Source organism: Streptomyces sp. ISL-43 (genome assembly GCF_018614195.1).
Classification (GTDB): Bacteria; Actinomycetota; Actinomycetes; order Streptomycetales; family Streptomycetaceae; genus Streptomyces.
Window position 1 is genome coordinate 1 of record NZ_JAGGOT010000056.1, and the last position, 57090, is coordinate 57090.

The following is a 57090-nucleotide window of genomic DNA, read 5'->3' on the forward strand; positions in this document are numbered from 1 at the left end:
GACCAGCAGGCCAGGGCGGACCTGGTGGACGCCCTCGTTGGTGACGCGCTGCGGCTGCTGGGCCACCTGCCCGAACAGGAACTCGGTGAGAAGGCCGCGAACGCGGCCGGCCTGCTGGCCCTGGTCGCGGGCCAGGACGTCGAGCCGGCCGAGGAGTCCGACGGCCGTGACGGACGCTGGCGCATCACCCAGGGGACCGCACCCGACCGCGTGGTTTCCACGGTCGATTCCGAGGCCCGGCACATCCACAAGAACCGAACCCGCCACCAGGAGGGCTTTCGCGCGCATGCCGCGTTCGAGCCCGAGGCGGGACTGTTCACCGAGGTCGCGCTCACCACCGGCAGCGGAGCCGACAACCACGAGGCCGCCGTCGCCCGGGACCTCCTCGCCGACGAGGACCCGGACCAGGGCCTGACCGTCCTCGGCGACACCGCCTACGGAACCGGCGAACTCCGCGAAGCCCTCGAAGCCGACGGCCACACCCTCGTGCTCAAGCCGCCACCCCTGCGGCAGGCCATCCCCGGCGGCTTCACGACCGACGACTTCCACGTCGACACCCAGGCCGGCCACGTCACCTGCCCGGCCGGCCACACCAAAGCCCTCGGCCGCCCCCTCTCGGGCGGCAACCGCCAGGCCCAGTTCAAGAAACTCTGCCTCGATTGCCCTTTGCGCGAGCGCTGCACCAGGTCCAAGACCGGACGCGTCTTCAGCGTCCATCCCCAGTACGACCTCCTCAAAGCCGCCCGGGACCAGGCCGCCACCAGCCAGGAATGGCAGGACGAATACGGCCGCTGGCGACCACCCGTCGAACGCGCCATCGCCTGGCTCGTCGCCAAAGGCAACCGCCGCGTCCCCTACCGAGGCGTCCTCAAGAACAACACCTGGCTCCACAACCGGGCAGCCGCCCTCAACCTCCGCCGCCTCATCAACCTCGGCCTCACCCACACAGGCGGCACCTGGACACTCACCCCCACCACCACATAGACGCAGGGGCCGCCCGGCCTGCGGCCGGACAGCCCCCAACAAGATCTTCATCAGTCTTCTAGTGTCCTGCGCCGGGAATTCGATCAAGATATGAAGCGAGGCGTTGAAGGATCTCGTCGGCGTCCTTCGTCCAGACGAAGGGCTTCGGGTTGTCGTTCCACTGGGCGGTCCAGGCTCGGATGTCCCGTTCCAGGGCCTGGAGGTTCTTGTGGACTCCGCGCCGTATCTTCTTGTCCGTCAGCAGGCCGAACCATCGCTCGACCTGGTTGAGCCAGGACGAGTAGGTGGGCGTGAAGTGCATGTGGAAGCGGGGGTGGGCTTCCAGCCACTTGCGGACTGCCGGCGCCTTGTGGGTGCTGTAGTTGTCGCAGATCAGGTGGACGTCGAGGTGGGCGGGGACCTCCTTGTCCAGCTTGGCGAGGAACTTCTTGAACTCCGCTGCCCGGTGGCGTCGGTGAATGGAGCTGATCACCTCGCCGGTGGCGACGTCCATGGCGGCGAACAGGGTCGTGATGCCGTGGCGGACGTAGTCGTGGGTACGGCGCTCAGGCATGCCCGGCATCATCGGCAGCACGGGTGCCGAACGGTCCAGCGCCTGGATCTGGGACTTCTCGTCCACGCACAGGACCAGGGCCTTCTCCGGCGGGTCGAGGTAGAGGCCCACGATGTCGCGGACCTTGTCTATGAACTGCGGGTCGTTGGACAGCTTGAAGGTGTCCACCTGGTGCGGCTTGAGCCCGAACGTCCTCCAGATCCGCCCCACGGTGGACCTCGACAGCCCGCTCTCGGATGCCATCGACGCCCGAGACCAGTGCGTGGCGTCCTTCGGGGTGCGCTCCAAGGTGGCGACGACGACTGTCTCAACCTGCTCGTCAGAGATCTTCCGCGGAGCACCGGGGCGTGGATCGTCGGCCAGGCCGTCCAGGCGGGACTCCAGGAAACGGCGGCGCCACTTGCCCACTGTCTGCGGCCAGATGCCGAGTTCAGCGGCCACCTGCTGATTCGTCTTCCCCTCCGCACAGCCCAGCACGATCCGGCACCGCTGAGCCAGAGCCTGTGCCGAGGTCGCCCGCCGCGACCAGCGCACCAGCGTCTCGCGCTCGTCATCGGTCAACGCCAGCTCGGCCATCGGCCGCCCCATCTTCGCCATGAAGACATTCTACTTATTCAACGAATCTACGACGCAGGACACTAGAGCGATGCCTTCGGCTGAGGCGAGCCTGCGCCATAGGAAGCTGGAGTGGCCGCGAAAGTCACACGGCCCTCTGCTCCGTGTGCGCCCCTCGCCAAGGATGAAGACATATGCGCAGGTCAAGCTCGTCCTGCCGCAGGTAACAGGGGTGAGCGATGTCCGGTCTTGGCGCCTCGGTCCCACGTATGTCCCACGCGGAGCGATCTGTGGGATCGGGCAATTGGGATTTTGCCTGGATCGCGCTGCCAAACTCCAGGTCGGAGCAGTGCCGGACCGAATGCTCACGGCCAAGTAGGCCGTGTGCGTTTTGACATGAACAAGACAGGCTCTGACCTGCGTTTCCGCTGGTCAGAGCCTTGTTCCGGAGTGCCCCCGGCAGGATTCGAACCTGCGCACACGGCTCCGGAGGCCGTTGCTCTATCCCCTGAGCTACGGGGGCGCGTCGTTCGCGTTGCGGCGACGGGTTGAACACTACCAGCTCCCGGCCGGTGATCAGGAACTCGTTTGCGGGGGAGAGGGGGGCGGGTCCCTCGGAGGGGGTGGAAGTGGCAAAAACCCGGACGCGGGGGCCGGGGCCGACCTACTCTCGAGTTGTGTCGGGCGCCTCGGGCCGGGTGCTTGTTGTCGATGACAACAAGGTCATCCGGCAGCTGATCAAGGTCAATCTCGAGCTGGAGGGCTTCGAGGTCGTGACCGCGAACGATGGTGCCGAGTGTCTGGATGTCGTGCACCACGTACTTCCCGACGTCATCACCCTTGATGTGGTCATGCCCCGGCTGGACGGGTTCGGAGCGGCCGCGCAGTTGAGGGCCGATCCCCGGACGCGGCACCTGCCCGTTGCGATCGTGAGCGCTTGTACGCACGCCGAGGTCGAGGCCGGGATCGCCGCCGGCGTGGACGCCTTCCTCGCCAAGCCCTTCGAGCCCGCCGAGCTGGTGCGGGTCGTGCACCGGCTCATCGAGCGCCGCGATCGGAGGGAGCGGAAAGGCACCCCCGCCGGGAGGGGGCGAGGGTGAGGGAATCCTTGCTCGGCCCGCGGGTGGGTTAGGCCGTTCTTTTGGGTGTCCCCTTCTTTGGGGCGTGGCCCCTCTGTTCACATGGCGAAACCCTTCGCCTGACGCGGGGGCTTCTCGCCTAGGCTGGGCACGTGACCCCCGCTGACCTCTCCCGTGTCGTCGTGCGCGCCGTGCGCTGCGCCGTCGAGGACGGGGAGCTGCCCGCCACGGTGGTCGTTCCCGAGCGGGTCGTCGTCGAGCGGACCCGGCCCGGGGGAGTAGGCGACTACGCCTCCCCCGTCGCGTTCGGGGTGGGGAAGGGTGCCGGAGTCGCGCCCCGTGGAGTGGCCGAGGTGCTGGCCCCGCGGCTGGCGGCGCTTCCCGGGATCGAGCGGGTGGAGATCACCGGCGCCGGGTTCCTGAACTTCGTGCTCGCCGCGCGTCCCGTCGGCGAGCTGGTACGGGGCATCCGCGCGCGCGGGGCGCGGTACGGGTTCGCCCCCGACGGGGAAGCGCGCGAGCGCGTCGTACGCGACGCCGTGCAGCGGATCGCCCGCAGTCAGGGCCGCCGGGCGGACAGCGGGCCCGCGAGCATCGCCCCCGTCGCCAGGCGGGACGGCGACGTGCTCTGCGCCTACGGACCCGACGCCGCCGCCTGGGCGATGCTCGGCGCTCCCGGACACGAGACCCCTGTCTTTCCCGCGTGGCTGCTCGTGCAGGACGAGTCCAACGAGTTCTTCCGCGTGCGGTACGCCCACGCCCGGGCCCGGGCGCTGACCCGCAACGCCGAGCAGCTCGGGTTCCGCGGTGAGCCGGGTGAGGTCGACGGCGACGGCGACGGTGCCGGCGCGCTGGTCGGTGCGCTCGTCGACTACCCCCTCGTGCTCGAGGCCGCCGCGCACCACCGTGCGCCCGAGCGGCTCGTCAGGCATCTCGTCGTGCTGGCCGACGCCTTGCTCGACTTCCAGTACCGCGTCCTGCCCAAGGGGGACGAGAAACCCTCGGCCGCCCATCGCGCCCGGCTGGCTCTTGCCGAAGCCGCCGGGACGGTGCTGGCCGGCGGCCTGGCCCTCCTCGGCATAGACGCACCCGACTGCCTGTGACGCGGCGTATGTGATCCGATGTGATTCGCCCGCGATCCGGATGATTTGCGAAGAGAGAGACCGATGAGCCGTTCCGCACACCCCGCCGGGCCCCGCCATGCCGATGTCCTGCCCGAGGGGCACTACTCCCCGCCGCCCGCCGATCTCAACGCGCTCGACGAGAAGGTCTGGGCGCGGACGGTGGGCCGGAACGCGGACGGTGTCGTGACCGTGGGCGGGATCGAAGTCACCAAGCTCGCCGAGGAGTTCGGGACGCCCGCCTACTTCCTCGACGAAGAGGACTTCCGCGCCCGCTGCCGCGCCTGGGCGCACGCCTTCGGGCCCGGCGCCGACGTCTTCTACGCCGGGAAGGCGTTCCTCTCCAAGGCCGTCGTGAAGTGGCTGCGGGAGGAGGGGCTCAACCTGGACGTGTGCTCCGGCGGCGAGCTCGCCACCGCGCTCGCCGCCGGGATGCCCGCCCGCCAGATCGCCTTCCACGGCAACAACAAGTCCACCGGCGAGATCACCCGCGCCGTCGAGGCCGGCGTCGGGCGGATCGTGCTCGACTCCTTCCAGGAGATCGCCCGCGTCGCGCACATCGCCCGCGAGGCCGGCGTACGCCAGCCCGTGCAGATCCGGGTGACGGTCGGCGTCGAGGCGCACACCCACGAGTTCATCGCCACCGCGCACGAGGACCAGAAGTTCGGGATCGCCGTCGCCGACGGGTCCGCCGCCGAGGCCGTACGGCGCGTCCTCGGGCACGACAGCCTGGAGCTGCTCGGCGTCCACTCCCACATCGGTTCGCAGATCTTCGACATGGCGGGCTTCGAGGTGTCGGCCAAGCGGGTCGTGCGGCTGCTCGCCGCCGTGCGCGACGAGCACGGGGTGGAGCTCCCCGAGATCGACCTCGGCGGCGGGCTCGGCATCGCCTACACCTCCGGCGACGACCCCCGCGAGCCGCACGAGATCGCCAAGGCCCTGCACGAGATCGTCGCCCGCGAGTGCGAGGCGGCCGGCCTGCGCGCCCCGCGGATCTCCGTCGAGCCCGGACGGGCCATCGTCGGACCGACCGCCTTCACCCTCTACGAGGTCGGCACGATCAAGCCCCTCGAAGGGCTGAGGACGTACGTCTCCGTCGACGGCGGCATGTCCGACAACATCCGCACCGCCCTCTACGACGCCGAGTACGCCGTCACCCTCGTCTCCCGCACCTCCGACGCCGAGCCCATGCTCGTCCGCGTCGTCGGCAAGCACTGCGAGAGCGGCGACATCGTGGTCAAGGACGCCTTCCTGCCCGCGGACCTCGCCCCCGGGGACCTCCTGGCGGTCCCGGCCACCGGCGCCTACTGCCGCTCGATGGCCAGCAACTACAACCACGCGCTGCGCCCGCCCGTCGTCGCCGTGCGCGGCGGCGAGGCCCGTGTCATCGTCCGCAGGGAGACGGAGGAGGATCTCCTGCGTCTCGACCTCGGATGATCCGCATTCTTCTGGGGGAAGCCCCCCAGACCCCCGAATAGGTGTCTCACTCAATGGACCGAGGGTGGAAACTGTTGTCCATTGAGTGAGACTGGTTCACACCTGGGATGCAAACCGCTCACCAGGTACTGATGTGAAGATCGAAAGGCGTAGGTCGATGATGCGTACGCGTCCGCTGAAGGTGGCGCTGCTGGGCTGTGGAGTGGTCGGCTCAGAGGTGGCGCGCATCATGACGACGCACGCCGACGACCTGACGGCCAGGATCGGCGCGCCCGTCGAGCTCGCCGGCGTGGCCGTGCGCCGCCCCTCCAAGGTGCGCGAGGGCATCGACCCGGCCCTCATCACCACCGATGCGACGGCGCTGCTCAAACGCGGCGACATCGACATCGCCATCGAGGTCATCGGCGGCATCGAACCGGCCCGCACCCTGATCACCACCGCCTTCGAGCACGGCATCTCCGTCGTCTCGGCGAACAAGGCGCTGCTCGCGCAGGACGGCGCCGCGCTGCACGCCGCCGCCGAGCAGCACGGGCTGGACCTGTACTACGAGGCCGCCGTGGCCGGCGCCATCCCGCTGGTCCGCCCGATGCGCGAGTCCCTCGCGGGCGACAAGATCAACCGGGTGATGGGCATCGTCAACGGCACGACGAACTTCATCCTCGACAAGATGGACTCGACCGGCGCCGGGTACCAGGAGGCGCTCGACGAGGCCACCGCCCTCGGGTACGCCGAGGCCGACCCCACCGCCGACGTCGAGGGCTACGACGCCGCCGCCAAGGCCGCGATCCTGGCCGGTATCGCCTTCCACACCCGGGTCCGCCTCGACGACGTCTACCGCGAGGGCATGACCGAGGTCAGCGCCACCGACTTCGCGTCCGCCAAGCGCATGGGCTGCACCATCAAGCTCCTCGCCATCCTGGAGCGCGCCGCCGACGGCGAGTCCGTCACCGCGCGCGTCCACCCGGCGATGATCCCGCTGACCCACCCGCTCGCTTCCGTCCGCGAGGCGTACAACGCCGTCTTCGTCGAGGCGGAGGCCGCCGGTCGGCTCATGTTCTACGGGCCCGGCGCGGGCGGTTCTCCGACCGCGTCGGCGGTGCTCGGCGACCTCGTCGCCGTCTGCCGCAACAAGCTCGCCGCGGCAACGGGGCCGGGCGAGTCCGCGTACACCCAGCTGCCGGTCAGCCCCATGGGGGACGTCGTCACCCGCTACCACATCAGCCTCGATGTGGCGGACAAGCCGGGCGTACTCGCCCAGGTGGCGACCACCTTCGCGGAACACGGTGTTTCCATCGATACCGTACGACAGCAAGGACGTCCGGACGGGGTCGGCAATGAGGCCTCCCTCGTCGTCGTCACCCACCGCGCACCCGACGCCGCCCTCTCCGGGACCGTCGAGGCGCTGCGGAAGCTGGACACCGTGCGCGGTGTCGCCAGCATCATGCGTGTTGAAGGGGAGTAAGGGCCCATGAGCAGCAATCGCACCCACCAGTGGCGCGGCATCATCGAGGAGTACCGGGACCGCCTGCCGGTGACGGACAAAACTCCCGTGGTCACCCTCCGTGAAGGCGGAACTCCCCTCGTTCCCGCGCAGGTGCTCTCCGAGCGCACCGGCTGCGAGGTGCACCTCAAGGTCGAGGGGGCCAACCCCACCGGGTCCTTCAAGGACCGCGGCATGACCATGGCGATCACCAAGGCCAAGGAGGACGGCGCCAAGGCCGTCATCTGCGCCTCCACGGGCAACACCTCGGCCTCCGCCGCCGCTTACGCGGTGCGCGCCGGGATGGTCTGCGCCGTCCTCGTGCCCCGCGGCAAGATCGCGCTCGGCAAGATGGGCCAGGCGCTCGTGCACGGCGCCAAGATCCTTCAGGTCGACGGCAACTTCGACGACTGTCTGGACCTGGCCCGCGCGCTGTCCGACAACTACCCGGTGGCGCTGGTCAATTCCGTCAACCCGGCTCGCATCGAGGGTCAGAAGACGGCCGCGTTCGAGATCGTGGACGCGCTCGGCGACGCCCCCGACATCCACGTGCTGCCCGTCGGCAACGCCGGCAACATCACCGCGTACTGGAAGGGCTTCAAGGAGTACAAGGCCGATGGCCTGGCCTCCCGTACGCCCCGCGTGTGGGGTTTCCAGGCTTCCGGGTCCGCGCCCATCGTGCGCGGCGAGGTCGTCAAGGAGCCGCACACCATCGCCACCGCGATCCGCATCGGCAATCCGGCCTCGTGGGAGTACGCCCTGCAGGCCCGGGACGAGTCGGGCGGCTTCATCGACGAGGTGACGGACCGCCAGATCCTGGCCGCCTACCGCCTGTTGGCGGCCCAGGAGGGTGTCTTCGTCGAGCCCGCCTCGGCCGCGTCCGTGGCCGGTCTGCTCAAGGCCGCCGAGCTCGGTCTGGTCGACCCCGGCCAGAAGATCGTGTGCACCGTCACCGGCAACGGCCTGAAGGACCCCGACTGGGCGGTCGCCGGCGCTCCGCAGCCGATCACCATCCCGGTGGACGCCGAGGCCGCCGCGGTGCGCCTCGGTCTCGTCTGACCGGGAATTCCCGGCCGACGGCCCGAGCGGCCCGAGCGGCCCGAGCGACCGAGCGGTCCACGGGCCCGAGGGCCGCGCGGCACCCGCGGTACAGCTGTAGCCGAGTTGCCGGATTCCGGAAGTCTTTCGAAGGCTGAGGATCCGGCAACTCGGGCCGTACGACACCAAAAACCCCGTAGGAACCCGGTGTGATCGACGGGAGCCCGCGACACGCATCGTGCGCCTGCTGTGCGCCCTATGTCGCGACAGAACCTTCCTTCGATAGGCTGTACTTACATCCGCCGCCGCGCATATGTCCGCGGTGCTGCCCACAGGGCCTTCGGGTGTCGTACGTTCTCCAGTACATTCGCAGCGAGCCAGCGAAGATCTCGTCTCGCACAGTCACAAGGAGTGTCATCGGACGATGGCCGGTCCAGCGTTCCGCGCCGCCGCCGTACGGGTGCGCGTCCCCGCCAGCAGTGCCAACCTCGGCCCGGGCTTCGACGCCTTCGGTCTGGCCCTGGGGCTCTACGACGACGTCGTCGTCCGCGTGGCCGATTCCGGCCTGAACATCGACATCGCGGGCGAAGGTGCCGACACCCTCCCGCGGGACGAGAGCCACCTCCTCGTACGTTCCATGCGTACCGCCTTCGACCTGCTGGGCGGCCAGCCGCGCGGCCTCGAGGTCGTCTGCGCCAACCGCATCCCGCACGGCCGCGGCCTCGGCTCCTCCTCGGCCGCCATCTGCGCGGGCATCGTCGCCGCCCGCGCCGTGACCATAGGCGGAGAGGCCAGGCTCGACGACGTGGCGCTGCTGGAACTCGCCACCGAGATCGAGGGCCACCCCGACAACGTCGCCGCCTGTCTGCTCGGCGGCTTCACCCTCGCGTGGATGGACGGCGGCAGCGCCAAGGCGATCCGCATGGAGCCCGCCGATTCCATCGTTCCGGTGGTCTTCGTCCCCTCCAAGCCGGTCCTGACGGAGACCGCGCGCGGCCTGCTGCCGCGCACCGTCCCGCATGTGGACGCGGCCGTCAACGCGGGGCGCGCGGCTCTGCTCGTAGAGGCCCTGACCAGGCGTCCCGAGTTCCTGCTGCCGGCCACCGAGGACCGCCTCCACCAGGAGTACCGGTCCCCGGCGATGCCCGAGAGCGTGGCGCTCGTGGCCCGGCTGCGGGCGGACGGCATCCCCGCTGTGATCTCCGGCGCGGGCCCCACGGTCCTCGCGCTGGTCGACAACGGCGCGGCCGACAAGGTCGCGCGGCTCGCGGGCGAGGGGTGGGCGGCCAACCGCCTCGCACTCGACGCCGCGGGCGCGAGCGTACTTCCGCTGGGTACCCAGGGCGGCTGAAGAGTGCTGTAGGAAAAGCCGGCCAGGGGCGGGCGGCCGGGGCAGGCCGCCCGCACGGAAGGGCTCGATCGCCGGTGATTGAGAGGGGGAATGTCTGTTGGATCCGGTAGTGTTAATCTCAAGTGCGCATCCGAAGTCGCCATGGCTTGGTGCTCAGTGTCCCTATCAGGGACCACCTTTCTTCCGGGAGCCTCCCCGACTGCTTTGACCACTGCCAGCAGTTTCGAGCAACGCTCCGGAATCGGCGTGACATTCCCACGCTTCCAGCTCGGGAGCTTCTCGCCGGAACCACCCACGTACATGCACGTTTCTCCCCGCCGTATCTCTACCGGCGGACCACCGCCCCGGCGCAGTCCATACATCTCGGACTGTCGTCGGACAGCACAACCGGTCGCCGAGCCAGACAGGCCGACGTCCGCTCCAGGGAAGGACCCTTCGTGAGCGACACCACCGATCTGATGGGCGCTGCCGACACTAATGTCGACACCAGTGCCCCCGCCGCGGGCGCCGCGACCAAGCGTCGCCGCTCCGGCACCGGCCTTGATGGCATGGTCCTGGCCGAGCTGCAGCAGGTCGCGTCGGGCCTCGGCATCAGGGGCACCGCGCGGATGCGCAAGGGCCAGCTGATCGAGGTCATCAAGGAGGCGCAGGCGGGCAGCAGTGCCCCCAAGGCCGCGGCCTCCGCGCCGGCCGACGCTGCCGAGGCCAAGCCGAAGCGCCGCGCCACCAGCAAGGCCCGTACGGGCGAGGCCGCCGCAGAGGCCCCCGCCGAGAAGACCGCCCCCAAGGCGCAGATCGACATCCCGGGCCAGCCTGCCAGCGAGGACGCCCCGGTCGGCGAGCGCCGCCGACGTCGGGCCACCGCCCCCTCCGGCAGCCCCGAGGGTTCGGCCCCCGCCGCCGTGCAGGTCGAGCAGAAGACCGAGGCTGCTCCGGCCGCGCAGACCGAGGCCAAGGCCGAAGCGGCCACCGCCGTCTCCGGCCAGGCGCAGGGCCAGGCCGGTCAGGCGCAGGACGGCGAAGGCCGCGGCCGGCGCGACCGCCGTGAGCGCGGCAGCGACCGTGCCGAGCGCGGTGACCGTCAGCGCGACCGCCGTGACCGCGGTGCCAAGGCCGACGACCAGGGCCAGGGCGCCCAGGGTCAGAGCCAGGCCGGCCAGGGTCAGGGCGGCCAGGGTCAGGGCCAGGGCCAGCAGGGCGGCGGCCGGCAGGACCGGACCGACCGTCAGGACCGCCAGCAGGGCGGCCGCGGCCAGGGCCAGGGCCAGCAGGGCGGGCGCCAGGACCGGGACCGTCAGGACAACGGCCCGCAGGACGACTTCGACGAGGACGGCCGTCGTGGCCGCCGCGGCCGCTACCGCGACCGCCGTGGCCGTCGTGGCCGCGACGAGTTCGCGCCGGCCGAGCCTCAGGTCGCCGACGACGACGTCCTGATCCCCGTCGCGGGCATCCTCGACATCCTCGACAACTACGCGTTCATCCGGACCTCGGGCTACCTGCCCGGCCCGAACGACGTGTACGTCTCCCTCGCCCAGGTCCGCAAGGCCGGTCTGCGCAAGGGCGACCACACCACCGGTGCGGTCCGCCAGCCCAAGGACGGCGAGCGCCGCGAGAAGTTCAACGCGCTCGTGCGCCTGGACTCCGTCAACGGCATGGCGCCCGAATCCGGCCGCGGCCGCCCGGAGTTCCAGAAGCTGACCCCGCTGTACCCGCAGGACCGGCTCCGTCTGGAGACCGACCCGGGCGTGCTGACCGGCCGGATCATCGACCTGGTCGCACCGATCGGAAAGGGTCAGCGTGGTCTGATCGTCTCGCCGCCGAAGGCCGGCAAGACGATGATCATGCAGGCGATCGCCAACGCGATCACCGTCAACAACCCCGAGTGCCACCTGATGGTCGTCCTGGTCGACGAGCGTCCGGAAGAGGTCACCGACATGCAGCGGTCGGTCAAGGGCGAGGTCATCTCCTCGACCTTCGACCGCCCGGCCGAGGACCACACCACGGTCGCCGAGCTGGCCATCGAGCGTGCCAAGCGTCTCGTCGAGCTGGGTCACGACGTGGTCGTCCTGCTGGACTCCATCACCCGTCTGGGCCGCGCGTACAACCTCGCGGCGCCCGCCTCCGGCCGCATCCTGTCCGGTGGTGTCGACTCGACCGCGCTGTACCCGCCGAAGCGCTTCTTCGGTGCCGCGCGCAACATCGAGGACGGCGGCTCGCTGACCATCCTGGCCACCGCGCTCGTCGACACCGGCTCGCGCATGGACGAGGTGATCTTCGAGGAGTTCAAGGGCACCGGCAACATGGAGCTCAAGCTCGACCGGAAGCTCGCCGACAAGCGCATCTTCCCGGCGGTGGACGTCGACGCGTCGGGCACCCGCAAGGAGGAGATCCTCCTCAACAGCGAGGAGCTCTCCATCACGTGGAAGCTGCGCCGGGTGCTGCACGCGCTCGACTCGCAGCAGGCGATCGAGCTGCTCCTCGACAAGATGAAGCAGACTAAGTCGAACGCCGAGTTCCTGATGCAGATCGCGAAGACGACCCCGTCGGGCAAGAACGACGACTGACGTCTCCTCGTGGCACCTGCCACCACGACCGCCCCCGCCGCATCCGCGACGGGGGCGGTCGCGTTTCGTCGTGTTCTCGCCACCGGCCGTGTCCTTCGCCACACCGCGTGCCCGGCCGTACCCCCCTGCGTCACCGGCGCTCCCGCCGAAACCGCAGGTAAGGGCGGCATTACGCGGTGTTCATGCCGGTCGGTCCGATTCTTCGCAATGGCTCCGGTCCGTTCCGGACCGTGGAACCCTTGAGGGCTTACGTCCGTCTTTGTCAGAGGGCGCGGGTCACCGAACCGAGGACAGGCGGGCAGAGGAAAGCATGAGCCAGGACAGCAGGAGCGGGGACCGAAGGGCCGCCGCAGGCCGACGCCGACGCAAACCGGCCGCGCGCCGCAGGGCCGTCGTCATCGCCGCGTGGACCGCCGCGGGCGTCGTACTCCTGGGCGGGGCGGGGCTCGGCTACTTCTACTTCAAGCTCAACGGCAACCTTCAGACGGTCGACATCGACGCGGCCCTCGGGAAGGACCGCCCGCAGAACGTGGACAACGGCTCCATGGACATCCTCGTCCTCGGCTCGGACTCCAGGGGCGGGGCGAACAGCGAGTACGGCGCGGACGACGGCGGCTCCGCCCGCTCCGACACGGCGATGATCGTCCACCTGAACGAGGGCCACACCAAGGCCGGCGTCGTATCGATACCCCGGGACACCCTGGTGACCCGGCCCGTCTGCAAGACGGCGAACGGCAAGACGGACCCGGGCGGCACGCGCCGGATGTTCAACGAGTCGTACACCGTCGGCGGGGCGGCCTGCGCCGTCTCGACCGTGGAGAAGATGTCGGGGATCCGCATGGACCACTACCTCGAGGTCGACTTCACGGGCTTCAAGAAGATCATCGACAACCTCGGCGGCGTCGAGGTGACCACCACCAAGCCGATCAAGGACGCGTACAGCCACCTCGATCTGCCGGCCGGCACCAACCGGCTGGGCGGTGAGCAGGCCCTCGGGCTGGTCCGCACCCGCCACGCGGTGGGCGTCGGGGACGACCTCGGCCGAATACAGCTCCAGCAGGCCTTCATCAAGGCCCTGATCAAGCAGGTCAAGGGCATCGGCCTGTTCGACAACCCGAAGCGGCTCCTCGACCTCGCCGACACCGCGACCAAGGCGATCACCACGGACAAGGCGCTCGGTGACGTGAAGTCGCTCATGGGCTTCGCCCAGGGACTCCAGGCCATCGACGCCCAGAACATGCACATGATCACGCTCCCGGTCACCACCGACGTCCGCGATCCCAACCGCGTCGCCCCGCTGACCAAGGAGTCCAAGATGGTCTGGGACGCCCTGCTGGCCGACCAGCCGATCCCCGCCGAGGCCACCGCGAACTCGACCGGCGACAAGGGCGACGCCGGCGCGGTCGTCCGGTAGGAGGGCCGGACACGGCTCCCGCCCCGGCCCCGCACGGCTCCGGGAGCGGCGTGAGACATGTCCGGAATAGATGCAGGCCCCTTCCCGTTGAGGGAGGCGTCCTCAGAATTTTGACAGGCAGCCCGGTCCTGGCAGACTGGTCTGTCGGCCCCGGTTCACGCAGCGCGCAATTCGGCTCCTGCGACCCGGCGCCCTCCCGAATCTAGGAGACACCTTGAAGCGCGATGTTCACCCCGAGTACGTCGAGACCCAGGTCAGCTGCACCTGTGGCGCGTCGTTCACCACCCGTAGCACCCTGACCGAAGGCACCATCCGTGCCGAGGTCTGCTCCGAGTGCCACCCGTTCTACACGGGCAAGCAGAAGATCCTCGACACCGGTGGCCGTGTGGCCCGCTTCGAGGCCCGCTTCGGCAAGGCTGCGCAGAAGTAGCGAGCCTCCGGCGCCGGATCCCGGCTGCACCCTGTTGCTACGGGGGCAGCCGGACCGGCGCCTTTCTCGTCCCGCAGCCCTTTTCTTCACTTTCACCATCAGGAGCCCCCGATGTTCGAGGCGGTCGAGGAACTGATCGGCGAGCACGCCGATCTTGAGAAGAAGCTCGCCGACCCTTCGGTCCACTCGGATCAGGCCAACGCGCGCAAGCTGAACAAGCGCTACGCGGAGCTGACCCCGATCGTCGCGACCTTCCGTGCCTGGAAGCAGTCCGCCGAGGACATCGAGACGGCGAAGGAGTTCGCGGCCGTCGACCCGGACTTCGCCGCCGAGGCCAAGGAACTGGCCGCGCAGCGCGAAGGGCTCACCGAGAAGCTCCGCCTGCTGCTCGTTCCGCGCGACCCCAGCGACGACAAGGACGTGCTCCTCGAGGTCAAGGCGGGCGCGGGCGGCGACGAGTCGGCCCTGTTCGCCGGCGACCTGCTGCGCATGTACCTGCGCTACGCCGAGCGCGTGGGCTGGAAGACCGAGATCATCGACGCCACCGAGTCCGAGCTCGGCGGCTACAAGGACGTCCAGGTCTCCGTCCGCACCAAGGGCGGCAACGGCGCGACCGAGCCCGGCCAGGGCGTCTGGGCCCGCCTGAAGTACGAGGGCGGCGTGCACCGCGTGCAGCGCGTTCCGGCCACCGAGTCCCAGGGCCGCATCCACACTTCCGCCGCCGGCGTGCTCGTCACCCCGGAAGCCGAGGAGGTGGAGGTCGAGGTCAACATGAACGACCTCCGCATCGACGTGTACCGCTCGTCGGGCCCCGGCGGCCAGTCCGTCAACACCACCGACTCCGCCGTGCGCATCACGCACCTGCCGACCGGTGTGGTCGCCTCCTGCCAGAACGAGAAGAGCCAGCTCCAGAACAAGGAGCAGGCGATGCGCATCCTGCGCTCGCGCCTGCTGGCCGCCGCCCAGGAAGCCGCCGAGCAGGAGGCCTCCGACGTGCGCCGCAGCCAGGTGCGCTCCGTGGACCGCTCCGAGAAGATCCGTACGTACAACTATCCGGAAAACCGGATCTCGGACCACCGGACCGGCTTCAAGGCGTACAACTTGGACCAGGTGCTCGACGGCGACCTCGACCCGGTCATCCAGGCCTGTGTCGACACGGACTCCGCGGCCAAGCTCGCGGCCGCGCACTGAGTCCCCGCGCACTCCCCGTAGGCACCACCCCGTAGTACCCGGCAGGACCCCCGCACCACCCCCCCGTACGACAGCAGCCCGGAGGACCAGCGTGAACTTGCTGCTTGCCGAGGTGGCCCAGGCCACCCAGCGGCTGGCCGCCGCCGGCGTGCCCTCACCGCGCTTCGACGCGGAGGAGCTCGCGGCCTACGTGCACGGCGTCAAGCGGGGGGAACTGCACCACGTCAAGGACGCGGACTTCGACGCCCGCTACTGGGAGGCCGTCGCCCGCCGCGAGGCGCGCGAGCCGCTCCAGCACATCACCGGCCGCGCCTTCTTCCGCTACCTGGAGCTCCAGGTCGGACCCGGGGTCTTCGTGCCCCGGCCCGAGACCGAGTCGGTCGTGGACTGGGCCATACAGGCCGTCCGGGCGATGGACGTGGTCGAGCCGCTGATCGTGGACCTGTGCACCGGGTCGGGCGCCATCGCGCTCGCCATGGCGCAGGAGGTCCCGCGTTCGCGCGTGCACGCCGTGGAGCTGTCCGAGGACGCCCTGCGGTGGACCCGCAAGAACGCCGAGGGCTCCCGGGTCGAAGTCCACCAGGGCAACGCGCTCAGCGCCCTGCCCGAGCTGGACGGACAGGTCGACCTGGTGATCTCCAACCCGCCGTACATCCCGCTCACCGAGTGGGAGTACGTCGCCCCCGAGGCCCGCGACCACGACCCCGAGATGGCGCTGTTCTCCGGCGAGGACGGCCTCGACACCATCCGCGGCATCGAGCGCACCGCCCACCGCCTGCTGCGGCCCGGCGGCATCGTCGTCATCGAGCACGCGGACACCCAGGGCGGCCAGGTCCCGTGGATCTTCGCCGAGGAGCGGGGCTGGGCCGACGCCGCAGACCACCCCGACCTCAACAACCGCCCGCGCTTCGCGACCGCCCGCAAGGCCATGCCGTGACCGGCGTGAGCCGCGCGAGGGTTCCCGCCACACCCCAGCTGCACGAGGAGGCCCGCTGATGGCCCGGCGATACGACTGCAACGACGCGACGGACCGCAAGACGGGCCTGCGTGAAGCCGCATCCGCCGTGCGCCGCGGCGAGCTCGTCGTGCTGCCCACCGACACCCTGTACGGGATCGGTGCGGACGCCTTCAGCGCCGAGGCCGTCGGTGACCTGCTCGCCGCCAAGGGGCGCGGCCGCAACATGCCCACCCCTGTGCTCATCGGCTCCCCGAACACCCTGCACGGCCTGGTCACGGACTTCTCCGAGCAGGCGTGGGAGCTCGTCGACGCCTTCTGGCCGGGCGCCCTGACGCTTGTCGCCAAGCACCAGCCGTCGCTGGCGTGGGACCTGGGGGAGACCCGGGGGACCGTGGCCGTACGCATGCCCCTGCACCCCGTCGCGATCGAGCTGCTGACCGAGGTCGGCCCGATGGCGGTGTCCTCGGCGAACCTGACCGGGCAGCCGGCGCCGGAGGACTGCGACGCGGCGCGCGAGATGCTCGGCGACTCCGTGTCCGTGTACCTGGACGGCGGGCCGACTCCGGGCATCCAGCCGTCGTCGATCGTCGATGTCACCGGGAAGGTTCCCGTCCTGCTGCGCGAGGGCGCGCTGACCGCCGAGCAGCTGCGCGAGGTCGTACCCGACCTTGAGGTGGCCCCGTGAGCCCTGAGGGGCGTGGCATAGCCGGAGGAAGCGAAACCTTCCGCATACTCCACGTCAGCACCGGCAACGTGTGCCGCTCGCCCATCACCGAGCGGCTGACGCGCCATGCGCTGTCGCACCGGCTCGGCGGGCTCGTCACGGGTGACCTGATCGTGGAGAGCGCGGGCACCTGGGGCCACGAGGGCGCGCCCATGGAGGCCAACGCGGCGGCCGTACTGGCGGACTTCGGGGCGGACGCGTCGGGGTTCACCGGGCGGGAGCTGCTGGACGAGCACGTCATACGGGCGGACCTGGTGCTGACCGCCACGCGCGACCACCGGGCGCAGGTCATCTCGATGGGGCACTCGGCGGGACTGCGGACCTTCACGCTGAAGGAGTTCACGCGGCTGGTACGGGCGATAGACCCGGCGACGCTGCCGCCGCTGGACGACGGCATGGTGGCGCGGGCGCGGGCGCTGGTACGGGCCGCCGCGGCTCTGCGCGGGTGGCTGCTCGCGCCGTCGCCGGACGCGGACGAGGTGTACGACCCGTACGGGGCGCCGATCACGTTCTTCCGCTCGATCGGCGACGAGATCAACCAGGCGCTGGACCCGGTGGTCACGGCCCTGACGGGCGTGACCACTCCGCGCTGACCTTGGGCCTGCCGCGAGGCGCGATACGCGGCCTCGGCCTACAGTGGCTGGTACCCGGTACCCCCTGGAGTCGCGCCATGAGCGTCATCATCGAGCCCACGAACCTGCTGCGGCAGCAGGACCCGCAGATGGCGGACGTGCTCGCCGGGGAGGCGCAGCGGCAGGCGGGCTCGCTGCAGCTCATCGCCGCCGAGAACTTCACCTCTCCCGCCGTCCTCGCCGCGCTCGGGTCCGCGCTCGCCAACAAGTACGCCGAGGGGTACCCCGGCGCCCGCCACCACGGCGGCTGCGAGTACGCCGACCTCGCCGAGCGGATCGCCGTGGAGCGGGCCAGCGCCCTCTTCGGGGCCGAGCACGCCAACGTGCAGCCGCACTCCGGATCGGCCGCGGTGCTGGCCGCGTACGCCGCCCTGCTGCGGCCCGGGGACACCGTTCTGGCCATGGGGCTTCCCTTTGGGGGACACCTCACCCACGGGTCGCCCGCGAACTTCTCCGGCCGCTGGTTCGACTTCGTCGGCTACGGCGTGGACGCCGAGACCGGGCTCATCGACTACCTCCAGGTGCAGGCGCTCGCGCACGCGCACCGGCCCAAGGCCATCGTGTGCGGGTCGATCTCCTACCCGAGGCATCCGGAGTACTCCGTCTTCCGGGAGATCGCCGACGAGGTCGGGGCCTTCCTGATCGCCGACGCCGCCCATCCCATCGGCCTGGTGGCCGGCGGGGCCGCGCCCAGTCCCGTGCCCTACGCCGACATCGTCTGCGCCACCACCCACAAGGTGCTCCGCGGCCCGCGCGGCGGAATGATCCTGTGCGGGGCCGAGTTCGCGGAGCGGATCGACCGGGCGGTGTTCCCCTTCACCCAGGGCGGCGCCCAGATGCACACCATCGCCGCCAAGGCCGTGGCCTTCGGCGAGGCCGCCGGGCCCGCCTTCACCTCCTACGCGCACCGCGTGGTCGCCAACGCCCGGGCCCTGGCCGACGCGCTCGCCGCCCGCGGCTTCGCGATCACGACCGGCGGGACCGACACGCACCTGATCACCGCCGATCCCGCGCCGCTCGGCCTCGACGGCCCGAGTGCCCGCGGCCGGCTCGCCGCCGCCGGGATCGTGCTGGACACCTGCGCCCTTCCGTACGGGGACCAGCGCGGGATCCGCCTCGGCACCGCGGCCGTGACCACGCAGGGCATGGGCGAGGCCCAGATGGGGCGGATCGCGGAGCTGTTCACGGCCGCGCTGGCCGGCGGGGAGCCCGCGAAGATCCGTAGGGACGTCAACGAGCTGGTGGTCGGTTTTCCACCGTATGGGGCTTAATAGGGACAAGGGGGATGTACCGCAACCGCAATACCGCCACCGCGCGTCCCCGACAGCGAGTACATCGCAGCTAGTGTGTGGGGCTGAGATGGCCGGCGATACATCTGGGGCAGCCCGTGCGTGAATATCTGCTGACGCTTTGCGTCACGGTCGCGGTGACCTACCTGCTCACCGGGCCCGTGCGGAAGTTCGCGATCGCGGTCGGTGCCATGCCGGAGATCCGCGCCCGCGACGTGCACCGCGAGCCCACGCCGCGGCTGGGCGGCATCGCGATGTTCGGCGGACTGTGCGCGGGCCTGCTGGTCGCCGATCACCTGCAGAACCTCAACGGCGTCTTCGAGCTGTCGAACGAGCCGCGCGCCCTGCTCTCCGGGGCCGCCCTGATCTGGCTGGTCGGGGTGCTCGACGACAAGTTCGAGCTCGACGCCCTGATCAAGCTCGGCGCGCAGATGATCTCCGCCGGCGTGATGTGCATGCAGGGCCTGACCATCCTGTGGATCCCCGTCCCGTGGATCGGGACGGTCGCGCTCACCCCGTGGCAGGGCAACCTGCTCACCGTGGCACTCGTCGTCATCACCATCAACGCGGTGAACTTCGTGGACGGCCTCGACGGCCTGGCCGCCGGCATGGTCTGCATCGCGGCCTGCGCCTTCTTCCTCTACGCGTACCGGATCTGGTTCGGCTACGGGATCGAGGCGGCCGCGCCCGCGACGCTCTTCGCCGCGATCCTGATGGGCATGTGCCTGGGCTTCCTGCCGCACAACATGCATCCCGCCCGGATCTTCATGGGCGACTCCGGCTCGATGCTCATCGGCCTGGTGCTGGCCGCCGCCGCCATCTCCATCAGCGGACAGGTGGACCCGGACGCGATGGCGCTCTTCGCGGGCGGCGAGCGCAACGCGACGCACGCGATGCTGCCGGTCTTCATCCCGCTGATCCTGCCCCTGACGATCATCGCGATCCCGATGGCGGACCTCGTGCTCGCCGTCGTACGGCGCACCTGGAAGGGCCAGTCGCCCTTCGCGGCGGACCGCGGGCACCTGCACCACCGGCTGCTGGAGCTCGGGCATTCGCACAGCCGCGCGGTGCTGATCATGTACTTCTGGTCAGGACTGATCGCCTTCGGCGCCGTGGCGTACTCGGTGCACTCCACCTCGATGTGGATCGTGCTCGCGATCGCCGGACTGAGCGCCGTGGGCCTCCTGCTGCTCCTGCTGCCGCGCTTCGCCCCGCGGACCCCGCAGTGGGCGGAGCGGCTCGTCCCGCCGCGCTACCGGCACGCGGAGCGGGCGGCCGAGGCGGCCCTGCAGGACGCCTCCGCGGTGGAGCCGGAGCCGGTGCGGCCGATCGCGGCGGGTGTGTCCGGCGTCAACGGGGCGACCGCGGTAGGCCCCCGTTCGCGCTTCCCCGACCGGCGTAAGGCGGAGTCCTCGCGCTGACGCTCCGAGGGCATGTCCGACATGAACCCCCTTTACCAGACAAGCCACCGGCCTGTCGCGCACACACGGGCGGGTTAGCCCTCATGTGTGACAGTCAGCACACGCCCCGGGTAAAGCTCTCATCAAATACTTTGTGATACCGTTCACTAAACCCGGCGACAGAGCCGAAGGACCGTAGTGCGACGGTCCATTGGCCCGAGGTTCTCACTCGGACCGGGCTTACGCTCGTCCCGTACGAGTCCCGTGCCCCCACCACCACGCGGAGCAAACCGCCATGCGGTCAGATGACGTCCGATCCCTCCTGCAAACCGCCGTACCCACGGCTGCCGCCGGCGCTCTCGCCGCCGTCATCAGTGGGCTGTTGGTCGGTGGCAAGGGGGCTGTGGGCGCCGTCGTCGCGACGTTGGTGGTGATGCTGTTCATGGGCATCGGGTTCCTCGTACTGCAGCGCACGGCGAAATCACTGCCGCACCTGTTCCAGGCCATGGGGCTCATGCTCTACACGGCCCAGATCCTGGCGCTCTTCGTCTTTCTCGCCGTGTTCAAGAACACGACCCTGTTCCACCCCAAGGCCTTCGCGATCACGCTCGTCGCCACCACCCTCGTGTGGATCGGCGCACAGGCGCGTGCTCATATGAAGGCCAAGATCCTCTACGTCGAACCGGACTCGATGAAGGGCGACAAGCCCGAAAATCCGGGGCCGAAGTCGTGAGGGGTAGGGCCGGAATAAGTGTGCGTTCGAGATGCTGCTATCGTCCGGTTCCAACTGCGGCATTGCGGGCGCGGGCATCTGAGCTGACGCCTGTTCCATCGCGAGGCTCGATGCCTGATAGCCGCCCCACCATCCGTTACACCAGTCCAGTGCCGAACCGCGGCTGCACGCCGCGCCGACACAACGAGGTTGCCGTACCTATGCGCCACGCTGAAGGAGCCCTGCGGTGAGTGCTGCTGACATGACGCTCGCCTTCGATATCAACTGTCATTTCGAAGACGGCACTGGCTGCGGCTTCCCGGGCCCGACCCTGTACTCGTTCCTGTTCAAGCCGATCTTCGGTGACGGCGACAGCAGCCTGTACTTCAACAAGACGATGCTGCTGGCCCTGCTGGGCTCCGTCATCATCGTCGCCTTCTTCTGGGCCGCGTTCCGGAAGCCGAAGGTCGTCCCGGGCAAGCTGCAGATGGTCGCCGAGGCGGGCTACGACTTCGTACGCCGCGGCATCGTCTACGAGACGCTCGGTAAGAAGGAAGGCGAGAAGTACGTCCCCTTCATGGTCGCGACGTTCTTCTTCGTCTGGATCATGAACCTGTGGTCGATCGTGCCGCTCGCCCAGTTCCCGGTGACCGCCGTCATCGCGTACCCGGCCGGCCTCGCCGCGATCATCTACGTCATGTGGATGTCGGTGACCTTCAAGCGCCACGGCTTCGTGGGCGGCTTCAAGAACCTCACGGGTTACGACAAGTCCCTCGGCGGCATCCTGCCGATGGTCATGGTGATCGAGTTCTTCTCGAACGTCATCGTCCGCCCCTTCACCCACGCGGTCCGACTGTTCGCGAACATGTTCGCCGGTCACACCCTGCTGCTGCTGTTCACCGTCGCCAGCTGGTACCTGCTGAACGGGATCGGCATCGCCTACGCGGGTGTCTCGTTCGTCATGGTGATCGTCATGACCGCGTTCGAGCTCTTCATCCAGGCTGTCCAGGCTTACGTCTTCGTGCTCCTGGCCTGCAGCTTCCTGCAGGGCGCGCTCGCCGAGCACCACTGAGCGAGTTCGCTCCGCAAACCCCCCGAATCGTCCGGTGGCCAACCCCCACCGGTCCATGAAAGAGAAGGAAGAACTGGCATGTCCCAGATCCTCGCTGCCACCGAAGGCGTCACCGGCTCCCTCAGCTCCGTTGGTTACGGCCTCGCGGCGATCGGCCCCGGCGTCGGCGTCGGCATCATCTTCGGTAACGGTACGCAGGCTCTTGCCCGTCAGCCCGAGGCTGCCGGTCTGATCCGCGCCAACCAGATCCTCGGCTTCGCCTTCTGTGAGGCGCTCGCCCTCATCGGTCTGGTCATGCCGTTCGTCTACAGCTGACGAACGCCCACGACTAGTCCGAATCGACGAAAGGCACTGATGTGAACCTCCTGGTTCTCGCGGCCGAGGAGCCGGGTAACCCCCTCGTCCCGCCGATCCCCGAGCTTGTCATCGGTCTGATCGCCTTCGTCATCGTCTTCGGTTTCCTCGCGAAGAAGCTCCTCCCGAACATCAACAAGGTTCTGGACGAGCGCCGCGAGGCCATCGAAGGCGGTATCGAAAAGGCTGAGGCCGCTCAGACCGAGGCTCAGAGCGTGCTGGAGCAGTACAAGGCCCAGCTCGCCGAAGCCCGGCACGAGGCCGCTCGCCTGCGCCAGGATGCGCTGGAGCAGGGCACTGCGCTGAAGGAAGAACTGCGCGCAGAGGGCCAGCGGCAGCGTGAGGAGATCATCGCTGCCGGTCACGCCCAGATCGCGGCCGACCGCAAGGCTGCCTCTCAGGCGCTCCGCCAGGACGTGGGCAAGCTCGCCACCGACCTGGCCGGAAAGCTCGTCGGCGAGTCCCTTGAGGACCACGCCCGGCAGAGCCGCACGATCGACCGTTTCCTCAGCGAGCTCGAGGAGAAGGCCGAGGCCGCCCGATGAACGGAGCGAGCCGCGACGCGCTGGCCACCGCCCGCGAGCGTCTCGACGCGCTGACGGACAACACGTCCGTCGACGCGGCGAAGCTCGCCGGCGAGCTGGCGGCCGTCACCGCGCTGCTCGACCGTGAGGTCTCGCTGCGTCGGGTCATCACGGACCCGGCGCAGTCCGGCGAGGCCAAGGCCGAGCTGGCCGGTCGGCTGCTGGGCGGCCAGGTGGGCGGGGAGACCCTCGACCTGGTGTCCGGCATGGTCCGGTCCCGCTGGTCGCAGTCCCGTGACCTGGTGGACTCGCTCGAGGAGCTGGCGGCCACCGCCGACCTCACGGCGGCCCAGAGCGGCGACTCCCTCGACGACGTCGAGGACGAGCTGTTCCGGTTCGGCCGGATCGTCTCCTCGAACACCGAGCTGCGCGCCGCCCTGACCGACCGGTCGGCGAGCGCCGCCGCCAAGAGCCAGCTGCTGCGCAGCCTGCTCGGCGGCAAGGCGAACGTCGTCACCGAGCGTCTCGTCGCGCGTCTCGTCACGCTCCCGCGTGGACGTAGCCTGGAAGCGGGACTCGAGTCCCTCTCCACGCTCGCCGCCGAGCGTCGTGGCCGCATGGTCGCCACCGTGACCACCGCGGTTCCGCTCAGCGACGTGCAGAAGCAGCGTCTCGGCGCGGTGCTGGCCAAGCTGTACGGCCGCCCGATGCACCTGAACCTCGACGTGGACCCGACGGTCCTCGGCGGGATCGTGGTGCGGGTCGGCGACGAGGTCATCGACGGCACCATCGCGGACCGCATCGAAGAGGCGTCGCGCCGCATGGCCGGCTGACCAGCCACCAATAGAACAAAGCATTCCTAGCGGCCCGGTTGGGCCGTGCAGAACTTGCAGAAGATTCCTGGGGGTCACCCCCAGACCCCTAAGAAGCTTCAGGCCCAACAAGGAGAGCAGGGAACCCAGATGGCGGAGCTCACGATCCGGCCGGAGGAGATCCGGGACGCACTGGAGAACTTTGTCCAGTCGTACCAGCCGGACGCGGCCTCGCGCGAGGAGGTCGGAACGGTCAGCGTTGCCGGCGACGGCATCGCGAAGGTGGAGGGCCTGCCCTCCGCCATGGCGAACGAGCTGCTGAGGTTCGAGGACGGCACCCTCGGTCTCGCCCTCAACCTCGAGGAGCGCGAGATCGGTGCGGTCGTCCTCGGCGAGTTCAGCGGTATCGAGGAGGGCCAGCCGGTGCAGCGCACCGGTGAGGTGCTCTCCGTCGGCGTCGGCGAGGGCTACCTCGGCCGCGTTGTCGACCCGCTCGGCAACCCGATCGACGGCCTCGGCGAGATCGCGACCGAGGGCCGCCGCGCCCTCGAGCTGCAGGCCCCCGGCGTCATGGTCCGCAAGTCGGTCCACGAGCCGATGCAGACCGGCTACAAGGCCATCGACGCGATGGTGCCGGTCGGCCGTGGTCAGCGTCAGCTGATCATCGGTGACCGTCAGACCGGCAAGACCGCTCTGGCCGTCGACACGATCATCAACCAGCGCGACAACTGGCGCTCCGGCGACGTGAACAAGCAGGTTCGCTGCATCTACGTCGCCATCGGCCAGAAGGGCTCGACCATCGCGTCCGTTCGCGGCGCCCTGGAAGACGCCGGCGCGCTCGAGTACACGACGATCGTCGCCGCCCCGGCGTCCGACCCGGCCGGCTTCAAGTACCTGGCGCCGTACACCGGTTCGGCCATCGGCCAGCACTGGATGTACGCCGGCAAGCACGTCCTGATCATCTTCGACGACCTGTCGAAGCAGGCCGACGCCTACCGCGCCGTGTCGCTGCTGCTGCGCCGTCCGCCGGGCCGCGAGGCCTACCCGGGCGACGTCTTCTACTTGCACTCCCGTCTGCTGGAGCGCTGCGCGAAGCTCTCCGACGACATGGGTGCCGGTTCGATGACCGGTCTGCCGATCGTCGAGACCAAGGCGAACGACGTGTCGGCGTTCATCCCGACCAACGTCATCTCCATCACCGACGGTCAGTGCTTCCTTGAGTCCGACCTGTTCAACGCGGGCCAGCGCCCGGCGCTGAACGTCGGTATCTCGGTCTCCCGCGTCGGTGGCTCGGCCCAGCACAAGGCCATGAAGCAGGTTTCCGGCCGTCTGCGCCTGGACCTCGCCCAGTACCGCGAGCTGGAGGCGTTCGCCGCCTTCGGTTCCGACCTGGACGCCGCTTCGAAGTCCTCGCTGGAGCGCGGCAAGCGCCTGGTCGAGCTGCTGAAGCAGGGCCAGTACCAGCCGATGCCGGTCGAAGAGCAGGTCATCTCCGTCTGGGCCGGTACCACCGGCAAGATGGACGACGTCCCGGTCAACGACATCCGTCGCTTCGAGTCGGAGCTGCTGGAGCACCTGCGCGTTTCGCGCAAGGACCTCCTCACCTCCATCGCGGACGGCGGCAAGATGTCGGACGACACGCTCACCTCCATCGGTGACGCCATCGCTGACTTCAAGCGTGGGTTCGAGACCTCGGACGGCAAGCTCCTGGGCGAGGACGCGCCGGCCGTCAACGTCTCCAAGTGACGACGGAAGGGACCTGACTCATGGGAGCGCAGCTCCGGGTCTACAAGCGTCGCATCCGTGCCGTCACGGCGACCAAGAAGATCACCAAGGCGATGGAAATGATCGCCGCCTCGCGCATCGTCAAGGCGCAGCGCAAGGTGGCGGCATCGATGCCGTACGCGACCGAGCTCACCCGTGCGGTGACCGCGGTGGCGACCGGTTCGAACACCAAGCACGCCCTGACGACCGAGGTCGAGGCACCGGCGCGTGCCGCGGTCCTGCTCATCACGAGCGACCGCGGTCTGGCCGGCGGCTACTCCTCGAACGCCATCAAGCAGGCGGAGCGGCTCTCCGAGCGGCTGCGCGGCGAGGGCAAGGAGGTCGACACGTACATCGTCGGCCGTAAGGGTGTCGCCTACTACGGGTTCCGCGAGCGCAAGGTCGCGGACTCGTGGACCGGCTTCACCGACAGCCCGGCTTACGCCGACGCCAAGCGCGTCGCGGCGCCGCTGATCGAGGCCATCCAGACGGTTACGGCCGAGGGTGGCGTCGACGAGCTGCACATCGTCTACACGGAATTCGTGTCGATGATGACGCAGAACGCGGTGGACGGCCGGATGCTGCCGCTCAGCCTCGACCAGGCTGTGGAGGAGAGCGGTACGAAGGGCGAGATCCTTCCGCTGTTCGACTTCGAGCCGTCGGCGGAGGACGTCCTCGACGCCCTGCTGCCGCGCTACGTCGAGAGCCGCATCTACAACGCACTGCTGCAGTCGGCCGCTTCCGAGCACGCCGCCCGCCGCCGCGCGATGAAGTCGGCTACCGACAACGCCGGGGATCTCATCAAGAGCCTCTCCCGGCTTGCCAACGCGGCCCGCCAGGCCGAAATCACCCAGGAAATCAGCGAGATCGTCGGTGGCGCCAGCGCCATGGCAGACGCGACCGCGGGGAGTGACAAGTAATGACGACCACTGTTGAGACGGCCGCCGCCACGGGCCGCGTCGCCCGGGTCATCGGCCCGGTCGTCGACGTGGAGTTCCCCGTCGACGCGATGCCCGAGATCTACAACGCGCTGAAGGTCCAGGTGGCCGACCCGGCCCAGGACGGCGCGCTGAAGACGCTGACCCTGGAAGTCGCCCAGCACCTGGGTGACGGCCTGGTCCGCACCATCTCCATGCAGCCCACCGACGGCCTGGTCCGCCAGGCCACGGTGGTCAACACGGGCGAGGGCATCACTGTCCCCGTCGGTGACTTCACCAAGGGCAAGGTGTTCAACACCCTCGGTGAGGTGCTGAACTACCCGGAGGAGAACGCCAACGTCACCGAGCGCTGGCCCATCCACCGCAAGGCGCCCCGCTTCGACGAGCTCGAGTCGAAGACCGAGATGTTCGAGACCGGCGTCAAGGTCATCGACCTTCTCACCCCGTACGTCAAGGGTGGAAAGATCGGTCTGTTCGGTGGTGCCGGTGTCGGCAAGACCGTTCTGATCCAGGAAATGATCTACCGCGTCGCCAACAACCACGACGGTGTGTCGGTCTTCGCGGGCGTCGGTGAGCGTACCCGTGAGGGCAACGACCTCATCGAGGAAATGGCCGAGTCGGGCGTCATCGACAAGACGGCGCTTGTCTTCGGTCAGATGGACGAGCCCCCGGGCACCCGTCTGCGCGTCGCCCTCGCCGGTCTGACCATGGCGGAGTACTTCCGCGATGTGCAGAAGCAGGACGTGCTCTTCTTCATCGACAACATCTTCCGTTACACCCAGGCCGGTTCGGAGGTGTCGACCCTTCTGGGCCGCATGCCGTCCGCCGTGGGTTACCAGCCGAACCTGGCTGACGAGATGGGTCTGCTGCAGGAGCGCATCACGTCGACCCGCGGTCACTCGATCACCTCGATGCAGGCGATCTACGTCCCCGCGGACGACCTGACCGACCCGGCGCCGGCCACCACCTTCGCCCACCTCGACGCGACGACGGTTCTTTCCCGTCCGATCTCCGAGAAGGGCATCTACCCGGCCGTGGACCCGCTGGACTCGACGTCCCGCATCCTCGACCCGCGGTACATCGCGGCGGACCACTACGCCACCGCGATGCGCGTCAAGGGGATCCTGCAGAAGTACAAGGACCTCCAGGACATCATCGCGATCCTCGGTATCGACGAGCTGGGCGAGGAGGACAAGCTCGTTGTCCACCGTGCCCGTCGTGTCGAGCGCTTCCTGTCGCAGAACACCCACGTCGCCAAGCAGTTCACCGGTGTGGACGGTTCGGACGTTCCGCTCGACGAGTCGATCGTCGCCTTCAACGCGATCTGCGACGGCGACTACGACCACTTCCCCGAGCAGGCGTTCTTCCTGTGCGGTGGCATCGAGGACCTCAAGGCCAACGCCAAGGAGCTGGGCGTCTCCTGAAGCCGCGCTCGTCTCTGAGCACTGCTGATTGACGGAGAGGGGCGGGTGTGTCCCGTCCCTCTCCCCACGCCCATTAGAATTTGACCCAACACCCGGCTTTCCCGCCGGGTGGTGACCCGAGGAGCCACCTTGGCTGCTGAGCTGCACGTCGAGCTGGTCGCGGCGGACCGTAATGTCTGGTCCGGCGAGGCCACCCTGGTTGTCGCCCGCACCACGTCCGGCGACATCGGCGTCATGCCCGGTCACCAGCCGCTTCTCGGTGTGCTGGAATCGGGCCCGGTGACCATCCGTACCAGCGGGGGCAACACTGTTGTCGCCGCGGTGCACGGCGGATTCATCTCGTTCGCGGACAACAAGCTGTCCCTGCTGGCCGAGATCGCCGAGCTTGCCGACGAGATCGATGTCGAGCGGGCGGAGCGGGCACTGGAGCGCGCGAAGTCGGAGACCGATGGGGCCGCCGAACGTCGCGCCGATGTCCGGCTGCGCGCGGTTTCGGGGCGCTGAGCCCCGGTACCGGTAAGAGTTTCAAACCTCAGCCGCGGCCTGTTCCGGAATTTTCCGGACCGGGTCGCGGCTGAGGCGATGCAGGTCGCCCCCAGACTCCGTCTGGTAGGAGCTCCGTCGGTTGAGGTTTTCGATGAGCGAGGAGGTCGGTGAAAGATGCTCCTCGCTCTGCTTGTGAGCGGCCTGTCCCTAGTGGCCCTGGTGGTGATCGGGCTGTTCGTCTTCGGGCTGCGCCGCAGGCTGATCCAGCGCTCCGGCGGCACCTTCGACTGCAGCCTGCGCTGGGGTGTGGCCGAGGAGCCCGACGTCTCCGGCAAGGGCTGGGTGTACGGGGTCGCGCGCTACAGCGGTGACCGCATCGAGTGGTTCCGCGTCTTCAGCTACTCCCCGCGGCCGCGCCGGCTGCTGGAGCGGTCCTCCATCGAGGTCATCGCCCGCCGTGCGCCCGAGGGTGAGGAGGAGCTGGCCCTGCTCTCCGACGCCGTCGTACTCGGCTGCGTCCACCGGGGTACCCGGCTGGAGCTGGCGATGAGCGAGGACGCGCTGACCGGATTCCTGGCCTGGCTCGAGGCGGCTCCGCCCGGGCAACGGGTCAATGTGGCTTGAATTCTAGGGCGCGTACGCCCTGCACGGCATGAAGAAGCCGGGGAGACGGGGGCGGACCCGTCTCCCCGGCTTCGTCTTTCACCGGTTCAGCGCGTGGGGGCTACTGAAGGCCGGTGTGGATCGCGGTGGCCAGTTCGCCGTTCGTGGTGTCGCCGCTGAACTCCCAGAAGAAGGCGCCCTTGAGGCCCTGCTGCTTCACCCAGGTCATCTTCCCGGCGATGGTGGCGGGGGTGTCGTAGCTCCACCAGTTGCTGCCGCACTTGGCGTAGGCCGTGCCGGCGACGGTGCCGGTCGCGGGGCAGCTGCCCTTGAGGACCTTGTAGTCCTCGATGCCCTGCTCGTAGGTGCCGGGGGCCGGTCCGGTGGCGGCGCCGCCGGGCGTGGCCTGGGTGACGCCGGTCCAGCCGCGGCCGTAGAAGCCGATGCCGAGGTTGAGCTTGGAGCCGGCGATGCCCTTGCCCTTGAGCTTGGTGATGGCGGCCTCGGAGTTGAAGCCGGCGATCGGGATGCCGGTGTACGAGGTGAGCGGGGAGTGCGGGGCGGTCGGGCCCTTGGCGTCCCACGCGCCGAAGAAGTCGTAGGTCATGACGTTGTAGAAGTCGACGTACTGGGCCGCGCCGGCGTAGTCGGCGAGGTCGAGCTTTCCTCCGTTGGAGCCGTCGGCGGAGATGGCGGCGGTGACCAGGTTGCTGCTGCCGAACTTCGCGCGCAGCGCGGAGAGCACGTTCTTCAGGGAGGCGGCCCCGCTGGTGTCGCAGGACAGGCCGCAGGCGTTCGGGTACTCCCAGTCGATGTCGATGCCGTCGAAGACGTCCGCCCAGCGCGGGTCCTCGACCAGGTCGTAGCAGGACTGGGCGAAGGCGGCCGGGTTGGCCGCGGCCTGGCCGAAGCCGCCGGACCAGGTCCAGCCGCCGAAGGAGTACAGGACCTTGATGTTCGGGTACTTCTTCTTCAGCTGGCGCAGCTGGTTGAAGTTGCCCGCGACGGGCTGGTCCCAGGTGTCGGCGACACCGGAGACGCTGGAGGAGGCGTCGTAGGTCTTCTGGTAGTCGGCGTAGGCGTCACCGATCGTGCACTTGCCGCCCTGGACGTTGCCGAAGGCGTAGTTGATGTGCGTGATCTTCGCGGCGCTGCCGGAGGTGACCAGGTTCTTCACGTGGTAGTTGCGCTGGTAGACGCCCCAGTCGGTGAAGTAGCCGAGCTTGACCGCGGCGCCCGGGTTGCCCGGGTCGCCCGGGTCGGTGGTGCCGCCGGTGGTGGTCACCGAGACGGAGCCGGAGGAGGGCCCGGTCTGGTCGATCGTGTCGCGGGCGGTGACCGCGTAGGTGTACGTCGTGCCCTTGGTCAGGCCCGAGGCGGTGTAGGAGGGGCTCGTGACGGTGGCGACCTTCACGCCGCCGCGGTAGACGTCGTAGTTCTTGACGCCCTTGTCGTCGGTGGCCGCGGCCCAGCCGAGGGTCAGGCCGGTGTCGGTGACGCCGCTGGCCGTGGGGGTGCCGGGGGCGCTGGGCGGGTTGTCGGTGGGGGTGGTGCCGCCGTCGCAGCTGCCGCCGTTGACCTTGCAGCCGCCGGGTGCGCCGGAGCCGGTGCCGTTGAAGCCGAAGCTGATGGTGGCGCCCGGTGCGAGGGTGCCGTTCCAGCCGACGTTCTTGCCGGTCCAGTGGGTGCCGGAGCTGGTGACGGTGGCGTCCCAGGCGGAAGTGACGGCGGTGCCGGCCGGGTAGTCCCACTCCACGGTCCAGCTGCTGAGGGTGGTCGTGCCGGTGTTCTTCACCGTCCACTTGCCCTCGAAGCCGGAGCCCCAGTCGGAGACCTTGGTGTACGTCGCCGTCGCCGCGGCGGCGGCCTCGGCGGGTCCCGCGAGGGCGACGAGTCCGGCGACGGGCAGGGTGAGGACGGCCAGGAAGGCCGCGACTCTTCGAAGCAGTGGTGCGCGTCGTGGGGGTGCTGTGCTCAAGGGTGCTCCTCCGAGGTCCGCCGCGGCCGTGGGGACGGCCGCGGCATGGGGGTGGGACCTGCGCCGCCCGTGAGCGTGCCCCGCATGACTTCTTGTCATGGCACGCTCACCACAGTTGTGCGTGAGAGTAGAAAGGTCTGGACCAACCGTCAAGAGGTCCAGACCTTACGGAAAGCCCCCGGACTCATTTCCGGCCGGATTCCCGCTACAGCCCCAACTCCTGTGCCAGAACCGCCGCTTGGAGCCTGCTGCGCAGCTCCAGCTTCGCCAGCAGCCTGCTGACGTGCGTCTTCGCCGTGGCCTCCGCCATCTCCAGGCACGCCGCGATCTCCGCGTTCGACAAGCCCTCGCCCAGGCACCCCAGCACCTCCCGCTCGCGCCGCGTCAGCGAGTCCACCGCCGCCGGCACGGGCACCCGTACGGGCCGCGGCGCCGCGAACTCCGCGATCAGCCGCCGGGTGACCGCCGGCGCGATCAGGCCCTCCCCGCGCGCGACCGTGCGTACCGCCCCGATCAGCTCCGCCGCGTCCGCGTCCTTCAGCAGGAAGCCCGCAGCCCCCGCGCGCAGCGCCCCGAAGACGTACTCGTCCAGGTCGAAGGTGGTCAGGACGAGGACGTCCGCCAAGCCCTCCGCGACCACCTGGCGGGTCGCCGAGACCCCGTCCAGGCGCGGCATCTGCACGTCCATGAGCACCAGGTCCGGCCGCAGCTCCCGGGCCAGGCGCACCGCCTCCTCCCCGTCGGCCGCCTCGCCCACCACCTCGATGTCGCCCGCGCTGCGCAGGATCAGCACCAGCCCGGACCGGACCGCGCTCTGGTCCTCCGCCACCACGACCCTGATCGTCACGCCCGTACCGCCTTCTCCCGGGCGGGCAGCGCCGCCCGCACCCGCCACACCGTCTCCTCGCGCCCCGCCCGGAACTCCCCGCCGAGCAGCTCCGTCCGCTCCCGCATGCCGATCAGCCCGGCCCCGGAGCCGGGGGCGCGGGGGCCGGGGCGTTCCCCGTAGGGGGAGTCGACCGCCACGGTCAGCATCCCCCCGTCGATCCCCCCTTCGGCGTGGTCGCGGGTCAGGCGGACGGTGACCGTGCCCGGGGCAGCGTGCTTGAGGGCGTTGGTCAGCGACTCCTGGACGATCCGGTACGCCGCCAGCTCCACCGGGGCCGGCAGTGGCTCCCCGTCGGGAGGCCGGGGCCGCTCGTCGAGGAGTACGAATTCCAGCCCGCTCGCGGCTCCGGAGGCGCGGGCCTGCTCCAGCAGGGTGGCCAGGCCGTCGAGGGAGGGCACGGAGACCGCCTCCTGCCCGGCGCCCGCGTCCCGCAGCAGCCCGATCAGCCGGCGCATTTCGGCCAGTCCCTGAACGCTGTTCTCCCGGATCACCCCGAGCGCCTCACGACTGGTCGCGGGGGAGTCGATGGAGAGCGCCGCGGTGGAGTGGATGGCGATGGCGGAGAGGTGGTTGGCCACCATGTCGTGCAGTTCGCGGGCCATCCGGGCGCGCTCGGCGACGACCGCCTGCGCCCGGTCCATCTCGGCCAGCAGCGCGGTCTGCTCGGCGCGCAGCCGGGCGGCCACGGCGGCCTCGCGGTGGTTGCGCAGGGTGGCGCCCGTCAGGGCCGGGCCGAAACTCACGATGCCGGTGATCACGCCGATCATCAGGGCCTGCGGGGTGCGCAGCCAGGCCACGGAGGCGATGGCGACGGCGACGGTGATCAGACCGGTGGTGACCGGGAGGCGGCGGGCCATGGCGGGCTTGCCGTAGACGACGGCCGCGTACATCAGGTCAGTGAAGATCACGACGCTGGCCAGATTTCCCACCGTGAACTGGTCGGCGATCACCCCGGCGGTGCCGACGGCCAGGGTCACCCGGGGCGCGCTGCGCCGCAGCGGCTCCATCGCGCCGAGGACGCCGAGAGGGACCAGGGCGGCCCAGTCGGGGAGCAGGTCCCGGCCGGGGGAGCTGTACACCCCGAGCGACCACAGGAGCAGGCCGGCGGCCACGCTGATCACGGCGAGCAGCACGTCGTCGCGGTGCGGGGGCGGGATCTTGGGGGTCACGGTCCCCATCCAACAGGGTGCGGTGGGGGCGGACATCGCCATCGTGGCCGAGAGGCGGTACATCGAAGGATGCAGTGCGGCCCCGCGCCTTTCGTCACCGGCGACGAGGAATCGGCGCGGACCGGGCGGGAAGCTGGAGGCATCCCCCGCCGCAGGAACGGAGACTCCCGTGCTCGTCACCCTGATCATCGCCTGTGAGGTCGGCTTCTGGGTCCTGCTGACCGGCGGCCTGGCCCTGCGCTACCTCGCGAAGATGCCGAAGACCGGCGCTGCCGTCCTGCTGTGCGAGCCGCTGCTGGAGCTGGTGCTGCTGGCGGCCACCGCCGTGGACCTGCGCGGCGGCGCCGAGCCGGACTGGAAGCACGGGATCGCCGCGCTGTACATCGGCTACACCGTCGCCTACGGGCACTACACGGTCCGCTGGCTCGACGGCCACGCGGCGTACCGCCTGGCCGGGGGCCCGAAGCCGGCCGGCGCCGGATACGGCAGCGCGCGGGCCGTCCACGAGTGGAAGCTGGTCGCCCGGACCGTCCTCGCGGCCGCCGTCGCGGCCTGCCTGCTGCAGGCCGCGATCTGGTACGTCGGCGGTTCGGGCGACACCGGCTCGCTGCGCGGGTGGCAGCTCTCGGCGCTGCGGGCGGCCGGCATCCACGCGCTGATCGCCGCCGCGTACACGGTGTGGCCGAAGCGGGCGCCGGCGAAGGCAGGCCTCCGGGACTACGGGGCCTAGCGGTCGCCGCCGGGGACCCACAGGACGTCCCCGACCTCCTTGTTGGCCGTGCGGGCCAGGATGAAGAGGAGGTCGGAGAGGCGGTTGAGGTAGGTGGCGGTCAGTGGGTTCATGACCTCGCCGTGCGCCTCCAGCGCCGCCCACGTGGAGCGCTCGGCGCGCCGGACCACCGTGCAGGCCTGGTGGAGGAGGGCCGCGCCGGGGGTGCCGCCGGGGAGGATGAAGCTGCGGAGCTTCTCCAGCTCCTCGTTGAAGAGGTCGCAGTCCGCCTCCAGCTTGTCGACGTAGAACTGCTCGACGCGCAGCGGCGGGTACTGCGGATTCTCCGCGACCGGGGTGCACAGGTCGGCACCGACGTCGAAGAGGTCGTTCTGCACCCGGACCAGGACCTTCACGACATCGGCGGGCAGCGAGCCGAGGGCGATCGCCGTCCCGATGGCCGCGTTGGCCTCGTTGGCGTCGGCGTAGGCGGAGATCCGCAGGTCGGTCTTGGCGGTCCGGCTCATGTCGCCGAGCGCGGTCGTGCCCTTGTCGCCGGTTCGGGTGTAGATGCGCGTGAGGTTCACCATGCCGCCAGCCTAGTTCGAGGTGGTGGGGTGTTCGAGGCAGTGGAGCTTTCGAGGCGGCGGAGTGTTCGAGGCAACGCGGGACAACGCGGGGCAACGTGGTGCGCGGGCCAACTGGAGCCCCCCGCCGCACTGCTGGGCCGTACCGGTGTGATGTCCGTCATCTGAGACGTGACGCGTGTTACTTCGCGGTCACACCACCCCTCGCGGGCGCTAGTCTCCGCCGGAGTGGGTACGAGACTTGCCGTATTTGAGAACGTGGGGTGTGCAGTGGCTGGGAAGCTCGCCGTCATCGGTGCCGGACTGATGGGTTCCGGAATCGCGCAGGTCTCCGCTCAGGCGGGATGGGACGTCGTGCTGCGCGATGTCACCGACGCCGCGCTGACCCGCGGGACCGACGGGATCAAGGCCTCGTACGACAGGTTCGTCTCCAAGGGCAAGCTGAGTGCCGAGGACGCCGAGGCCGCGCTCGCCCGGATCACGACGACCACCGACCTCGACGCGGTCTCCGACGCCGACATCGTCGTCGAGGCCGTCTTCGAGAAGCTCGAGGTCAAGCACGAGATCTTCCGCGCGCTCGACAAGCTCGTGCGCGACGACGCGATCCTCGCCTCCAACACCTCCGCCATCCCGATCACCAAGATCGCGGCCGTGACGGAGCGTCCGGAGCGGGTCGTCGGCGCGCACTTCTTCTCGCCCGTCCCGATGATGCAGCTGTGCGAGCTCGTGCGCGGCTACAAGACCAGCGACGAATCCCTCGCCACCACCCGGGCGTTCGCCGAGTCCGTCGGCAAGACCTGCATCGTGGTCAACCGCGACGTCGCCGGTTTCGTGACGACCCGTCTCATCTCCGCGCTCGTCGTGGAAGCCGCGAAGCTGTACGAATCGGGCGTGGCGTCCGCCGAGGACATCGACATCGCCTGCAAGCTCGGCTTCGGGCACGCGATGGGCCCGCTGGCCACCGCGGACCTCACCGGCGTCGACATCCTGCTGCACGCCACCAGCAACATCTACACCGAGTCGCAGGACGAGAAGTTCGCGCCGCCGGAGCTGATGCGCCGCATGGTGGACGCGGGCGACATCGGCCGCAAGAGCGGTCAGGGCTTCTACAAGCACTGACCACCAGTTCGAACGCCCGCACCCTACCGGGTGAATTTGGTATCGGTTCGCTCACGGTCGGCAACCTCCCTGCCCCTGAGGCAGTCAGTTGAAGTGAGAGTTGCCGACCGCGGACCAGTCGGACCATACGTACGCAGTACCGCACTGCCGGGAGCACACATGCACATCAGGGGCGACCACGCCGAACTCGCTGTCGGGGGTCGTCTCGACGTGCGCAGCGCGGCGGACGCCCGTACGGCCCTGCACGCCGCCCTCGACGACGGGCACGGCGATCTCGTGCTGGACCTCACCGGGCTCGACTCCTGGGACGCGACCGGCCTGGGCGTGATCATGGGCGCACACCGCCGCGCCGGCCGGACCGGCCGGCGGCTCGTCCTGCGCGGAGTGCCGCCGCAGATGCAGCGGCTGCTCGTCGCCACCCGGCTGCACCGGATCCTCGCGATCGAGGGCGGCCTGGAAGCGGAGTCCCTGCCGCGCGCGTGACCCGGCCGGGCGGCGTGCATGGCCGGTGGACATTTCCTGCGGAAACGTAACGGTCCGGTGGTGAAGGCACCCCGGCGGTTCCCGCGCCGCCGGGCACGGTCTAGGGTTCGGGCGGAAACCGGACCAGTAGCGACAGCGGCGTGTGCGAAGGCCGGGCGATACGACGGCGCACGGCGCGATCGGGGGACTTGGTCATGGACCGCATACAAGGACAGGCCGATCCGGCGGAACAGCCCGCACGAGTGGTGACGCTCACCGCCGGGGACTTCACCCTCACGGTGAACCCCGTCGACGGCAGCGAGATCGAGCCGACCCACCGCCCCGGCGGTGAGAGCGCTCCCGTCCCCGCCAAGCGGAACCCCGCCGCCCGCGCCTCCAAGGCCGCCGCGGCGCGGCCCCCCGTCCCGCCGGGGGCACCGGCCGGACGGCTGCTGCTGGGCCGCGAGGAGGAGCGCGAGCGCCTCGTACGCCTCCTCGCGCGCGGCCGCTCCGTACGGCTGACCGGACCGCACGGATCCGGGCGCACGGCGCTGCTCGACGCCATCGCCGACGACTGCGCGGACATCGCCCCCGACGGGGTCGTCCGGCTCAGCGGGTACGGGCACCATCAGCCCGGCGAACTGCTCCACGCGCTGTACGCCACCGTCTACGAGGCCACGGCCGAGCGCCCCGACCGGAGCCAACTCCTCGACCGGGTAAGGGAGATCGGCGCCGTCGTCCTCCTCGACGACCTGGACATGGGCGCCGGCGCCCTCGACGAACTGCTGCGGGCAACGCCGGAGTGCGCGTACCTGCTGGCCGCCACCCCCGACACCCGGGCCCCCTCCGAGGACTCGCACCTGGAAGAGGTCTTCCTCGGCGGCCTGAGCCGCACCGACTGCGTGGCCCTGCTCGAAGCGGGCACCGGCCGGGTCCTCGACGAAGAGGAGACGGCCTGGGCGGAGGACCTGCGCTTCGCCTCCGAAGGCCTGCCGCTGCGCTTCGTACAGGCCGCGGCCCTGCTGCGCCGGCGCGACGAGCTGAACCGGCCCGACGCCGAGGACGAGGACGAGGAGCCCGGCGTCTTCGAGGAGCGCCCGCGCGACACCGTCTTCGTGCCGCTGCCGACCCTGGCCGAGGGCGCCGCCCCGGCGGAGCTGCTGGCCTCGCGGGTCAGCGAGTCGGCGCGGGCCGCGCTGCGGATCGCCTGCGCGCTGGGCGGCGAGCTGCCGCACCACGCGCACCTGCCGGCACTGGTCGGGGACACGCACGCCGACACGGCGGTCGGGGAACTGCTCGACTGCGGGCTGCTGAGCCCGGTCGGGACGCGCTACCGGCTGGCCGCCGGGATCGCGCGGCAGCTGGAGGAGGTCGGGTACGGGGACAGCGCGGCCGAGGAGGCCCGTACGGCCGCCCGGCACTACGCCTGGTGGACCGGGCACACCTCGGTGACCCCGGAGCGGGTCGCGGCGGAGGCGGACGCGGTGCTCGCGGCGCTGGCCGGGGCCGACGTGGTGGCCGCGGTCCTGCTGGCGCGGACGGCGGCCCCTGCGTTCGCGGCCTCGCTGCACTGGGAGGCGTGGGAGCGGGTGCTGCGCTCGGGCGCGGAGGCCGCGCGCAAGGCGGGAGAGGTCGCGGAGCAGGCCTACTTCCACCATGAACTGGGCGTACTGGCCCTGTGCGAGGGCCGGATCGACCGGGCGCGGGCGGAGCTGGAGGCCTCGATCGGGCTGCGCGGCGCGCTGGCCGACAAGCGGGGCACCGTGGCGGGACGGCGGGCGCTGGCCCTGGTCACCGACCGGGAGGCGGCCGGTGTGCCCGTCTCGCCGCCGCTGCGGCTGGCCCCGCCGGCCGCGGGCGGAGCTTTGGCGATCGCCCAGAGCGGTACGGCGAAGGGCCTCGGCGCGGTGACCGGCCAGGGCGCGGCGGGCGGGGCGAGCACGGTGACCCCCGCGGCCAAGGGCGCTCCCGCGCTGCCGCAGGGCCCCGCGGCGCCGACGGCTCGCATGGCCCCCGTACTCGGTGTGGCTCCCGCCGGGCCTCGGACCTCGGAAGCGGTCACCACGGTGGTACCGGCCGTGCTGCCCGCGGGTACCACCTCGCCCACGACCCTCGCGGAGGTGTTCGAGGACGCCTTCCCGCTCACGCCGGAGCCGGTGGAGCCGCCGGCGGAACCCCGGCCGAAGCCGCGGTCCAGCCGCAAGCCGCTGCTCCTGGTCGCGGTCGGGGCGCTGACGGTGGTGGTGCTGGGCACCGTGGTCGCGCTCGCCATGACGTCCGAGGAGACGCCGCCGCCGACGCAGGGACCGGGCGTCTCCACGGCCCCGACGACGGGGGAGGCGCAGACGCCGCCGAGCGAGCCGGGCACGAGCGGGAACGATCCGTCGCCGGAGCCGGGCACCTCGTCCCCGGGCGCGGACGCGCCCAGTGCCACGCCGTCGCCGAAGAAGTCCACCACGCGCAAGCCGACGCCGACGCCGCAGTCATCGAGCCCCACGGGCCCGGTCCAGCCGCCCGCGAGCCCGCCCACGAGCGCGAGCGCCACGCCGACCCCGACGCCCACGCCGACTCCGACCCCCACCCCGACGACCACCACGACGGTGCCGCCCGAGACGGTCACGGGCGGCACGGCCTGACCGGCCCGGGCGGGACGGCCTAGAACAGGCGGAGCTTGTCGTCCTCGATGCCGCGCATGGCGTTGTAGTCGAGGACGACGCAGTTCATGCCGCGGTCCGTCGCCAGGACGCGGGCCTGGGGCTTGATCTCCTGGGCCGCGAAGATGCCCTTGACGGGCGCCAGGTGCGGGTCGCGGTTCAGGAGCTCCAGGTAGCGCGTGAGCTGCTCGACGCCGTCGATCTCGCCGCGCCGCTTGATCTCCACCGCGACCGTCGCACCGGAGGCGTCCCGGCACAGGATGTCCACCGGGCCGATCGCGGTCATGTACTCGCGGCGGATCAGCGTGTAGCCCTCGCCGAGGGTGTCGATCCGGTCGGCGAGGAGCTCCTGCAGGTGGGCCTCGACGCCGTCCTTGATCAGGCCCGGGTCGATGCCCAGCTCGTGCGAGGAGTCGTGGAGGACTTCCTCCATGGTGATGATGAGCTTCTCGCCCGCCTTGTTGACGACGGTCCAGACGCCGGCCTCCTCTCCGCTCCCCTCCTTGAGGGTGCAGGGCGGCGACATCCAGTTGAGCGGTTTGTACGCCCGGTCGTCCGCGTGGATCGAGACACTGCCGTCGGCCTTCACGAGGATCAGACGGGGTGCCGAGGGCAGATGGGCGGTGAGCCGGCCCGCGTAATCGACGGAGCAGCGGGCAATGACGAGACGCATGGTCGGCAACGCTACTCGACCGACGGGCCTGCACGCGATTCGCCCCCGAAAGCCCCGTTCGCGGATGGCGCGTTGTATGCGCATTCTCCTGGTGCGGTCCCCACCGGGCGCCTACCGTGGTGAGCGGGAGGTTGCCGAACGTGCACGCTGCGTCGCGGCCTCCCTCCCTGCCCGTAAGACTCCGGTCACCCAATCGGCCGGGGTCGCGAGAGGAGAACCCATGTCGCTCGACGTCTCACCGGCCCTACTCGAACAGGCCGAGCGAGGCGAGGTCGACGAAGCCGCCTTCGTCGACTGCGTCCGGACCTCCCTGCCCTACGCATGGGAGATGATCAGCTCGCTGGTGGCCCAGCTGAAGGTCGATGGCGGACAGTTCGCCGACAACCAGACGCCGCCGCCCGACGAGCAGGCGCGTGGCCAGCTGCTGCGCGCTCTCGCGAGCGACGCGATACGGGGTGCGCTGCAGCGCCACTTCGGAGTGCGCCTGGCATTCCAGAACTGTCACCGGCTAGCGGTGTTCCCGCTGGATTCCTCGGTGGACGACCGGCTGGCCAAGTTCACTTCGATCCGTGGTCAGCTGCTCAACCAGTCACCGGAACTGCGCGACTGCTAGCACGACCGGCACGCGCACGACCCGTACGCGCACGACCCGTACGCGCACGACCTGTACGTCCGCACCATCCGTACGTCCGCACCATCCGCATATATGACCGTGTACGACCGGTATTCCGCTGCCGCTCCGGTGCCAACGGAGCGGCAGCCCTGGTCTCAGCCGAGCCGGGGCACGACTTCGGTGCCGAGCCGCCGGAGGTTCTCCTCCGTCGCGGCGAGGTCTCCCGAGCCTTCCGTCAGCAGGGCGAACCGCGTGATGCCCGTACGTTCCGAGGTGGCCGCCAGCCGGTCCGCCGCCAGCTCCGGGGTGCCCACGGGGTGCAGCTCGCACAGCAACTCCGTGTACGCGGCCGGGTCCCGCATCGCGCGCGGGCGGCCGTCCACCGTGACGTGCGCGTCCAGGCCCTGCTTGAGCCAGCCCGGCATCGACTTCATCAGCGTCTCCCGGGCGTCCGCCGTCCGGTCCGCCAGCTGGCACACCCCGGCCGACACGTGGTCCGCCTCCGGCGAGCGGCCCGCGGCCCGCGCCGTACGCCGCCACAGGTCGACCATCGCCGCCTTGTCCTCGTCCCCGCAGTGCATGCCGAGCAGCATCGGCAGTCCGCGCTCCGCGGCCAGCCGGACCGACGCGGGGGAGGTGCAGGCGACGATCACTTCCGGCCCCATCCCGTCCCCGTCGAGAGCCTCCGACGGGCGCGGTACGACGGCCACCTCGCGGAAGCCGTACCGCGCGCCGGCGCCCTCCGCGGCCGCCCCCTCCGCGGCCACTCCCGACGCGGCCGCTCCCGACCCCACCCGCGGCTCGGTCAGCCAGCGGCGCAGCAGGTCCAAGTCCTCCCGGAAGCCGTTCTCGTACGCGTCGAGTCCGCCCCCGAAGACCTCCAGGTCCACCCAGGGACCGCCCCGGCCAACCCCCAGCGTGAACCGCCCCTCCGACGTCAGGTGCAGCAGGGCGGCCTGCTCGCCCAGGGCCACCGGGTGGGTGTTCGGCAGCACGCTCACCGCCGTGCCCACGCGCAACCGCCGGGTGCGGCCCAGCATCAGGGCCGCCAGGGTCACCGCCGACGGGCAGACCCCGTACGGGACGAAGTGGTGCTCGGCGAGCCAGACCGAGTCGAGCCCGGTCTCCTCGGCCACCTCGGCGGTCCGCACCGCCCGGTGCAGTGCCTCTCCCTGTCCCTGTCCCGGGAACTGGGCCGCCAGTACAAACGCTCCTACGCGCATCGCCTTTAGCCTCCTCGCGGCTGACGCGGCCTCCCCCAGGCGGACCGGTTTCCTTACTGGCAACAACGTCTGACACGTGCCAAAGGCACGGCCTGACAGGAAAGTTATTGGGATTGTCGGGCCAGTCACGCTCTTACGGGATGGTCGGCCTTCGGATGGTCGGTCTTCCGGTGGTCGTCCTTCGGCCACCCTGCGGGTACCCCGCCTCGCTGCGCGTAGTCTGGGAGAAAGTCACTGCCGTCCGCCCATCCGTGAGGTATACGTGTCACCGCGCCACAACCGCCCCAGGGGCGGCGAGAATCCAGCCGATCGTTCGGACCAGGGCTCGGGCCCGGCAGGCCTGGAGCGTTACGGGCTGGAGCGCACGGAGGAGTACCAGGGCGAGGAGTGGAAGGTCCGGCACGTCGCGGGCGCGAGCGCGGCGGGCAAGCGGTACCGCTGCCCCGGGTGCGATCAGGAGATCCCCTCCGGCACCCCGCACCTGGTGGCCTGGCCGGAGTACGGCGGCGTCGACGACCGCAGGCACTGGCACAAGGCCTGCTGGAACGCGAAGGACCGCCGCACCTCCAAGGTGCAGCGGTCCCGCAACGCTCCCAAGTACTGAGACCCGACGCCGGGCCCGGGGCCCTACACGTCCCGGCGGCCGACCACCGCGTACGAGCCGGCGATCGCGGCGCCCGTCACGAGCAGGATCAGCACCATGTGGCCGAGGTCGCCTGGGGCCCCGACCTCGCCGCCCGTCGGGTCGGTGGCGCTGGTGGGCAGACCGAACAGCTGCATCAGCGCCACCGGCGCGTTGTACTGGAGCAGGGCCCGGCCGACCGGGGCGAGGGCCTCCCAGATGCTGAGCACGGCCCCTATCACCGGCGGCAGCGTGACGAGGCCGAGCATCACGGCGATCGCCCCCGCGGAGTGCCGCACCAGCGCCCCGACCGCCAGGGCCAGTACGCCGAGCAGGGTGACGTAGAAGCTGCCCATGAGCCCGGAGGCCCACTCGGTGCCCGAGTGCGACCCGGCGCCCGGACCGTTGCGCAGGATCGACGCGGCCAGTCCGACCAGGCAGACCGAGCCGGCGGTGGTGAGGAACGCGGTGACGCCGAAGACGAGGTACTTCGCGCTGAGCACCCGGTACCGGTCGGGGGCCGCCGTGAAGGTGGTGCGGATCAGACCGGTGCCGTACTCGGAGGTCATCGTGAGCACCCCGAGCACCATCACCGAAATCTGCCCGGCCAGCAGGCCGAAGAGGGCGGGAGTGGTGAACGGCATCAGCTCGTAGTCGCGGGACGAGGTCTGCACGACGACCAGGCCGCCGACACCGACGACCAGCAGCACCAGCGAGCCGAGCGTCCACATCGTGGAGCGCACCGAGGTCAGCTTCGTCCATTCCGAGGCCACCGCGTGCCCCAGGTGCGGCCGGGTGGCCGGCAGCGGCGAGCTGTAGCCCTGCGGGCTCGGTTCCCCGGCGGTCGCGGTGGTCGGGGCGGTCATCGGGTGTCCTCGGGCTTCTGGGCGGGGGTGTGCACAGGCGTGGGGGAGTGGGCGGGGCCGGGGGAGTGCGCGGGCGGGGAGGCGGCGAGCTCGCCCGGGCTCGTGGGCATCAGGAAGGGCCGCCCGCCCGTTCCGGGTGGCGGAGGCGCGAAGAAGCCCGCCTGCGGGACCTGGAGGGCGGCGTCCGCCTCCTCCTCCCACTTCGGCACGCTCAGCGGTTCGGGCTCCCACAGCTCGGCGCGCGGGTCCTCGGTGGAGGTGTACTCGACGGAGGACTGCGTCATCCGCATGTAGGCCTCCTCCAGCGAGGCCCGGTGCGGCGACAGCTCCCACAGCCGTACGCCGGCCGCGTGCGCGAGATCGGAGATCCGGGGCAGATCCAGCCCGGTCACCCGCAGGGCTCCGTCGGGCTCCTTGAGCACCCGGCCGCCCGCCCTGCTGAGGACCGAGCCCAGGGTGTCCCAGCCGTCGGGGTCGGTGTCGGCCGTGCGGACCCGTGCGAATCCGGCCGAATTGTGCGTGATGAAGTCCTGGGTGCTCATGTCGGCCAGCAGCCGGCCCCGGCCGATCACGATCAGGTGGTCGGCGGTCAGCGCCATCTCGCTCATGAGGTGCGAGGAGACGAAGACGGTGCGGCCCTCGGAGGCGAGCCGGCGCATCAGGTTCCGGACCCAGAGGATGCCCTCGGGGTCGAGGCCGTTGACCGGCTCGTCGAAGAGCAGCACCTGCGGATCCCCGAGCAGGGCCGTCGCGATGCCGAGGCGCTGGCCCATGCCGAGCGAGAAGCCCTTGGTGCGCTGCCGGGCGACGTCCTGGAGGCCCACGACGCCCAGGACCTCGTCGACCCGCTTCTCGGGGATCCCGGAGAGCTGGGCGGTCGCCAGGAGGTGGGTGCGCGCCCGGCGGCCGCCGTGCATGGCCTTGGCGTCGAGCAGGGCTCCGACGTGCCGCTGGGCGTTCGCCAGTTCGCGGAAGGGCAGGCCGTTGATGGTGACCCGGCCGGAGGTGGGGCGGTCCAGGCCCAGGACCAGGCGCATGGTGGTGGACTTCCCGGAGCCGTTGGGCCCCAGGAATCCCGTCACGTGACCGGGCCTGACCTGGAACGACAGGTCGTCGACGGCGGTCTTCGCGCCGAAGCGCTTGGTCAGCCCGACTGCCTCGATCATGTGCTCTGCCCCTTGCCAGGCCCGGACGGCTTTCGCCCGCGTAAGGGTTAAGAGGATATCGAGGATCCTACGGTTCCGTCCCGGGCCGGATCCCTGAGCTGCCCCTGAGATCGACCCGGGGATCCCCCGTAGTACCTCAGGCGTCCCTCTTCTTGAGGACGAGGTAGCCGCCGATCACCGAGGCGGCCACCCACAGGAGCATGATCCCGAGACCACCCCAGGGTCCGTAGGGGGTCTCGGCGCTGCCCATGGCGTCCGGGACGATCTGCATGATCTTGGATCCTGCCTTGTCGGGCAGGTACTGGCCGTACTTACGGGTCGCCTCGAAACCGCTGAGGAGGTTCGAGACGATCAGGAAGAACGGGATCAGAACGCTGATCGAGGCGACCGAGCTGCGCAGCATTGCGGCCACGCCCATGGAGAACAGGGCGAGGAGCGCCATGTACAGGCCGGCGCCGGCCACCGCGCGCAGGACGTTCTCCTCGCTGATGCCGATGCTGCGGTCGCCCAGGATCGCCTGGCCGAGGAAGAACGACAGGAAGCTGGTCAGCAGTCCGACCAGCAGGGCCAGCGCCGTGGCCACGGCGAGCTTGCCCAGGAGGAAGCCCGCTCGTCCGGGTACGGCGGCCAGCGAGGTGCGGATCATGCCCGAGCTGTACTCGGTACTGACGACCAGCACCCCGAAGACGATCATCGCCAGCTGGCCGAACTGCATCCCGCTGAAGCTCAGCAGGGTGGGGTCGAACGTGGCCTGTTCGACCTCGCTCATGTCGTCGAAGCTCGCGTTGACCAGGGCGCAGAAAGCGGCGCTGAACCCGACGGTGGCGATGAGGGCGACGGCGAGGGTCCAGCTCGTGGAGGCGACCGTACGGATCTTGGTCCACTCGGAGCGGAGGACGGCGGAGAAGGCCATGCTCACTCACCGGCCTTGCGCGTCGCCTCGAAGCCGGCGCCCCAGGCGGGTACGTCGGCCGGCCGGGCCGGGTTGTCCGCGGCCGTGCCGGGACCGGGCGGCAGCCCCGGGGCCCCCGGTGCGTGGGCGTGGTACTCGACGGAGTCCGCCGTCATTCGCATGAACGCTTCCTCCAGTGAAGCCCGTTGCGGGCTGAGTTCGTGCAGCACGATCTGGTGCTGGGCGGCCAGCTCGCCGAGCTTCTCCGCCTCCACGCCGTTGATCTCCAGCGTGCCGGTCGCCGGGACGCTGATGGCGTCGATCCCGGCACCGTGCAGGACGTCCTTCAGTCGTTCCTGCTGCGGCGAGCGCATGCGGACGTAACTGTGGGAGTTCCGCTGGATGAAATCGGCCATGGACAGGTCGGCCAGCAGCTTTCCCTGTCCGATGACGACCAAATGCTCTGCGGTCAGCGCCATTTCGCTCATCAGGTGAGAAGAAACGAAGATCGTCCTTCCCTCTGCCGCGAGCCCCTTCATGAGATTGCGGATCCAGAGAATTCCCTCCGGGTCCAGACCATTGACGGGCTCGTCGAACATCAGGATCTCCGGGTCGCCGAGCAGCGCGGAGGCGATACCGAGCCGCTGGCCCATGCCCAGCGAAAATCCTTTCGATTTCTTCTTCGCCACGGCGGTCAGGCCGACCAGGTCGAGCACCTCGGAGACCCGACTGCGCGGAATCCGGTTCGACTGGGCGAGGCAGAGCAGGTTGTTGTACGCGCTGCGGCCGCCGTTCATCGCCTTCGCGTCCAGCAGTGCCCCGATGTACTTCAGTGGCTCCGGCAGGTCCCGGTAGTGCTTCCCGTCGATCCGGACCGTACCGCTGGTCGGATTGTCGAGGTCGAGCATCATGCGCATGGTCGTCGACTTGCCCGCCCCGTTGGGGCCGAGGAAGCCGGTCACCACCCCCGGTTTGACCTGGAAGCTGAGGTTGTCCACGGCGGTTTTCGCGCCGAATCGTTTCGTAAGGCCCTCAAGCTCGATCATTCCGCCACGCTAGAACGCCCGAGGGCCCTACGCCACCTCTCATAGGTGACGCAGGGCCCGGGGTGTTGAAGCGGAGTGTTGCCTTCCGGCGACTAGCGGCTCTGCTGGGCCGGAACGCCGCGGGTGACCGGCTCGTCGTCGATCGGGGAGGCGGCGGCCGCCACGGCCGCGCCCGTCAGCGTCGCCAGCATCTCGCGGACGTTGGTGAGCTGCGCGTTGATCGAGTCGCGGCGGTTGGTGAGCGCCGCCAGCTCACGCTCGGACTCGCTGCGGATCCGGTCGGCCTTGGCGTTGGCGTCGGCCACGATGTCCTCGGCCTGGCGCTGCGCGGTCTCCACGGTCTGGCGGGCACGGCGCTCGGCGTCCGTACGGAGCTTCTCGGCCTCCAGGCGCAGCTGCTCCGCGCGGTGCTCGATCTCCGCGAGGCGCTTCTCGGCCTTGGCCTGACGGCCGGCCAGGTCGCGCTCCGACTGCTCGCGGCGCTTGGCCAGGTTGGTCTCGAAGTCGGCGGCGGCCTGAGCGGCCTTGGCGCGGGTCTCCTCGAAGAGCGCGTCGGCCTCCTCGCGCTTGGAGGCCGCGTCCTTCTGGGCCTCGTTGCGCAGGGTCGAAGCGTCGCCCTTGGCCTTCTCGACGATCCGGACGCCCTCGTCCTCGGCGGTCGACTTCCGGTCGGCGGCGAACGACTCGGCGTCGTTGCGCACCTGCTGGGCGGCCGACTCGGCGAGCTCGCGGTGCTGCTCGGCGGCGCGACGGGCCTCCTCGCGCAGGTCCTTCGCCTCCTCCTCGGCCAGGCGCAGGATCTTCTCGACCCGGGCACCGAGGCCGGCGTACGACGGCTCGGCGTCATTCACCTGGGCCTGGGCGTTCTGCGTCTCGAGGTGCAGCTCCTCGATCCGCTTTTCCAGAGAGTTGATACGTCCGAGGGCGCCGTCACGGTCGGAGACCAGCTTGGTGATGCGGTCGTCCACCTGACCGCGGTCGTAACCACGCCGCACGAGCTCGAAGCCGAAGGGGGAGGAAGTGTCGCTCATGGGGTTCCTGTCGAATGAGACCGATGAGGTACTACGCGAGGTGTTAGGTGTTAAGGGGAATCCTAGGCGCCAAGACGGCGTGTCATCGAGTCAATCCGCGTTTGATCTGGACAATGACACCCCTTTTGAGTGGCAAGGCGACAGAATGCTTGTCACTCGTTCGCCTGAACCTCCATCAGGAGCACACGGTCGTGCGCACTGACTAGCCCTCTGACGTCTTGCCACCCGAACGAGTGGAACCCGCTGTCGCACCGGCCTTCACGCCCCCCGCGCCCTGGCCGCCGACTCCGGGCTTTCCGCCACCCGAAGGCGCCTCGAATGATTCCAACGCCTCAAGAACGTCCTGGACACGGGAGATCTCCGCCTGAATGTCCTCGCGCCGACGCACCAGGACCTCCAGCTCGCGCCGGCCCTCCTCGACGAGCCGCGCGGCCTCCGCCGTCGCCTCCGCGAGGCGGCCTTCGGCCACCCGTACCAGCTCGGCCTTCTTCTGCTCGGCCTCCTTGAGCAGCGCTTCCGCCTTGCGCACCGCGGCGATGCGGACCTTGCTCGCCTCGCTGCTCGCGTCCGACACCAGCTCCTTGGCCTTCGCCTCGGCCTCGACGCTCTGCTCAGTCGCCGCCCGCACCAGCTTGTCCACGCGCTCGCCGGCCGACTTCATCTGCTCGGCCGACTCCCGGCGGGCCCGCTCGTGCAGCTCCTCGACCTCCGCCTCGACACGGCCGCGCAGCTCCTCCGCCCGCTCCCTTATGGCCGACGCGTCGCTGCGCGCCCCCACCAGCAGCTCGTCGGCGTCCGTACGGGCCTTCTCCACCAGGGAATTGCCCTCGACGGTCGCCTCGGAGGTGATCCGCGCGGCCTCCTTGCGCGCCGCGTCGACCATCGCGTCCGCCTGCTCCTCGGCCGCCGTCGTGGCGGCCAGGGCCTGCTTCTGCGCGTCCCCGGTGAGCTTCTCGGCCTCCGAGGACGCCTCCGTGATGAGCCGGTCGACCTGCGTCGCGGCCTCGCTGCGGCGCTTGTTGGCCTCCTCGCGGGCCTCGTCGAGCAGTCGCTCCGACTCCGCACGGGCCTCGGCCCGTACCCGCTCCGCCTCGGTGGCCGCCTCCGCCTTGACCCGCTCGGCCTCGGACCGGGTGCGGGTGGCGTGCTCCTGCGCCGAGGACAGTGCCTCGGACGCCTCCGCGCGCAGCCGCTCGGCCTCGTTCGCGGCCTCGCCGACCGTGCGCTCGTTGTCCTTGCGGGTCTGCTCGGTGAGCCGGTCCGTCTCCGCCACGGCCTCGCCGACCAGGTGGTCGGCCTGCTCGGCGGCCTCGGTACGGATCCTGCCCGCCTCGGCGCGCGCCTCGTCGAGCGTCTGCTCGGACTCCCGCTCGGCGCTCGCCAGCGTCTCGTTGGCCGCGACCGTGACGCGGTCCGCCTCGGCGGTGGCCTCGCCGATGATCCGGCCGCCCTCCGCGCGGGCGTCGTCCAGTACGCGCGCCGCCTCGCCGCGCAGCCGCCCGGCCTCCGCCGCCGCCTCGCCGACGGTCGCCTCGTTGGCCGCGCGCGTCTCGTCGACCAGCCGGTCGCCCTCGGTCCGCGCGTCGACCAGGATCCCCGTCGCGTCCCGCTCGGCCCCGGCCAGCGTCTGCGCCGCCTGGGCCGTGAGCCGCTGCGCCTCGGCGCGGGCCCCGTCCAGGACGGCGGCGGCCTCGGTCCGCAGCCCCTCGGCCGCGGTCTCGGCCTCGCCGACGGTCAGCGCATTGGCCGCGCGGGTCTCCTCGGTGTGCCGCTCGGCTTCCGAGGTGGCCTCGGAGACGAGCCGGTCGGCCTGCTCCGCCGCCTCCGTGCGCAGCCGGTTCGCCTCCGACCGGGCCTCGTCCAGGGTGCCGGCGGCCTCGGTCCGGGTCGCCTCGGCGGCGGCCTCGGCCTCCGCGGTGAGCCGCGCGGCCTCCTTCTCGGCCTCGCCGACGGTCAGCGCGTTCGCCGCGCGGGTCTCCTCGGTGTGCCGCTCGGCCTCCGCCGTCGCCTCCGCGACGATCCGGCCGCCTTCGGCGCGCGAGGCCTCCAGGGACTCCGCCGCCTCGCCGCGGATCCGGTTCGCGTCCTCGCGCGCGTCCGCCCTCGTTCGGGCGGCGTCGCGCTCGGACGAGGCCAGCGCGTCCGTGGCCTCCGTACGCACCCGCTGCGCGTACTCCGCGGTGTCGGTGCGCAGCTGCTCGGCCTCGGCGATCGCCTCGCCGACCGTCCGCTCGGCCAGCGCCTTCGCCGCGTCCGTCTCGGTCCGCGCCTCGCTGCGGATCCGGTTCGCGTCCTCGGTGGCCCGCTCCCGCTCCGCGTAGGCGTCGCCGCGGACCCGGTCGGCCTCTTCCTCGGCCTCCGTCTTGGTACGCGCGGCCGCGTGCTCGGCCGCGCTGCGCAGCCCCGCGACCTCTTCCTCGGCCTGCTCGTGCAGTCCTGCCACGGACTCGCGCACCTGCTGGGCGGTGGCCTCGGCGGCCGCGACCACCTCGGACGCGCGCCGCTCGGCCTCCTCGGTGAGCCAGACCGCCTCGGCCTGGGCCTCCTCGGAGCGCTTGCGGGCCTGGGCGAGGAGCTCCTCGCTCTCCTCCCGGGCCTGCGCCCGCTCGCTCTCCGCGTCCGTGCGCGCCGAAGCCAGGGTCTCCTCGGACTCCCGGCGCCGCCGCGCTGCCTCCTCCTGCGCGGCGGCCAGCGCCTCCGCGGCCTCCTGCGCGACCCGCTCGGCGGCGGCCTTGGCCTCCGCGCGCAGCCGGTCGGCGGTCTCCTGCGCCTCGGAACGCAGCCGCTCCGACTCGGACTCGGCCTCCGTGCGCAGCCGCTCCGCGAGCTGTTCGGCCTCGGTGCGCACGCGCCCGGCGTCCTGCGCCGCGTCCGTGCGCAGCTGCTCGGCCTCCGCCTCCGACTGCGTCTGCAGGGCGCGGATGCGCTCCGCCGACTCCGCGCGCAGCCGGTCGTTCTCCTCGGTGGTCTCCTTGCGGATGCTCTCCGCGGCCGCCCGGGCGTCGCGCAGGGTCTGCTCGGCCGTCGTCAGGCGGCTCTCGGCGTCCGTGTGCAGGCGGACGAGCTCCTCGTCGGCCTCGGCCCGCTTCGCGGCGAGCGCCTGTTCGGTCTCCTCGCGCCGCACGGCCGCCGCGGCGTCCGCCTCGGCCCGTACCGACTCCGCCTGCTCCTCGGCCTCCGCGCGCAGCCGCTCGGCCTCGGCGCGGGTCCGCTCCAAGGTCTCCTCGGCCTGCTTGCGCAGGGTGGTGGCCCGCTCGACGGCCTCGCCGCGGACCCGCTCGCTCTCGGTGTTGGCGCTGGCGCGCACCTCGTCGGCGTCTGCCCGGGCCTTGCCCAGCAGCTCCTCGGCGGTGCGGGCCGCCTCCTCGATCTGGTGGACCGCCTCGCGGCGGGCCTCGCCGCGGATCCGCTCGCCCTCGGCGACGGCCTCCGCGCGCAGCTGCTCGGCCTCGCCGCGCAGCCGGCGGGCCTCCTCCTGGAGCTCGACCGTACGGGCCCGGTACTCCTCGGTGTCGTCCTTCGCCGCGCCCTTGAGCTCATCGGCCGTGGCCGCGGCCTGGGCGCGCAGCCGTTCGGCCTCCGCCTCGGCCTCGCCACGGATCCGCTCGGCCTCCTCGGACGCCGCCCGGGTGGTGGCACGGGCGTCTTCCGAGGCCTTGTTCAGGACCTCCTCGGCGGTGCGGGCGGCCTTCGCCAGCTGGGCCGCGGCGTCCTCGGACGCGGCCGTACGGGCCTGCTCGCCCGCCTCGGTGCGCAGCCGCTCGGCGGCCGCGCGGGCGTCGGCCAGCTGCTGCTCGGCCTCGGCCTTGAGGACCTCGGTCTCCTTGGTGGCCTCGCCGACCAGCCGGGCCACCTGCTCCTTGGCCGTACGGGTGCGCTGCTCGTTGACGGATTCCGCCGAGGCCAGCTGCCGTGCGGCGCTCTCCTTGGCGTCGGCCAGCAGCTTCTCCGCGGCCGCGCGCGCCTCGCGCAGGGCCCCGTCGGCCTCCTGGGCGCGCTGCTCGGCGACCCGCCCGAGGTCCATCGTCTGCTGCCGGGTCTGCTCGGCCTCGGCGGAGGTGGTGGAGCGCAGCCGCTCCGCGTGCTCGGTGGCCTCCTGGGCCTGCGCGGAGGCGGCGGTCAGCAGCCGCTCGGCCTCCTTGCGGGCTCGCAGCAGCGTGGATTCGGTCTCGGCACGCGCGGCCTCGTTCTCGGAGGCGAGCCGGCGGTGGGCCTCGGCGGCGACCCGGGTGGCCTCCGCGCGGGCGGCGTTGAGGGTCTGCTCGGCCTCGGCGCGGGACTCGTCCATGAGCCGGCGGGCCTGCGACTCGGTGCGGGCGCGCAGTTGCTCGGCCCAGGCCACGTTCTCGTTGACGTGGGCTTCCACCGTCTGGCGGCGCTCGCCCAGTTCCTGGTCCAGGCGCTGGCGGCGGTTGACGGCCTCGGCGTGCAGTTCGGCCTGGAGCCGCGCCTGGTGCTCGGCGTGCTCCTGGAGGATGCGCTGCGTCTGCGCCCGTACGTCGCGCAGCTCGCGCTCGGCGTCGGAACGCATCTGGTCGGCCTGGATCTGGGCATTGCGAAGCAGCTGCTCCGCCTGGTAGCCCATGTCCGCGCCGTCGTAGGCGGGGCGGGACGCCAGGTTACGGCGTACCTCGTGGAGCTTGGCGCGCAGCACCTCGACCTGGTACCCCAGGTCCTCGGCGTGCTGGACGGCCTTCCCGCGCTCCTTCTTCAGCCGCTCCATCTCGGCTTCGAAGCGCGAGAGATGGTCGGCCTCGGCCTGATGGCTCTCCTGGCTTTCGTAGCCCCGCACAGCGCGGTCCCATCCGTCCCCTGGTCGCAAGCTCACTCCCGATCGAGCATCGTCCGCCCGCTGAACGACGCCCCCGGGGAATGGTGTCAGATACCGGGGCAGGGGTTACAGGCCCCGCCCCCGTCTCCGCACCGAACCCCGGCCGAGCCAGCATCACTCTACCGGCCGGGGAAACGGGACATCAGTGCTCGGGGTTGCTCGTGACCAGTTCGGTGAGGACGCCGTGGCAGTCCTTGGGGTGCAGGAAGGTGATCGAGGAGCCCATCGAGCCGGTGCGGGGCTGGTCGTAGAGGACGCGGACGCCCTTGCCGCGGATGGCCTCCGAGTCGCCCTGGACGTCCTCGGTGCCGAAGGCGATGTGGTGGACCCCCTCGCCGTTCTTGGCAAGCCACTTGCCGACCGCGGAGTCCTCGCGGGTGGGCTCCAGGAGCTGGAGGTAGGAGGCGCCGCCGTCGGAGGTCTCGTTGATCTTCAGCATGGCCTCGCGGACACCCTGCTCCTCGTTGACCTCGGAGTGGAACACCTCGAAGCCGTACGTGGCACGGTAGAACTCGACGGTCTTGTCCAGGTCGAAGCAGGCGATCCCGATGTGGTCGATTCTTGTCAGCATGGACACAGTGCAGCGTTACCGGGGGTGGTTACGCAACGTGCGCGCGATCACACTGACGGGCCGATGACGGCACGGGTACCGCTCAGTACATTCGGGTAAACCCTCGTTCACTCCTCATCTTCAAGGGGCTGTGCTCCATGTCCGGAACGAACAACACCACGTCAGTGATCGTCGCCGGGGCCCGCACGCCCATGGGGCGGCTGCTCGGCTCGCTGAAGTCCTTCTCGGGTGCCGACCTCGGCGGCTTCGCCATCAAGTCCGCGCTGGAACGGGCCGGGATCTCCGGCGACCAGGTCCAGTACGTGATCATGGGCCAGGTGCTCCAGGCCGGCGCGGGCCAGATCCCCGCCCGCCAGGCCGCCGTCAAGGGCGGAATCCCGATGAACGTCCCCGCGCTCACCATCAACAAGGTGTGCCTGTCGGGCCTCGACGCCATCGCCCTGGCCGACCAGCTCATCCGCGCCGGAGAGTTCGACATCGTGGTCGCGGGCGGCCAGGAGTCCATGACCAACGCCCCGCACCTGCTGCCGAAGTCCCGCGAGGGCTTCAAGTACGGCGCCATCGAGATGCTCGACGCGATGGCCTACGACGGCCTCACCGACGCCTTCGAGAACATCGCGATGGGCGAGTCCACCGAGAAGCACAACACCCGCCTGGGCATCGAGCGGGCCCCGCAGGACGCCTTCGCGGCCACCTCTCACCAGCGCGCCGCCGCCGCGCAGAAGAACGGCGTCTTCGACGCCGAGATCACCCCGGTCGAGATCCCGCAGCGCAAGGGCGACCCGGTGGTCTTCTCGCAGGACGAGGGCATCCGTCCCGAGACCACCGCCGAGTCCCTCGGCAAGCTGCGCCCGGCCTTCACCAAGGACGGCACCATCACCGCCGGCACCTCTTCGCAGATCAGCGACGGCGCGGCCGCCGTGGTCGTGATGAGCAAGGCCAAGGCCGAGGAGCTGGGCCTGGAGTGGCTCGCCGAGATCGGTGCCCACGGCAACGTGGCCGGTCCGGACAACTCGCTCCAGTCGCAGCCGTCCAACGCGATCCTGCACGCCCTGAAGAAGGAGGGCCTGGAGGTCGCCGACCTGGACCTGATCGAGATCAACGAGGCCTTCGCGGCGGTCGCCGTGCAGTCAATGAAGGACCTCGGAGTGACCCCGGAAAAGGTGAACGTCAACGGCGGCGCCATCGCCCTGGGGCACCCGATCGGCATGTCCGGCGCCCGCGTGGTGCTGCACCTGGCGATGGAGCTCAAGCGCCGCGGCGGCGGGGTCGGCGCGGCCGCGCTGTGCGGCGGCGGCGGGCAGGGCGACGCCCTGATCGTCCGCGTCCCGTAGCAGCCGGCCGACCGCACCCGTAACCGTACGAGAACCGAGGAGCGCAGCACCTATGACGGCGGTGGACGTCCCCCAGCTGGTGGCCCAGGCCCGCGAAGGCAGGCCGAGGGCGGTGGCCCGGCTGATCTCGCTGGTCGAGGGGGCGTCCCCGCAGCTGCGCGAGGTGATGGCGGCGCTGGCGCCGCTCACGGGCAACGCGTACGTGGTGGGCCTGACGGGCTCCCCGGGCGTGGGCAAGTCCACGACCACCTCGGCGCTGGTCTCCGCCTACCGGCAGGCCGGCAAGCGGGTCGGCGTGCTCGCCGTCGACCCGTCCTCGCCGTTCAGCGGGGGCGCGCTGCTCGGCGACCGGGTGCGGATGTCGGACCACGCCTCCGACCCGGGGGTGTACATCCGCTCCATGGCCACCCGCGGCCACCTGGGCGGTCTCGCCTGGGCCGCCCCGCAGGCGATCCGGGTGCTGGACGCGGCCGGCTGCGAGGTGATCCTCGTCGAGACGGTCGGGGTCGGGCAGTCGGAGGTGGAGATCGCCGCGCAGGCCGACACCTCGGTGGTGCTGCTGGCCCCGGGGATGGGCGACGGGATCCAGGCCGCGAAGGCGGGCATCCTGGAGATCGGCGACGTCTACGTGGTCAACAAGGCCGACCGGGACGGCGCGGACGCCACCGCCCGGGAGCTGAACCACATGCTGAGCCTCGGGGAGTCCCGGGGCAAGGGCGACTGGCGGCCGCCGATCGTGAAGACGGTCGCGGCGCGGGGCACGGGCATCGACGAGCTGGTCGAGGCGCTGGAGAAGCACCGGGCGTGGATGGACGAGCGCGGGGTGCTGGCGCAGCGCCGCACGGCCCGGGCGGCGCGCGAGGTCGAGACGATCGCGATCACCGCGCTGCGGGCCCGGCTGGCCGACCTGCGCGGCGACGCCCACCTCGACGCCCTGGCCGCGCGGGTCGCGGGCGGCGAGCTGGACCCGTACGCGGCTTCGGACGCGCTGCTGGCGACTCTCACGGAACCGGATGCGGAGCCCGCGGGCCGGTCATAGACTGGCGAACGCCCGGAATGCCCACTGCAGGGAGGTTTCATGGCGAAGCGCGGCAACAAGAAGCGAGCCCGCAAGAAGAAGAAGGCGAACCACGGAAAGCGTCCCAACGCCTGACCGTCCCGCTCTGAACGTACGAGAGGAGCCGCGCCCCCGTCACGGGGGCGCGGCTCCTCTCGTGCGTCGTCAGTTGCCGTCGTCGTTGTCGTTCCCGTTGCCGTCCGAGTCGGACGAGACCACCTTGGCCGTGGCGGTGTCCACGTGGACGTTCTGGGTCCTTCCGTCGGTCGTCTTGACCTCGACGTTCCAGTAGGCGGCGCGGCCGTTGTTGTCGTCGTCGTCCCACTGCACCGACCAGACCTTGCCGGGGTGGGCGGCGAGGGCCGTCTTCATGGCCTGCTCGGCGGTCACCTTCGCGGCGAGCAGCGCGGCGTACTCGTCGGCCCGCTGCTCGTCGTCCTGGTTTTCCCTGGTGACGCTGCCGCTCGCGGCGTCCACCTCCAGCTCCGAGTGGGTGCCGTCCTTGCTGATCACGTCCACGTGCCAGACGGCGCCGTCGCGGTCGAGGGACTGGATCACGCCGGGGTGGGCCTTCAGGGCCGCCGCGGCCGCCGCCTCGGCGGTCACGTCGGCGCGCGCGGCCGTGGCCGTCGGCAGGGCCGTCGCGGTGTCCGCGGATGCCGTCGCCGCAGCCGCGACCGGGCCTCCCAGTGCGAGGACCATCGCCGCGGCCGCCGAAACGTACGTGTTGCGCTGCATGGCTGGACCTCCTCAGGCCGGCCACGTGCGCCTACGGTTGCTCGGCGGGGCCGGCAGCGAGTGCGTTACGCACCATTGTCCGGTGATCCGCCGGGACGGGCGCGCCGAGCGCCCCGGACTCAGGCCTTGCCGCGGCCCGCGCGCAGGTGGTCCGCGACCGGGCCGAGCGAGGCGCGCAGGGCCGCGAGGGCGTCCGGCGGGAGCAGGTCGATGAAGTGCCGGCGGACGGACGCCACGTGGTGCGGGGCGACCCTGCGCATCATTTCCATGCCCTCGGGGGTGAGTACGGCGTAGAGCCCCCGGCGGTCGGACTCGCAGTTCACGCGGCGGACCAGGCCTGCGGATTCCATGCGGGTGATCTGGTGGGAGAGCCGGCTCTTGGACTGCAGGGTCGACGTCGCGAGATCGCTCATCCGCATCCGGTGGTCCTCGGATTCCGAGAGGTTCACGAGGATCTCGTAGTCGTTGTTGGTGAGCCCGAAGGGCTGGAGATCCTTTTCCAGCTGGTGCATCAGCAGTCTGCTGACGTCCAGGTGGGTGCGCCAGGCGCACTGCTCGGCGTCGCTCAGCCAGCTCGTGGCCGTCTCGGTCTCGATGGTCTCCATGAAAGAACTCTACCTAAGAAGTTGAATTGCGTACAAAAGTGCGAGGGGTCGAGCGGTGGGGCCTACAGTCCGAAGCGGCGCTGGAGATCACCCAGCTGCCCGGGCATCCGCGGAACGCCCAGCTGGCCGAGCGGACCCTGCCCGGCCCCGGGGACGCCCTGCGCGTTTCCCGTGGCCGCGCCGGCGCCCACGGCCCCGACCGCCTGCTCCGCCATCAGCATCTCCGAGGATTGCAGAAGCACCGTCCCCGCCCCGACGAACTCGAACTGGTGCTCCTCGCCGGAGGAGCCCCCGATGCCCGTCAGCGAGCGCAGGCCGCCGATCACGCCCGACATGTACCCGTGGTCGTAGTGGTGGCAGGGGGAGGGGCAGTCCGCCCACCCCACCAGCGCCTGCGGGTCCACGCGCAGCGGCGGCTCCATGAACACCACCGGACCGTTGGACGCCGCCACGAACTTCCCGGTTCCGATCAGGGTGAGGAAGCCCGGCACGATCGACTGCTTGAGCGCGAGCGTGGGCTGGTAGGCGAGCAGGTTGCCCGACCGGATGGTCAGGTTGCCGTTGTCCAGGTCGTACGAGTTCACGTCGAAGGCCCGGTCGGCCAGCAGCATCTTGCCCTGCCCCTCGGCGACCACCCAGTCGCTCGCGTGCAGCGGCGAATGGAAGCTGGTGCGCAGCAGCCGGTCGAAGCGGCCGTGGCCGATGCCGTTGAACTCGACGCGCCCGTAGTAGGCGATCATCTTGCCCTTCTGCAGGAACCACTGGCTCCCTTTGAGCTCCACGCAGAAGGTGTAGGCGTTGACGTTGTCGTCGGACGGCAGGGTGTACGGGTCGAAGACCGACGGGCCTCCCGGTCCGCCGGTCACGGGACCACTCGGTCCGGACTGGTAGGTCACAGCTTCTCCTCCGAGGCCTGTACGTACACCGCGCCCTGTCCGGACAGCTCCAGCTGGAACGCCTCGCCCGAGCCCCGCCCGACCATGTCGCGCCAGCCCAGCGCCGTGGACAGCTTGTTGCGGACCTCGCCGTGGTGGGCGACGTAGGCCTGCGGGTCCACGTGGACGGGCCGCTGTGGGGTGATCGGCAGCTCGATGACTCCGCCGTGGGCCATCACGGCCACCGCGCCGTGCCCCTTGAGGGTGGTGGTGAACAGGCCCTGGCCGCTCACCTGGCCGCGCACCATGCCCATGACCCCTCCCTGCGAGCCCATGAACATCGTGCCCTGCTGCAGGGTGCCGTCGAAGGCGAGCAGCCGGTCGGCCTCCACGTAGAGGGTCTCGCCGGTCAGGTTGATCACCTGGATGTGGTGGCCGCCGTGGCCGAACATCACGGTGCCGCTGCCCTCGACCTCCATCAGCGGGGTCTG

Annotated in this window: 53 protein-coding genes and 1 tRNA gene (1 of these 54 only partly in view); 35 read left to right on the forward strand and 19 right to left on the reverse strand. The window is 70.7% G+C overall.

What is annotated here, in order from left to right:
- Positions 1-984 (forward strand): transposase (locus J7F03_RS29860; protein ID WP_214954943.1); only part of this gene is annotated, 984 nt, incomplete at its 5' end.
- Positions 985-1042: 58 nt separating this feature from the next.
- On the opposite strand, the gene J7F03_RS29865 is transcribed toward J7F03_RS29860, so the two are convergent.
- Both J7F03_RS29865 and J7F03_RS29870 read right to left on the reverse strand, forming a co-directional pair.
- Positions 1043-2134: an IS630 family transposase gene (locus tag J7F03_RS29865; protein ID WP_374104409.1), complete on the reverse strand. Its 1092-nt coding sequence runs from the start codon at positions 2132-2134 to the stop codon at positions 1043-1045.
- Between the two features lie 409 nt (positions 2135-2543).
- Positions 2544-2615 (reverse strand) — tRNA-Arg (locus J7F03_RS29870).
- Positions 2616-2721: 106 nt separating this feature from the next.
- Here J7F03_RS29870 and J7F03_RS29875 point away from each other — a divergent pair.
- The 25 genes from J7F03_RS29875 to J7F03_RS29995 all read left to right on the forward strand — a co-directional run bounded on the left by J7F03_RS29875 (position 2722) and on the right by J7F03_RS29995 (position 28910).
- The gene (locus tag J7F03_RS29875; protein ID WP_214954945.1) at positions 2722-3192 is read left to right on the forward strand and encodes a response regulator; all 471 of its coding nucleotides are present in this window, start codon (positions 2722-2724) and stop codon (positions 3190-3192) included.
- Between the two features lie 131 nt (positions 3193-3323).
- Entirely contained in the window at positions 3324-4274 is a 951-nt protein-coding gene (nrtL, locus tag J7F03_RS29880; RefSeq protein WP_214954947.1) for an ArgS-related anticodon-binding protein NrtL, read from the forward strand.
- A 63-nt stretch (positions 4275-4337) separates the two neighbouring features.
- Positions 4338-5729: a diaminopimelate decarboxylase gene (gene lysA / locus J7F03_RS29885; RefSeq protein WP_214954948.1), complete on the forward strand. Its 1392-nt coding sequence runs from the start codon at positions 4338-4340 to the stop codon at positions 5727-5729.
- Between the two features lie 157 nt (positions 5730-5886).
- Positions 5887-7191, forward strand: coding sequence for a homoserine dehydrogenase (locus J7F03_RS29890; protein ID WP_214954950.1), 1305 nt, complete (start codon positions 5887-5889; stop codon positions 7189-7191).
- A gap of 6 nt (positions 7192-7197) precedes the next feature.
- On the forward strand, positions 7198-8268 hold the full coding sequence (gene thrC / locus J7F03_RS29895; RefSeq protein ID WP_214954952.1) for a threonine synthase: 1071 nt from the start codon (positions 7198-7200) through the stop codon (positions 8266-8268).
- Between the two features lie 403 nt (positions 8269-8671).
- The gene (thrB, locus tag J7F03_RS29900) at positions 8672-9598 is read left to right on the forward strand and encodes a homoserine kinase (RefSeq protein ID WP_214954954.1); all 927 of its coding nucleotides are present in this window, start codon (positions 8672-8674) and stop codon (positions 9596-9598) included.
- Positions 9599-10035: 437 nt separating this feature from the next.
- Positions 10036-12162, forward strand: coding sequence for a transcription termination factor Rho (rho, locus tag J7F03_RS29905; RefSeq protein WP_214954956.1), 2127 nt, complete (start codon positions 10036-10038; stop codon positions 12160-12162).
- A gap of 310 nt (positions 12163-12472) precedes the next feature.
- Entirely contained in the window at positions 12473-13576 is a 1104-nt protein-coding gene (locus tag J7F03_RS29910) for an LCP family protein (RefSeq protein WP_214954958.1), read from the forward strand.
- Positions 13577-13790: 214 nt separating this feature from the next.
- Positions 13791-14006: a 50S ribosomal protein L31 gene (rpmE, locus tag J7F03_RS29915; protein WP_214954960.1), complete on the forward strand. Its 216-nt coding sequence runs from the start codon at positions 13791-13793 to the stop codon at positions 14004-14006.
- 111 nt (positions 14007-14117) lie between these two features.
- A complete protein-coding gene (gene prfA / locus J7F03_RS29920) occupies positions 14118-15197 on the forward strand; it encodes a peptide chain release factor 1 (protein WP_214954963.1) in 1080 nt (359 codons plus the stop codon).
- A gap of 91 nt (positions 15198-15288) precedes the next feature.
- Positions 15289-16134, forward strand: a complete 846-nt coding sequence (gene prmC / locus J7F03_RS29925) for a peptide chain release factor N(5)-glutamine methyltransferase (protein ID WP_214954965.1) — start codon at positions 15289-15291, stop codon at positions 16132-16134.
- Between the two features lie 58 nt (positions 16135-16192).
- Positions 16193-16840 carry an L-threonylcarbamoyladenylate synthase gene (locus J7F03_RS29930; RefSeq protein WP_214954967.1) on the forward strand — a complete coding sequence of 216 codons (648 nt, stop codon included), beginning with the start codon at positions 16193-16195 and terminating at the stop codon, positions 16838-16840.
- Positions 16837-17472 carry a protein-tyrosine-phosphatase gene (locus J7F03_RS29935; protein WP_214954968.1) on the forward strand — a complete coding sequence of 212 codons (636 nt, stop codon included), beginning with the start codon at positions 16837-16839 and terminating at the stop codon, positions 17470-17472. The genes J7F03_RS29930 and J7F03_RS29935 overlap by 4 nt, the downstream gene beginning before the upstream one ends.
- A 77-nt stretch (positions 17473-17549) precedes the next feature.
- On the forward strand, positions 17550-18782 hold the full coding sequence (gene glyA / locus J7F03_RS29940) for a serine hydroxymethyltransferase (protein ID WP_214954969.1): 1233 nt from the start codon (positions 17550-17552) through the stop codon (positions 18780-18782).
- A 116-nt stretch (positions 18783-18898) separates the two neighbouring features.
- Complete coding sequence (locus J7F03_RS29945) at positions 18899-20221, forward strand: MraY family glycosyltransferase (protein WP_308380016.1); 1323 nt, start codon at positions 18899-18901, stop codon at positions 20219-20221.
- Positions 20222-20495: 274 nt separating this feature from the next.
- Positions 20496-20933, forward strand: a complete 438-nt coding sequence (locus J7F03_RS29950) for a hypothetical protein (protein ID WP_214954970.1) — start codon at positions 20496-20498, stop codon at positions 20931-20933.
- 241 nt (positions 20934-21174) lie between these two features.
- On the forward strand, positions 21175-21984 hold the full coding sequence (gene atpB, locus J7F03_RS29955; RefSeq protein ID WP_214955055.1) for a F0F1 ATP synthase subunit A: 810 nt from the start codon (positions 21175-21177) through the stop codon (positions 21982-21984).
- Positions 21985-22062: 78 nt separating this feature from the next.
- The gene (locus tag J7F03_RS29960) at positions 22063-22299 is read left to right on the forward strand and encodes an ATP synthase subunit C (protein ID WP_008738174.1); all 237 of its coding nucleotides are present in this window, start codon (positions 22063-22065) and stop codon (positions 22297-22299) included.
- A gap of 41 nt (positions 22300-22340) precedes the next feature.
- A complete protein-coding gene (locus tag J7F03_RS29965; RefSeq protein WP_214954971.1) occupies positions 22341-22883 on the forward strand; it encodes a F0F1 ATP synthase subunit B in 543 nt (180 codons plus the stop codon).
- The gene (locus J7F03_RS29970; protein WP_214954972.1) at positions 22880-23695 is read left to right on the forward strand and encodes a F0F1 ATP synthase subunit delta; all 816 of its coding nucleotides are present in this window, start codon (positions 22880-22882) and stop codon (positions 23693-23695) included. Before J7F03_RS29965 ends, J7F03_RS29970 begins: the two co-directional genes overlap by 4 nt.
- Positions 23696-23824: 129 nt before the next feature.
- Positions 23825-25420 carry a F0F1 ATP synthase subunit alpha gene (atpA, locus tag J7F03_RS29975; protein ID WP_214954974.1) on the forward strand — a complete coding sequence of 532 codons (1596 nt, stop codon included), beginning with the start codon at positions 23825-23827 and terminating at the stop codon, positions 25418-25420.
- A gap of 20 nt (positions 25421-25440) precedes the next feature.
- Positions 25441-26358, forward strand: a complete 918-nt coding sequence (locus J7F03_RS29980; RefSeq protein WP_214954976.1) for a F0F1 ATP synthase subunit gamma — start codon at positions 25441-25443, stop codon at positions 26356-26358.
- Positions 26358-27800 carry a F0F1 ATP synthase subunit beta gene (gene atpD / locus J7F03_RS29985; RefSeq protein WP_214954978.1) on the forward strand — a complete coding sequence of 481 codons (1443 nt, stop codon included), beginning with the start codon at positions 26358-26360 and terminating at the stop codon, positions 27798-27800. The genes J7F03_RS29980 and atpD overlap by 1 nt, the downstream gene beginning before the upstream one ends.
- 129 nt (positions 27801-27929) lie before the next feature.
- Positions 27930-28304 carry a F0F1 ATP synthase subunit epsilon gene (locus J7F03_RS29990; protein WP_214954980.1) on the forward strand — a complete coding sequence of 125 codons (375 nt, stop codon included), beginning with the start codon at positions 27930-27932 and terminating at the stop codon, positions 28302-28304.
- Between the two features lie 156 nt (positions 28305-28460).
- Positions 28461-28910, forward strand: coding sequence for a DUF2550 domain-containing protein (locus J7F03_RS29995; protein ID WP_214954982.1), 450 nt, complete (start codon positions 28461-28463; stop codon positions 28908-28910).
- Positions 28911-29010: 100 nt separating this feature from the next.
- Here the strand turns inward: J7F03_RS29995 and J7F03_RS30000 are convergent, their stop codons facing one another.
- The 3 genes from J7F03_RS30000 to J7F03_RS30010 form a co-directional block, all read right to left on the reverse strand.
- Positions 29011-30867 (reverse strand): glycoside hydrolase family 18 chitinase, encoded by a 1857-nt coding sequence (locus J7F03_RS30000; protein WP_251072699.1) that lies wholly within the window; start codon positions 30865-30867, stop codon positions 29011-29013.
- Between the two features lie 205 nt (positions 30868-31072).
- On the reverse strand, positions 31073-31714 hold the full coding sequence (locus J7F03_RS30005) for a response regulator transcription factor (protein ID WP_214954986.1): 642 nt from the start codon (positions 31712-31714) through the stop codon (positions 31073-31075).
- Positions 31711-32934 carry a sensor histidine kinase gene (locus tag J7F03_RS30010; RefSeq protein ID WP_214954988.1) on the reverse strand — a complete coding sequence of 408 codons (1224 nt, stop codon included), beginning with the start codon at positions 32932-32934 and terminating at the stop codon, positions 31711-31713. Before J7F03_RS30010 ends, J7F03_RS30005 begins: the two co-directional genes overlap by 4 nt.
- 160 nt (positions 32935-33094) lie before the next feature.
- On the opposite strand from J7F03_RS30010, the gene J7F03_RS30015 reads away from it, so the two are divergent.
- Positions 33095-33655 carry a hypothetical protein gene (locus J7F03_RS30015; RefSeq protein ID WP_214954990.1) on the forward strand — a complete coding sequence of 187 codons (561 nt, stop codon included), beginning with the start codon at positions 33095-33097 and terminating at the stop codon, positions 33653-33655.
- Here the strand turns inward: J7F03_RS30015 and J7F03_RS30020 are convergent.
- Positions 33652-34224: a cob(I)yrinic acid a,c-diamide adenosyltransferase gene (locus J7F03_RS30020; RefSeq protein ID WP_214954992.1), complete on the reverse strand. Its 573-nt coding sequence runs from the start codon at positions 34222-34224 to the stop codon at positions 33652-33654. The two genes, J7F03_RS30015 and J7F03_RS30020, sit on opposite strands and share 4 nt — an antisense overlap.
- Before the next feature lie 267 nt (positions 34225-34491).
- Between J7F03_RS30020 and J7F03_RS30025 the strand changes: the two genes are divergently transcribed.
- The 3 genes from J7F03_RS30025 (at position 34492) to J7F03_RS30035 (ending at position 38438) form a co-directional block, all read left to right on the forward strand.
- Positions 34492-35340, forward strand: coding sequence for a 3-hydroxyacyl-CoA dehydrogenase family protein (locus J7F03_RS30025; protein ID WP_214954994.1), 849 nt, complete (start codon positions 34492-34494; stop codon positions 35338-35340).
- A 159-nt stretch (positions 35341-35499) separates the two neighbouring features.
- On the forward strand, positions 35500-35823 hold the full coding sequence (locus J7F03_RS30030; protein ID WP_214954996.1) for an STAS domain-containing protein: 324 nt from the start codon (positions 35500-35502) through the stop codon (positions 35821-35823).
- A 194-nt stretch (positions 35824-36017) separates the two neighbouring features.
- Entirely contained in the window at positions 36018-38438 is a 2421-nt protein-coding gene (locus tag J7F03_RS30035) for an ATP-binding protein (RefSeq protein WP_214954998.1), read from the forward strand.
- Between the two features lie 19 nt (positions 38439-38457).
- On the opposite strand, the gene nucS is transcribed toward J7F03_RS30035, so the two are convergent.
- Positions 38458-39129, reverse strand: coding sequence for an endonuclease NucS (gene nucS, locus J7F03_RS30040; protein WP_214955000.1), 672 nt, complete (start codon positions 39127-39129; stop codon positions 38458-38460).
- A 220-nt stretch (positions 39130-39349) separates the two neighbouring features.
- Between nucS and J7F03_RS30045 the strand changes: the two genes are divergently transcribed.
- Entirely contained in the window at positions 39350-39742 is a 393-nt protein-coding gene (locus tag J7F03_RS30045; RefSeq protein ID WP_031150500.1) for an SCO5389 family protein, read from the forward strand.
- Between the two features lie 155 nt (positions 39743-39897).
- Here the strand turns inward: J7F03_RS30045 and J7F03_RS30050 are convergent, their stop codons facing one another.
- Positions 39898-40965, reverse strand: a complete 1068-nt coding sequence (locus tag J7F03_RS30050; RefSeq protein ID WP_214955002.1) for an LLM class flavin-dependent oxidoreductase — start codon at positions 40963-40965, stop codon at positions 39898-39900.
- A gap of 262 nt (positions 40966-41227) precedes the next feature.
- Between J7F03_RS30050 and J7F03_RS30055 the strand changes: the two genes are divergently transcribed.
- Entirely contained in the window at positions 41228-41569 is a 342-nt protein-coding gene (locus tag J7F03_RS30055; protein ID WP_214955004.1) for an ATP/GTP-binding protein, read from the forward strand.
- Positions 41570-41592: 23 nt separating this feature from the next.
- Here the strand turns inward: J7F03_RS30055 and J7F03_RS30060 are convergent, their stop codons facing one another.
- The 7 genes from J7F03_RS30060 to mce all read right to left on the reverse strand — a co-directional run bounded on the left by J7F03_RS30060 (position 41593) and on the right by mce (position 51990).
- Positions 41593-42453: an ABC transporter permease gene (locus tag J7F03_RS30060; protein ID WP_214955007.1), complete on the reverse strand. Its 861-nt coding sequence runs from the start codon at positions 42451-42453 to the stop codon at positions 41593-41595.
- Positions 42450-43619, reverse strand: coding sequence for an ABC transporter ATP-binding protein (locus J7F03_RS30065; protein ID WP_214955009.1), 1170 nt, complete (start codon positions 43617-43619; stop codon positions 42450-42452). The genes J7F03_RS30060 and J7F03_RS30065 overlap by 4 nt, the downstream gene beginning before the upstream one ends.
- Before the next feature lie 136 nt (positions 43620-43755).
- Positions 43756-44532, reverse strand: coding sequence for an ABC transporter permease subunit (locus J7F03_RS30070; protein WP_214955011.1), 777 nt, complete (start codon positions 44530-44532; stop codon positions 43756-43758).
- A gap of 2 nt (positions 44533-44534) precedes the next feature.
- A complete protein-coding gene (locus J7F03_RS30075; protein WP_214955013.1) occupies positions 44535-45557 on the reverse strand; it encodes an ABC transporter ATP-binding protein in 1023 nt (340 codons plus the stop codon).
- Positions 45558-45649: 92 nt separating this feature from the next.
- The gene (locus J7F03_RS30080) at positions 45650-46588 is read right to left on the reverse strand and encodes a cellulose-binding protein (RefSeq protein ID WP_214955015.1); all 939 of its coding nucleotides are present in this window, start codon (positions 46586-46588) and stop codon (positions 45650-45652) included.
- Positions 46589-46790: 202 nt separating this feature from the next.
- Entirely contained in the window at positions 46791-51380 is a 4590-nt protein-coding gene (scy, locus tag J7F03_RS30085) for a polarized growth protein Scy (RefSeq protein ID WP_214955017.1), read from the reverse strand.
- Between the two features lie 181 nt (positions 51381-51561).
- On the reverse strand, positions 51562-51990 hold the full coding sequence (gene mce / locus J7F03_RS30090; RefSeq protein WP_008738238.1) for a methylmalonyl-CoA epimerase: 429 nt from the start codon (positions 51988-51990) through the stop codon (positions 51562-51564).
- A 137-nt stretch (positions 51991-52127) separates the two neighbouring features.
- Between mce and J7F03_RS30095 the strand changes: the two genes are divergently transcribed.
- Genes J7F03_RS30095 through J7F03_RS42775 form a run of 3 tightly spaced genes read left to right on the forward strand, consistent with a single transcriptional unit; the run spans position 52128 to position 54477 of the window.
- Positions 52128-53324, forward strand: a complete 1197-nt coding sequence (locus tag J7F03_RS30095; RefSeq protein ID WP_214955019.1) for an acetyl-CoA C-acetyltransferase — start codon at positions 52128-52130, stop codon at positions 53322-53324.
- Between the two features lie 52 nt (positions 53325-53376).
- A complete protein-coding gene (meaB, locus tag J7F03_RS30100) occupies positions 53377-54363 on the forward strand; it encodes a methylmalonyl Co-A mutase-associated GTPase MeaB (protein WP_214955021.1) in 987 nt (328 codons plus the stop codon).
- A 39-nt stretch (positions 54364-54402) separates the two neighbouring features.
- The gene (locus J7F03_RS42775) at positions 54403-54477 is read left to right on the forward strand and encodes a 50S ribosomal protein bL37 (protein ID WP_099895366.1); all 75 of its coding nucleotides are present in this window, start codon (positions 54403-54405) and stop codon (positions 54475-54477) included.
- Between the two features lie 69 nt (positions 54478-54546).
- Here the strand turns inward: J7F03_RS42775 and J7F03_RS30105 are convergent, their stop codons facing one another.
- The 4 genes from J7F03_RS30105 to J7F03_RS30120 all read right to left on the reverse strand — a co-directional run.
- Positions 54547-55119: a PepSY domain-containing protein gene (locus J7F03_RS30105; RefSeq protein WP_214955024.1), complete on the reverse strand. Its 573-nt coding sequence runs from the start codon at positions 55117-55119 to the stop codon at positions 54547-54549.
- Between the two features lie 119 nt (positions 55120-55238).
- The gene (locus J7F03_RS30110; protein ID WP_214955057.1) at positions 55239-55715 is read right to left on the reverse strand and encodes a MarR family winged helix-turn-helix transcriptional regulator; all 477 of its coding nucleotides are present in this window, start codon (positions 55713-55715) and stop codon (positions 55239-55241) included.
- A 71-nt stretch (positions 55716-55786) separates the two neighbouring features.
- Positions 55787-56590 (reverse strand): AIM24 family protein, encoded by an 804-nt coding sequence (locus J7F03_RS30115; protein WP_214955058.1) that lies wholly within the window; start codon positions 56588-56590, stop codon positions 55787-55789.
- Positions 56591-56616: 26 nt separating this feature from the next.
- Positions 56617-57090 carry the 3' portion of an AIM24 family protein gene (locus tag J7F03_RS30120; protein ID WP_214955026.1) on the reverse strand. It continues 177 nt past the right edge of the window, so 474 of the gene's 651 nt are visible here — the last part of the coding sequence; its start codon lies off the right edge, out of view; the stop codon is at positions 56617-56619.

Excerpts from the sequence above, each read along its gene's own strand:
- J7F03_RS29865 (WP_374104409.1), bottom strand. The coding sequence starts at position 2,134 with ATGGCGAAGATGGGGCGGCCGATGGCCGAGCTGGCGTTGACCGATGAC.
- lysA (WP_214954948.1), top strand. The coding sequence starts at position 4,338 with ATGAGCCGTTCCGCACACCCCGCCGGGCCCCGCCATGCCGATGTCCTG.
- J7F03_RS29890 (WP_214954950.1), top strand. The coding sequence starts at position 5,887 with ATGATGCGTACGCGTCCGCTGAAGGTGGCGCTGCTGGGCTGTGGAGTG.
- thrC (WP_214954952.1), top strand. The coding sequence starts at position 7,198 with ATGAGCAGCAATCGCACCCACCAGTGGCGCGGCATCATCGAGGAGTAC.
- thrB (WP_214954954.1), top strand. The coding sequence starts at position 8,672 with ATGGCCGGTCCAGCGTTCCGCGCCGCCGCCGTACGGGTGCGCGTCCCC.
- J7F03_RS29910 (WP_214954958.1), top strand. The coding sequence starts at position 12,473 with ATGAGCCAGGACAGCAGGAGCGGGGACCGAAGGGCCGCCGCAGGCCGA.
- prfA (WP_214954963.1), top strand. The coding sequence starts at position 14,118 with ATGTTCGAGGCGGTCGAGGAACTGATCGGCGAGCACGCCGATCTTGAG.
- J7F03_RS29930 (WP_214954967.1), top strand. The coding sequence starts at position 16,193 with ATGGCCCGGCGATACGACTGCAACGACGCGACGGACCGCAAGACGGGC.
- glyA (WP_214954969.1), top strand. The coding sequence starts at position 17,550 with ATGAGCGTCATCATCGAGCCCACGAACCTGCTGCGGCAGCAGGACCCG.
- J7F03_RS29950 (WP_214954970.1), top strand. The coding sequence starts at position 20,496 with ATGCGGTCAGATGACGTCCGATCCCTCCTGCAAACCGCCGTACCCACG.
- atpB (WP_214955055.1), top strand. The coding sequence starts at position 21,175 with ATGACGCTCGCCTTCGATATCAACTGTCATTTCGAAGACGGCACTGGC.
- J7F03_RS29960 (WP_008738174.1), top strand. The coding sequence starts at position 22,063 with ATGTCCCAGATCCTCGCTGCCACCGAAGGCGTCACCGGCTCCCTCAGC.
- J7F03_RS29970 (WP_214954972.1), top strand. The coding sequence starts at position 22,880 with ATGAACGGAGCGAGCCGCGACGCGCTGGCCACCGCCCGCGAGCGTCTC.
- atpA (WP_214954974.1), top strand. The coding sequence starts at position 23,825 with ATGGCGGAGCTCACGATCCGGCCGGAGGAGATCCGGGACGCACTGGAG.
- J7F03_RS29980 (WP_214954976.1), top strand. The coding sequence starts at position 25,441 with ATGGGAGCGCAGCTCCGGGTCTACAAGCGTCGCATCCGTGCCGTCACG.
- atpD (WP_214954978.1), top strand. The coding sequence starts at position 26,358 with ATGACGACCACTGTTGAGACGGCCGCCGCCACGGGCCGCGTCGCCCGG.
- J7F03_RS29995 (WP_214954982.1), top strand. The coding sequence starts at position 28,461 with ATGCTCCTCGCTCTGCTTGTGAGCGGCCTGTCCCTAGTGGCCCTGGTG.
- J7F03_RS30010 (WP_214954988.1), bottom strand. The coding sequence starts at position 32,934 with ATGGGGACCGTGACCCCCAAGATCCCGCCCCCGCACCGCGACGACGTG.
- J7F03_RS30020 (WP_214954992.1), bottom strand. The coding sequence starts at position 34,224 with ATGGTGAACCTCACGCGCATCTACACCCGAACCGGCGACAAGGGCACG.
- J7F03_RS30030 (WP_214954996.1), top strand. The coding sequence starts at position 35,500 with ATGCACATCAGGGGCGACCACGCCGAACTCGCTGTCGGGGGTCGTCTC.
- J7F03_RS30035 (WP_214954998.1), top strand. The coding sequence starts at position 36,018 with ATGGACCGCATACAAGGACAGGCCGATCCGGCGGAACAGCCCGCACGA.
- nucS (WP_214955000.1), bottom strand. The coding sequence starts at position 39,129 with ATGCGTCTCGTCATTGCCCGCTGCTCCGTCGATTACGCGGGCCGGCTC.
- J7F03_RS30045 (WP_031150500.1), top strand. The coding sequence starts at position 39,350 with ATGTCGCTCGACGTCTCACCGGCCCTACTCGAACAGGCCGAGCGAGGC.
- J7F03_RS30050 (WP_214955002.1), bottom strand. The coding sequence starts at position 40,965 with ATGCGCGTAGGAGCGTTTGTACTGGCGGCCCAGTTCCCGGGACAGGGA.
- J7F03_RS30060 (WP_214955007.1), bottom strand. The coding sequence starts at position 42,453 with ATGACCGCCCCGACCACCGCGACCGCCGGGGAACCGAGCCCGCAGGGC.
- J7F03_RS30065 (WP_214955009.1), bottom strand. The coding sequence starts at position 43,619 with ATGATCGAGGCAGTCGGGCTGACCAAGCGCTTCGGCGCGAAGACCGCC.
- J7F03_RS30070 (WP_214955011.1), bottom strand. The coding sequence starts at position 44,532 with ATGGCCTTCTCCGCCGTCCTCCGCTCCGAGTGGACCAAGATCCGTACG.
- J7F03_RS30075 (WP_214955013.1), bottom strand. The coding sequence starts at position 45,557 with ATGATCGAGCTTGAGGGCCTTACGAAACGATTCGGCGCGAAAACCGCC.
- J7F03_RS30080 (WP_214955015.1), bottom strand. The coding sequence starts at position 46,588 with ATGAGCGACACTTCCTCCCCCTTCGGCTTCGAGCTCGTGCGGCGTGGT.
- mce (WP_008738238.1), bottom strand. The coding sequence starts at position 51,990 with ATGCTGACAAGAATCGACCACATCGGGATCGCCTGCTTCGACCTGGAC.
- J7F03_RS30095 (WP_214955019.1), top strand. The coding sequence starts at position 52,128 with ATGTCCGGAACGAACAACACCACGTCAGTGATCGTCGCCGGGGCCCGC.
- meaB (WP_214955021.1), top strand. The coding sequence starts at position 53,377 with ATGACGGCGGTGGACGTCCCCCAGCTGGTGGCCCAGGCCCGCGAAGGC.
- J7F03_RS30105 (WP_214955024.1), bottom strand. The coding sequence starts at position 55,119 with ATGCAGCGCAACACGTACGTTTCGGCGGCCGCGGCGATGGTCCTCGCA.